This window comes from Polaromonas sp. CT11-55, from assembly GCF_047303325.1.
GTDB lineage: Bacteria > Pseudomonadota > Gammaproteobacteria > Burkholderiales > Burkholderiaceae_C > Polaromonas.
Genome location: NZ_JBKBEX010000001.1, coordinates 54,496 through 109,015, shown reverse-complemented (window position 1 = coordinate 109,015; position 54,520 = coordinate 54,496). Strand labels below are relative to the sequence as shown.

Genomic DNA, 54,520 nt, shown 5'->3' with positions numbered 1-54,520 from the left:
TGGCTCAAGTGTTCGCGCGATGAAGGCCTGCTTTCGGGCAGCGCGGTGGCCATTTGCGGGGCGTCGGCGGCGCTGGCGGTGTCTTCGGTGCTGCCGCAAACCAAAGAGAACGAGCGCTTCACGCTGCTGGCCGTCGTGGGCGTTACGGTGCTGTCGACGCTGGCCATGGTGGTCTATCCCTTCACCCTGCAGGCCATAGGCTTGCTGCCGGGTCAGGCCGGCATCGTGCTGGGCGGCTCCATCCATGATGTGGCGCAGGTGGTGGCGGCCGGCATGATGCTGGGGCCGCAGGCTGGCGACACGGCGACGGTGGTCAAGCTGTTTCGCGTCATGATGCTGATGCCCGTGGTGCTGGCGGTGGCCGTGATGTACCGCAAGCACCCGGCCGTGAAAGTGCCCGAAACCGAGGTGCCGCTGGTGCCGGGCTTTCTGCTCGCCTTTGTCGTGCTGGTGATGCTGGCCAGTGCCGGCCTCATCAGCCCGCCGCTGGTGCAACTGGCCGGCGATGCCTCGCGCTGGATGCTGGTCACCGCCATCGCCGCCGCGGGTGTCAAGACCAGCTTTGAGGACCTGCTCAAGCTGGGCTGGAAACCGGTGGCCATGCTGGTCACCGAGACCGTGTTTATCGTGGCCTTTGTGGTGGCCGCGGTGCTGCTGTTGCGCCTGGGGGGTGCCTGAAAGCCTGAAGCTTGAAGGAAGCGCTTAGCCCAGCAAAGCCTGCGCGAATTCGCGTGCGTTAAAGGTTTCCAGGTCTTCGAGTTGCTCGCCCACGCCGATGAAATACACCGACACGGGGCGCAGCGCCGGTGAGGCCAGCGCGCGTTCGCGAGCCCACAGCGCGATGGCCGCCAGCACGCCGCCCTTGGCCGTGCCGTCCAGCTTGGTCACGATAAGGCCGGTCAGCTGCAGCGTGTCGTCAAAGGCCTTGACCTGTGCCAGGGCGTTCTGGCCGGTATTGCCGTCGATCACCAGCAGCACCTCGTGGGGGGCGGTGGCATCCGCCTTTTGCACCACGCGTTTGATCTTGCGCAGCTCTTCCATGAGATGCAGCTGCGTGGGCAGGCGACCGGCGGTATCGACCAGCACCACATCCTTGCCGCGCGCCTTGCCGGCGCTCACGGCGTCGAAGCTCACGGCGGCCGGGTCGCCCCCTTCCTGGCTCACGATCTCGACGGTGTTGCGGTCGGCCCAGACGCTGAGCTGCTCGCGCGCCGCCGCGCGGAAGGTGTCGGCCGCCGCGAGCAGCACCGAGGCGCCTTCGTTCGCCAGGTGGCGCGTCAGCTTGCCGATGGAGGTGGTCTTGCCGGCGCCGTTCACGCCGGTGACCATGATCACCGTGGGCTGGTACTGGCCTATCACCAGCGGCTGCTCCAGCGGCTTGAGCAATTGCGAAATCGAGTCCACCAGCGCATTCTTGACGGCCACGGGGTGGGTCATGCCGCCTTCGCGCACGCGGCGCTTGACGTCGGCCAGCAGGTGTTCGGTGGCCTTGGTGCCGGCGTCGGCCATCAGCAGCGCGGTTTCAAGGTCTTCGTAGAGCGCATCGTCGATGCGGCTGCCGGTGAACACCGTTGAAATGCCGGAGCCGGTTTTGCGCAGGCCGGCCTGGAGTTTGCTGAGCCAACGCTCGCGTTCCGGCGGGGTGGCGCCGGGGACCGGCATGGCGATGGGGGTGACCAGCGCGCTGCCTATCAATCCACCCCCGGCGGACGCCGGCGTGGGAGCGGCGTCTGCCGTCGGCGCGGGCGATGCCGTGGAAGGCACGGCAGCAGGAGGGGGGGATTTTTTCTTGAAAAAACTGAACATTGGGTATGCTTGCGGAGTCCTAGTGGGCTGTTGCACCGTTGCGGGGCAACGTGCGGCGCCACCCATCTATTCTATGAAACACCCCAGACAAGCCCTTTTGACGCAGCCAGTACCCCTTTCCCGCCCCGTTTTCCGCCTTTCCCATGTCCCGGCCGCCCTGCTGGGGCTGTGCCTGTGCCTGGGGGCTGCCGCGCTGGCGCAGGCACCCGCGCCACAACCCGAAGTCGAACAATTCACGCTGGCCAACGGCCTCACGGTCATCGTCAAGCCCGACCACCGCGCGCCCACGGCGGTGCACATGCTGTGGGTGCGGGTCGGCTCCATGGACGAGGTTGACGGCACCTCGGGTGTGGCCCACGCGCTGGAACACATGATGTTCAAGGGCACGCCCACGGTCAAACCCGGTGACTTTTCCAAGCGGGTGGCGGCGCTGGGCGGGCGCGACAACGCTTTCACCAGCCGCGACAACACCGGTTACCACCAGCAGATCCCGGCCGGCAAGCTTGAAGACGTGATGCGGCTCGAAGCAGACCGCTTTGCGCACATGCAGTGGCCCGACGAGGAGTTCACGCGCGAGATCGAAGTCGTCAAGGAAGAACGCCGCCTGCGCACCGAAGATTCGCCGCGCGCCATGCTGTATGAGCAGGCCACGGCGATCACCTTCCTGGCTTCGCCCTATCGCCGCCCCGTCGTCGGCTGGATGAGCGACCTGGACGCGATGACGCCCGGCGACCTGCGCGAGTTCTACCGGCTCTGGTATGTGCCGGCGAATGCGGCGGTCGTGGTGGCCGGCGATGTGACGGTGGCGCAGGTCAAAAAGCTGGCCGAAAGATATTACGGCGGCATCCCCGCCCGCTCGTTGCCTGTGCGCAAGCCGCGCATCGAGCCCGAGCAGGACGGCATGCGCCGGCTGGACTACAAAGCCCCGGCCAGCCAGGCCTATGTGGGCATGTCGTTCAAGGTGCCCAAGCTGGAGCCGGTGGACCTGGTGACGCCGGCGGCCGGCGCACAACCCTCGCCAACGGCCGCGGCCAGCCGCGATGCGCTGGCGCTGGCGGTGTTGTCGGCCGTATTGGACGGCTACAGCGGTGCCCGCCTGGACCGCGCGCTGGTGCAGGGCCAGGGGCAAGGCAACGAGCGCGTGGCCGACAGCGCCGGCGCCTCCAGCGGCCTCATCGGGCGTGGCCCGCAGCTTTTCGTCCTTGACGGCGTGCCCGCCGAGGGCAAGACCACGCAGCAGGTGGCCGAAGCGCTGCGCCGGCAGGTGGCCCTGGTCGCACGCGAAGGCGTGAGCGAAGCCGAACTCAACCGCGTCAAGACGCAGTGGGTGGCCAGCGAGACCTACAAACTCGACTCGGTCGCCAGCCAGGCGCGCGAGCTGGGCTCCAACTGGATCCAGGGCCTGCCGCCGGACGGCAGCGCCCGCCTGATCGCCCAGCTGCGCACCGTGACCGCCGCCGAGGTACAGGCCGTGGCCGCCAAATATTTCGGCGACGACCAGATGACCATGGCCACGCTGCTGCCGCAAGCCGCGGACCCGAACCGCAAACCCCGCAAACCGGCCGTCACGCTCCGGCATTGAGACCTGATACCCGACTCCCGATCCCCGAACCGGACGATTTGAACTTCTCATGACATTTGCTATTAAAAATAGAGCAAACACTTCGGTGTTTATCTGGGCCATCGGTGTTTTTTGCCTGAACTTTCAGGCGGGGGCGCTGGCGGCGATCCCGATCCAGCAGTGGACGCAGCCGAGCGGCGCGCAGGTCTATCTGGTCGAAAGCCCGGCCATTGCGATGGTGGATGTCCAGATCGAGTTCGACGCCGGCGCCCGGCGCGACCCTGCGGCCCAGGCGGGGCTGGCCAGCGCGATGACGGGCATGCTGGAGAAGGGTGTGCGTGCCAACGATGCCAGGACAGCGGAAAGGATATGCGGAGGGCTATGCGTTGACGAGCCGGCCCTTGACGAAAATGCACTCAGTGAAGCCTGGGCCGATCTGGGTGCGCAGTTCGGCGCCGGCGCCTCGGCGGACCGCATGTTTTTTTCGCTGCGCTCGCTCACGGAGCCCGACCTGCTGAACAAGGCCGTCGCACTGGCTGCGCGCGAACTGGCCGAGCCGGCTTTCCCCGACGCCGTCTGGCAGCGCGAACGCCAGCGGTTGCAGGCCTCGATCAAGGAGTCCTATACCCGCCCCGCCAGCATCGTCGGCCGGGCCTATGCGCAGGCGGTGTACGGCGCCCACCCCTATGGCCAGCAAGTGACGGAAGAAACGCTGTCCCGCATCGGCGTGGACGACATGCGCAAGCTTCACGCCGCCAGCCTGGTGCCTTGCCGCGCGCGCATCAGCATGGTGGGCGCGGTGACGCGCGCGCAGGCCGATGCGATCGCGGAGCGCTTGCTGTCGCGCCTGCCGCAAGTGCCTTGCGCCAGCCTGCCGCCCATGCCGCAGGTGCCCGAGGTGGCGCCGCTGGCCCAGGCCGAGGAAAAACGCATTCCCTTTGATTCGGCGCAGGCGCATGTGCTGATCGGCCAACCCGGCTACAAGCGCGCCGACCCGGACTACTTTGCGCTGACGGTGGGCAATTACATTCTGGGTGGCGGCGGTTTTGTTTCGCGCCTGACGCGGGAAGTGCGTGAGAAGCGGGGGCTGACTTACGGCGTGTACAGCTATTTTTCGCCGGGGCTGCACGCCGGCGCTTTCACCGTGGGCCTGCAGACGCGGCCCGACCAAGCGCCCCAGGCCGTGGCGCTGGTGCGCGATGTGCTCAAAGACTTTGTGGCCAATGGGCCCACCGAGGCTGAGCTGAAAGACGCCAAAGACAACCTCATAGGCGGCTTTGCGCTGCGCATCGACAGCAACCGCAAATTGCTCGACAACATTTCCGGCATCGCCTGGAACCGCCTGCCGTTGGACTACCTGGACACCTGGACGCAGCAGGTCGACAAAGTGACGGTGGCCGACATCAAGGCCGCTTTTGCGCGCAAGCTGCAACCCGAAAAAATGGTCACTGTCATCCTGGGCGCCGCGCCATGAAATACACCCCCGCATCTACCCCCGCCAAAACCGCTGCCGGTTCAAAGCCTAAAACCGGCAAGGTGGTGGGCCGCAAAACTGTACCTCCCGGTGAAATCCGCATCATCGGCGGCTTGTACAAACGCAGCAAGCTGCCGGTGCCCAGCAAGCCCGGCCTGCGGCCCACGCCCGACCGCGTGCGCGAAACGCTGTTCAACTGGCTGGGCCAGGACCTGACGGGCTGGCGCTGCATGGACGTGTTCGCCGGCACCGGTGCGCTGGGTTTTGAGGCCGCCTCGCGCGGCGCGGCCGACGTGCTACTGTGCGAGCAGGATCCGGCCCTGGCGCTGCAGCTTAAGGCGGTGCAGGCCAGGCTCAAGGCCGATATGTGCCGCATCGAGCGCGGGGATGGGCTGAGCGCCTTGAAGCGCGCGGCGCCAGGCAGCCTGCAATTGGTATTGCTGGATCCTCCCTTTGAATCCACGCTTTTTGAATCCGCATTGCAAGCCGCCGCGCGGGCCATAGGCCCGACCGGCCTGGTTTACCTGGAGGCGCCCAAAGCCTGGGGCGACGAGGAATTGCTGCCGCTTGGCTTGCGGGTGCATCGCAGCGGCAAGGCCGGCGCCGTGCATTTTCATTTGCTGGCCGGGGCGGCCTGAATCCCGCAGCCTTGCCTGCCGCGTGGTTACAAGCGCCGGCGGGGAGGCTCCGGCGGCGAGGCGGGCATAATTCCAGCCATGGCTACCCTGCGCATTGCTGTCTATTCCGGCACGTTTGACCCCTTCACACTGGGCCATGACGACGTGGTGCGCCGCGCAGCGGGGCTGTTTGACCGGCTCGTCATCGCCGTGGCCGTGGCCCATCACAAGAAGACCCTGTTCTCGCTGGAGCAGCGTGTGGCACAGGTGAAGGCTGCGACCCAGGGCATTGCCGGCGTCGCCGTGCTGCCGTTTGACGGCCTGATCATGGATTTTTGCGCGGAACAAAAGGCTTCGGCCGTGGTGCGCGGCATACGCAACCTGACGGATTTCGACTACGAAGCGCAAATGGCGGCGATGAATCGCAAGCTGAGGCCGGAAGTGGAAACCGTGTTTTTGTTGCCCGACGCACCGCTGCAATGCATCAGCAGCACGCTGGTGCGCGAGATCAGCAAGCTGGGCGGCGACGTCGCCCAGATGGTGAGCCCGGCGGTGGCGGCTGCCCTGGCGGCCGCCCACCAGGCCGCCAACGCGGGTAAAGGGGGCTGACATGGCCTTGATGATCACCGACGAATGCATCAACTGCGACGTCTGCGAGCCCGAATGCCCCAACCAGGCGATTTACCTGGGCAAGGAAATCTACGAGATCGACCCGCACAAATGCACCGAATGCGTGGGCCATTTCGACGAGCCTCAGTGCGTGCAGGTCTGCCCCGTTGCCTGCATTCCCATCAACCCGCAGCACATCGAAACGCGGGAAACCCTGTGGGAAAAGTACCAGCGCCTGCAGGCCGTCATTCCCATCATCACGGCCCGCTAGGCCTATAGAGGTGGGGGCTTGGCCCTCAGTCTTCGGACTCGGGCTCGACAGGCTTGCGCGGCGGCTTGGGCCGTGGTGGCGTGCTGGTGTGAATCATCATCGTGGCCTTTTCCATCTCGCCCCTGAGCAGTTCCGGCACGGCCTTGAGGCAGCGCGCGATGCAGTCTTCAATGGCGATGCGGTGTTCTGCCGAGGGCTTTTTCAGCACCCAGTTGACCACTTCGGCCTTCACACCCGGGTGGCCCACGCCTATGCGCAGGCGCCAGTAGTCGGGCGTGCCCAGCTGCGCGTGGATGTCGCGCAGGCCGTTGTGGCCGGCGTGGCTGCCACCGAACTTGAGCTTGACCTGGCCGGGCACGATGTCCATTTCATCGTGGGCCACCAGCACTTCTTCGGGCGCGACCTTGAAAAACCGGGCGAGGGCGGCCACGGATTTGCCGGAGACATTCATAAAGGTCAGCGGCTTGAGCAGCCAGACGTTCTGGCCGTTCACGGTGATGCGGGCCACCTGGCCGTGGTAGCTTTTGTCCAGGCTGAGCGGCGCCTTGAGCTCGCGCGAGAGGGCGTCTATCCACCAGAAGCCGGCGTTGTGGCGTGTGGCTTCGTATTCGGCACCTGGATTGCCCAAACCAACAAATAATTTAATCATCGGGAAATTTCCATCGCCCAATTCTAGGGGCGTGCCTGCGACGTCCCGCATCACCGGGAAAGAGGAGTTCCAAGAAAAACGGCCCTTGTCCCGCAAGAGGACAAGGGCCGTGGGCCTTTTCAGGCCTGCGCGCGAAGTGGATTACTTCTTGGCGGCAGGCTTGGCGGCGTCAGCCTTGGCGCCGGCTTTGGCTTCCTTGGCGGCAGCGGCCTTGGCAGCTTTCGGGTCCACCGGTGCGGCTGCGGCAGCGGCTGCTGCGGCATCGGCCTCGGCTTCTTCGGACACTGCGGACACCGACACCAGAACCGGGTTGTCCTGGCCCTTGGCGACAAACTTCACGCCCTTCGGCAGCGTGATGTCCTTGATGTGCAGCGGCGAACCCTTCTTCAGGCCCTTCAGGTCGACGGCGATGAATTCGGGGATGTCGGCCGGGAAGCAGGACACGGTCAATTCGGTGATCACGTGGTTGACCAGGCAGTTCTCAGTCTTGACGGCTGGAGACTCTTCTTCACCGCTGTAGTGCACGGGCACTTTGACGGTCATCTTGGTCTTGGCTTCCACGCGCTGGAAATCGATGTGCAGGATCTGCTGCTTGTACGGGTGCATTTGCAGGTCGCGCAACAGAACTTTGTGTTCTTTGCCGGCCAGTTCCATCTCGAGGATGGAGGCATGGAATGCTTCTTTCTTGATGGCGTGGAACAGCGCGTTGTGATCGATTTCGATCAGCGTGGGTTCACCGGTGCCACCATAGACGATACCGGGCGTGCGGCCCGTGATGCGGAGACGGCGGCTCGCACCCGTGCCCTGCTTTGCGCGCTCAAAAGCGACGAATTTCATAATCAACTCCAATAAAGAACGGACCGCGACCAGTCTCGTTCTGCTTTAAAAAGCTGCCTCGAGCCGATGAACCGGTGAAGTCCCTGGACTTCGGGGTTCGCGGGTAAGGCAGCCGCTTTTTGTTTCAGGTCAGAACAGATTGTCCTGGTCCGAAAACAAACTCATGACCGACTCTCCCTTGGCGATGCGCTGTATGGTTTCAGCGATCAGCGGCGCCACGGAGAGTTGGCGAATCTTCTTGCAGCCTTCGGCGTTCGGGCTCAACGGAATGGTGTTGGTGATCACCACTTCATCGAGCGCGTCGCCCTTGGCGATGCGGTCTATGGCCGGGCCCGAAAAAATCGGGTGCGTGCAATAGGCGTAAACCTTCTTGGCGCCGCGCTCCTTGAGCACCTCGGCCGCCTTGACCAGCGTGCCGGCCGTGTCGATCATGTCGTCCATGATCACGCAGTTGCGGCCTTCGATGTCGCCGATCACGTGCATCACTTCCGACACGTTCGCCTTGGGGCGGCGTTTGTCGATGATGGCCATGTCGCAGCCCAGCTGCTTGGCCAGCGCCCGGGCGCGCACCACGCCGCCCACGTCGGGCGAGACGACCATCAGGTCGGCGTAATTTTTCTGCCGCAAATCGCCCAGCAGAACCGGCGACGCATAAATGTTGTCGACCGGAATGTCGAAAAAGCCCTGTATCTGGTCGGCATGCAGGTCCATCGTCAGGACACGCGACACGCCCACGGCCTGCAGCATGTTGGCCACCACCTTGGCCGTGATGGGCACACGCGCCGAACGCGGGCGGCGATCCTGCCGCGCGTAGCCGAAATACGGGATCACCGCGGCGATGCGCTCGGCCGAAGCCCGTTTCAGCGCGTCGACCATGATCAGCAATTCCATCAGGTTGTCGTTGGTCGGCGCGCAGGTCGACTGCACCACGAACACATCGCGAGCCCGCACGTTCTGCTGGATCTCGACGGTGACTTCGCCATCCGAAAAGCGTCCCACATGGGCCGCGCCCAGCGAAATACCCAGGTTCTGGGCAATCTCGGAGGCCATGCTCGGATTGGCATTGCCGGTAAAAACCATGAAATCGGGGTGGTGCGTTTGCATGTGGGGCCCAGCTGCTACAAGGACTTGAACGTGGCTGAAATTTCTGATCGAAGCAAAATACGCACGGGGACAACACGTTGCAAGGGGGGCTTGGCAGTGAGCGCCGCTTGCCTGGCATGTTTCCAAAAACACACAGACCCGCTGATACACATCATGCGGGTCTGTCAGGAGTCACGCGGGCCCGCTCCGGGCGGGTCCGCAACACCGGGGCTGTGGCCCACAGTCTTAAATTTGGCAGGGGTGGAAGGATTCGAACCTGCGAATGCCGGAATCAAAATCCGGTGCCTTAACCAGCTTGGCGACACCCCTACACAGGACAGTTGTTGTTGCCAACAACAGACCTATAACTTATTCATTTATGGTCGCTTGGAAGCACATTTCGAGAGCGGTTATTTTACCAACCGGCCAGGGGATGCGCTTCCAAATTACCGCATTTGCGGACTTTCCAGCCCTCAGGCAATCCTGAGGTGTCCGGCAAATCTGTTCCATGCGGCAGTTGCGCAAATACAGCACTTCCGGAGCCGGTCATGCGCCCTTGAAGATGTCTGCTTTTGAGCCAATCGAGCGATTGGCCTATCTGCGGGCACATCTCCTGCGCTACCGGCTGCAAGTCGTTGCGGCCGAATCCGAAATCAAACGATTTCGACTGGCCTTCAGCATTTGCAGCAAAGCCTTGGATTGTAGCAGTTTCTGTGTCGCGTTTGAGCCCTGGGGCGCTGAAAATACCTTGGGTGGGCAGCCCGGCTGCCGGTTTGAGCACCAGAAAATGGGCTGGCGGCAGGGCCAGCGGGGTGATTTTCTCGCCTATGCCTTCCACCCAGGCATGGCCGCCCGAGAGGAAAAAAGGCACGTCGGCGCCCAGCGAGAGTGCGAGGGCCTGCAGTTCCTGGGGCGGCAGGCGCACACCCCACAAGCGCTGCAGTGCCAGCAGGCAGCTGGCCGCGTCCGACGAGCCACCGCCCATACCGGCTTGGGAGGGAATCCGCTTTTGCAGGCCGATATGCACGCCCAGCGAGGTGCCGCAGGCGGCTTGCAGCGCCCTGGCTGCGCGCACCGCCAGGTCGTCAGCGGGCAGGGCCTCGGCCGCCTGACCGTCGGTTTCCAGGTCTTCGCGGCTGATCCGGCCGTCGCTGCGCAGTTCAAAGTGCAGGGTGTCGCACCAGTCGATCAGCATGAAAACGGACTGCAGCAGGTGGTAGCCGTCGGGCCTGCGGCCGGTGATATGCAAAAAAAGGTTGAGCTTGGCCGGCGCCGGCACATCATAGAGGGCCTTGAGCGGGGGCATGGGGCTGGAGGCGGAATCGGTTGAAGTCATAAAAACAGAAGAGCCAGTGCAAGGGCGGGGCAGCTACTGGTCGAGCACGACGCGCAGGTCGGCCTGAGGCGCCGGCTGGGACCTTTTGGCCGAAATGCGGCCGTCCTGGTAGCGGGAGAGATCGGCCGACCAGCCGCTGGCGGCGGCATTGTCGCCCCGCAGCCAGGCAAACAGCGCGCCCAGCGGCACGGCCGCGCCCGTGGCCTGGGCCATCAGCTCGTCGACGGAGGCAAAGCGCTGGACCTTGCCATTGCCCGAATCCAGCAGAGCTTCGCCGGGCGCCCAGCGCAGCACGCCCAGCACATTGCCCAGGGGGCTGACCAGCGAAAGCTCACCGCGTTCGACCCCGCCCCTGAGTTCAAAACTGGCTGAAAAAGATTGTGCCGGCTCGCTCTGCACCTGCAGGCTGATGCGGCCGGTCCAGAATTCGTTTTTGAGCCCGTCCTGGGCCGTGGCCCGTGGCGTTTGCGCGCAGCCGGCCAGAAAGAATGCCGTGAAAAAGCCCGCAAAAACAAGGGCCCGCCGGGCCGGGCGCATAGAGAGGGTAAGCGGCAAGGTCGGTGTTCCGGATTACAGCTTCACGCGCAGGCGCTTGAGCGTCTCTAGCAGTGTTTCGTTTTCGGGATTGAGCAGCCGGCCTTCCTTCCAGATGGCGATGGCGCGGTCGCGCTGGCCCATGGCCCACAGCACTTCGCCGAAATGCGCCGCGATTTCGGCATCGGGTTTGGCCTTGTAGGCCGTCTCGAAAATTTTCACGGCTTCGGCGTTGTTGCCCATGCGAAATTCCACCCAGCCCAGGCTGTCGCCGATAAAAGGGTCGGCGGGGGCGAATTCCAGTGCCTTGCGGATCAATTCGCGCGCCTCGGGCAGCCGCACGCTGCGATCGGCGAGCGAGTAGCCCAGGGCGTTGTAGGCGTGGTGGTAGTCCGGCTTGAGCTGGATGACCTTGCGCAACAGGCTTTCCATTTCGTCGAGCTTGCCCAGCTTCTCGGCCATCATGGCCTGGTCGTAGAGCAGCTCGGTTTCGTCCGGCGTCTTGGCCAGGGCCTGCGCCAGCACCTCGTGGGCCAGCTGGTACTGCTTGAATTCACGCAGCAGGGACACTTCGGCATTGAGCTTCACCCTGGCCTCGGCCGCATTGCGTTCGGGCAGCTTACGGATCAGCTGGCGGCCCTCGTCGAGCTTGCCCTGGCTGGCCAGGATGGAAGCGCGCCGGGTCTGCGCCAGCGCCAGGTCGGAAGGGTTGTCGATCTTGGCGAGCCAGCTTTCCGCCGCGGCGTAATCCTTGCGTTTTTCAGCCAGTTGCGAGAGCGACAAGTAGGCCTGGGCCAGGCCGCGGTTGCGCTCGCCCTCGGAAGTCTGCTGCTGCGCCAGGCCGACGTAGCGCTCCAGCGAGCTTTGCGCCTGCGCCAGCTGGTTGTCCTGCAGCTGCAGGGAACCCAGCACCAGCCAGCCCTCGGGCATGTCGGGTTTGTCGCGCGTCACGATTTGCAACTGGGCGGAGGCTTCGGCATAACGCTGGGCATCCAGCAGGGCCCGGGCATAACCCATCCTGATTTCAGGCAGGGCCTTGGGATTGCCTTCGAAATAGCCGCGGACCACGCCTTCGGCTTCGGGCATCTTGGGGTCCATCAACTCGAGTGCCACCAGGGCCGGGCCCTCGGCACGCGGCGCGGCGGCCTGGCCGCGCCTGGCCGCCGCCAGTGCCCCGCTGGCGTCGCCGGCGGCCAGGCGCATGCGGCCAACCGCAGTCCAGGCGGCGCCGGCGGTGGCGGGTGTGCCCAGGTAGTCGGCAAGCGCTTCTTCCACCACGGTGCTCGCCAGTTTTTTGTCCGCCACGCGGGCATACACGCGCGGCACTGCGCTCAGGACGGCGGGCCGCTCCACGTCCGGGGCCAGCTTGATTTCGGTTTGCAGCGGCTCCACCGTGTCGGTGATCCGGTTGAGCGCCACCAGAATCTGCAGCACGTAGCGGTTGGCCTCGCGCGAGGTCGGCTGGTCCTGCTTCCAGGCGCGTGCAGACTGCAAGGCAGCGTCGCCCGAGCGCGACTGCAGGGCAATGTCGGTGGCACGCTGGTAAAGCTGGGCGTCGCCGGTTTTCCGGGCGGCGTCCAGCATGAGGGCGAAGCCTGCTGCGGGCTCGCCGTCCTGCAGGGTCATTTCGCCGACCAGCAACTGGTAGAACAGCGCGCTGTCCAGAAGGGACGACGGCGCGGCCTCCTGCACTGCCTTGGCTTCGCCCAGCGTGGCAGGGGCGGCGGACACAGGCTCGTCGGTCTGCGCAAGTACCAGGGGGACGACAAACCACAGGCCGCTGAGGGCAAGGCCGGCAAGGCCAGTTTTTTTCTTCATCGAACCATGATAATTGATGCTCCCTCGCGGCGCTCCCGCTTTACCCGGCTGTCATGAAAGCTTTTGTGCCGGCCCCGCGCTGCCGTCGATCACCTTGCGCCCGCAGACCGGCGCCCCCAGCTGCAAAACCTATGCCTGAACTGCCGGAAGTCGAAGTCACCCGCCTGAGCTTTGCGGACCGCATCGCGGGCGCGCGCATTGAGCGCGTCGAGATGGGCAAGCCCCTGCGCTGGCCGCTGGGCTGCCAGCCGCACCAGCTTGTGGGCCGGCAGGTGCTGGCGGTTCGCCGACGCGGCAAATACCTGCTGGTGGACCTGAGCGACGGCCTGCTGCTGATTCACCTGGGCATGTCCGGCAGCGTGAGTTTTGGCGCCGGCCTTCCCACGCCGGGCAAGCACGACCACTTCGAGATGGTCACCAGCCTGGGAACCCTGCGGCTCAACGATCCGCGCCGTTTTGGTGCGGTTGTCTATGCCAGCGACGAAAACGCCCCGGCCGCGCAAAAGCTGCTCGGCCGCCTGGGCGTGGAGCCGCTCAGCGAGGCTTTCGACGCGGCTGGCTTTCACCAGGCGCTCAAATTGCGGCAGACGCCCATCAAACAGCTGCTGCTGGGCGGGGAGGCGGTGGTGGGCGTCGGCAATATTTACGCTTCCGAGGCCCTGTTCCTGGCGGGCATTCGCCCCACCACGCGGGCCAGCCGCATCAGCAAGCCGCGCGCGGCCCTGCTCCACGCGGCCATACGCCAGGTGCTGGCGCAGGCTGTTACAAAGGGCGGCAGCACCTTGCGGGACTTCTCCAACGCCTGGGGCGAATCGGGCTATTTCCAGCTGGAGGCCATGGTTTACGATCGGGCCGGCCAGCCCTGCCGGGTCTGCGCCGCGCCCATCAAAAGTATGCGCCAGGGCCAGCGCTCCACTTTTTATTGCGCGACCTGCCAGAAACCCTGAAGCCGGGTCCGTAGTCGCGCCAATAGGCCTTTCGGGGCTGCGATGCTATATTGACCGACCACACTTAACGGAAGACCGATGTCTTTTAACGAACAATTTGACCAGCATGGGCAGTGGCGGCGCGAATTTGCGCTTCGCCTGAAGCTGCTTGCTGAGTGGATGAAAGACCATGACCTGCTCGACGCGGCCGTCGAGGAGCGCCTGCAGCGGCTGGAGTCGCAGGTGCGCTCCGACAAGGTCATGGTGGCTTTTGTGGCGGAATTCTCGCGCGGCAAATCCGAACTGATCAATGCGATCTTTTTCGCCGGCTACGGCCGCCGCATCATGCCGGCAAGCGCCGGCCGCACCACCATGTGCCCGACCGAGCTCGGTTACGACGCGGACGTTCCGCCATGCTTGCGCCTGCTGCCCATAGAGACGCGGCTGCAGAAACAGGCGCTGATGGAGTGGCGTTCGGCGCCCGAAAAGTGGACACGGGTGGATCTGGACGTCAACGATCCCGCGCAGCTGGCCCAGGCCCTGGAAAAAGTCGCCGAAGTGCGGCACGTCACCAAGGACGAGGCGCGCGCGCTCGGTTTCTGGCACGACAACAGCCCCGACGACAACCCGCTGGCCGGCTCCGACGGCCTGATCGAAGTGCCCAAGTGGCGCCACGCGCTCATCAATATCGCGCACCCGCTGCTCAAGCAGGGCCTGGTGATCCTCGACACGCCCGGCCTGAATGCCATTGGCGCGGAACCCGAACTGACCGTGAGCCTGATTCCCCAGGCGCATGCCGTAGTGTTCATCCTGGCGGCCGACACCGGTGTCACCAAGTCCGACTTGTCCATCTGGCGCGAGCACCTGATCACCGAGGGCGACGGCAGCGACGCGCGCCTGGTGGTCCTGAACAAGATAGACACGCTCTGGGACGCGCTGAGCACGCCCGAGCAGGTCAAGGCGCAGATCGACAGGCAACGCGCGACCTCGGCCGAAATTCTGGGTTTGCCGGAATCCCAGGTCATTCCCGTTTCGGCCCAGAAGGGCTTGGTGGCCAAGGTGACCCGTGACAAGGCCTTGCTGGAGGCCAGCCACCTGCCGGCGCTTGAACTGGCGCTGGGGCAGGGCGTGATGGGCCAGCGCCAGAAAATCCTGCGCTCGGCGGTGGCCGCAGGCATCGGCGAGCTCAGGACGGAGGCCGGGCGCGCCATGCACATACGCCGGCGCGACCTGGCCGAGCAGATGATCGAGTTGCGCGGCCTGCGCGGCAAAAACGTTTCGGTGATCAAGCACATGCGCAGCCGCATCGAGCAGGAGCAGGCCGAATTCGACACCAGCGGCTCCAAGATCCACGCGGTGCGCTCGGTGCACCTCAAGATGCTGCGCGACCTGTTCAACCTGCTTAGCACACCCACTCTCAAGGCCGAACTGGCTGAGCTCACGAACGCGCTGAAGCAGCCGGGCATCAAGCTGGGCGTCAAGAAAGCCTATGGACAGACTTTCTCGCGCCTGCGCGAGGGCTTGCAGAAATCCCAGGTCCTGAGCGGCGAAATCCAGTCCATGCTGACCGCGTCCTTCCGCCAGCTCAACTCCGAATTCAGTTTCTCGCTGCAGGCGCCCAAGGAGCCGGAGCTGATTCGCTACGAACACGATCTCGAGCAGATAGAGCGCAGCCACCTGCAGTATCTCGGGCTCGGCAATGTGATCAAGCTGTCGCAGGCGGACTTTTCCGAGCGCCTGGTGCGCGCGCTGGCCACGCGCCTGCGCGTGGTCTATGAAACCGCGCTGGGCGAGGTCGAGCTCTGGAACAAATCGGCGGCCTCGCAACTGGATGCCCAACTGCGTGAGCGGCGCCGCAATTTCGGGCGCAGGCTGGAGGCGATTGAACGCATCCAGCAGGCCGCATCGGGCCTGGACGAGCGCATCGCCGAGATCGACGAGCAGGAGGGTGTGCTCAATGAGCTGGACACCAAGCTCACCGAGCTGACCGCACACCTGATGGGCGGCCCCTCGGCGCAGGACAAGGCGCAGGGCGCCGCTGCGGCCGCCAGAAATACGGCCCTGCCCGAGGCAGCCTGAGCCTTGCCTGCTGGTTTTTCCGCGGAAATCGTCCGCTGGCAAAGTACTCACGGGCGCAATAGCCTGCCCTGGCAGAACACGCGCGATCCTTATCGCGTCTGGCTGTCCGAAATCATGCTGCAGCAGACCCAGGTCGCGACCGTGCTCGATTACTACGCGCGATTCCTGCAGCGTTTCCCCACGGTCGCCCAGCTGGCCGCCGCGAGCGAAGATGAAGTGCTGGGCCTGTGGAGCGGGCTGGGTTATTACAGCCGCGCGCGCAACCTGCACCGCTGCGCAAAAGACCTGGTGGCCCTGCACGGCGGGGAATTTCCGGGCACGGCGGAGCAGCTCCAGACCCTGCCCGGCATAGGCCGCTCGACGGCGGCCGCGATTGCTTCTTTTTGCTTTGGCGAGCGTGTCGCCATCCTGGATGGCAACGTCAAGCGGGTGCTCACGCGGGTGCTGGGCTTCTCCGCCGACCTGGCCCAAAGCGCCAATGAAAAAGCATTGTGGAACCTGGCGACGGAGCTGCTGCCCAAGCGAAACCTTTCCGAAACCATGCCGCGTTACACCCAGGGGCTGATGGACCTGGGCGCGTCGATTTGCGCTGGGCGCCAGCCGCAGTGCCTGCTGTGCCCCGTCCAGAAGCTGTGCCGCGGTTTTTCCGAGGGCGAGCCCGGGAAATACCCCGTCAAGACCCGCAAGCTCAAGCGCAGCGCCCAGAGCCTGAGCCTGCTGTGGGTGCAGCGGCCCGACGGTTCCGTCTGGCTGGAAAGGCGCCCGGGCCGGGGTGTCTGGGGCGGGCTGTATTGCCTGCCCGTGTTCGACAGCGATGACGAACTCAAGGCGGTGCTGCCGGCTTCGCTGCAATCCCGGCTCGACCCGCTGCCGCAGTTTGTCCATGTGCTGACACACAAGGATTTGTATTTGTCGCCGTGGGTTGCGGGCCTTGGCGCCGGCCAGGCCTTGCCCAAGGCCATGGTGTCGGAGGAGCGGCCGGGCGCCTGGTTCAGCCCTGATGCCTGGCCCGGCCTGGGCCTGCCCGCGCCCATACGCAAGCTGCTCGCGCAAGACGCCTGAGGCCGGCTCTCGTTTCCGAAAAGCCCTAGCCGGCGTCCAGTTCGCGGTGCCGCTTCAGCGTGCGCCAGTGCGGGCTGAAAGTCACCGCCAGCTCTTCGACCAGGTAAACCGAGCGGTGCTGGCCGCCGGTGCAGCCTATGGCGACCGTCACATAGCTGCGGTGGTCGCGCACCAGCGCATTCAGCCAGTGCTTGAGGAATTGCTCGATGTGGCTGAACATTTCGCCGACTTCGGCATGGCCCCTGAGGTAGTCCGCCACGGGCTGGTCCCGTCCCGTCAGCGCGCGCAGACCAGACTCATAGTGCGGGTTGGGCAGCATGCGCACGTCGAACACATAGTCGGCGTCCAGCGGCACGCCACGCTTGAACGCGAAAGACTCGAACACCAGCGTGAGCTGCGTGATGGGCGCGGAAATCAGCGATTTCACATAACCCTGCAGCTGCGACGACCGGATCATGCTGGTGTCCAGCACATGGGCCTGCTCGCGCATTTCACCGAGCAACTCGCGTTCCAGCTCGATGGCGTCCACCAGCGCGCGATGCTGGTCGGAGGCGTCTATGCGCGACAGCGGGTGTAGCCGGCGCGTTTCCGAAAAGCGGCGCACCAGGATTTCGGTGTTGGCGTCCAGGAACAGCGACTGCACCACCACGCCGGATTCGCGCAGCTGCCGCAGCTGCTGGGGCACCAGCGGCAGCGAGGTGGCGCTGCGCACGTCCATGGCGATCGCCACCTTTTGCGCGCCGTGCTGCTGTTCCAGCGCGACGAAGGGCGTGAGCAGTTCCGGGGGCAGGTTGTCGACGCAGTAATAACCGGCGTCCTCCAGCGCATGCAGGGCCACGGATTTACCCGAGCCCGACATGCCGGTGATGAGGACCATTTCCAGCGCCGCCATCACTGCCCCAGCATTTCCTTGGCGTGGGCCAGCGTGGTGCCAGAGAGGCGCTCGCCGCCCAGCATGCGGGCGATTTCGGCCACGCGCTGTTCGCCGTTGACGTGGTCCACGGCGCTCAGGGTGACGCCATTTTCGGCGCGCTTGGCCACCACCAGGTGCTGGTCGGCACAGGCCGCCACCTGGGGCAAATGGGTAACGGCCATGACCTGACGGTCCTTGCCCAACTGCTTCATCAGGCGACCCACGGTTTCGGCTACGGCGCCGCCCACGCCCGAATCCACTTCGTCAAAAATCAGGGTTTCGGCCTGGCCGAGCTGGCTGGTGGTGACGGCAATGGCCAGCGCGATGCGCGACAGCTCGCCGCCCGAAGCTACTTTGCCAACCGGGCGCGGCGTGCTGCCGGCATGGCCGGCCACCAGGAATTCAGCTTGCTCCAGCCCGTGCTGGGCCGGTTGTTCGAGTTTGGCCAGCGCCACGTCGAATTTACCGCCCTGCATGCCCAGGCCCTGCATGGCCTGGGTGATGGCCTTGGCGAGCTTGGGCGCGGCCTTGGCCCGGGCCTTGGACACCTGGCCGGCTTCCTCGAGGTAGGCGGCCTTGGCCTGGGCCTCGTTTTTTTCCAGCTGGGCCAGGTCGGCCGCGGCATTGAGTTTTTGCAATTCGGCCTGCCAGGAGGCCAGCAGCTCCGGCAGCTCGGCCGGCGTGCGTTTGTAGCGGCGCGCCAGGCTGACCCACAGCGACAGCCGCTCGTCCAGTTCGGCCAGTCGCTGCGGCTCCAGCTCGGCATGGCGGGCATAGCCGTTGAGCGAGTGCACGGTGTCTTCCATCTGCGCCAGCGCACCGTTCAGGACTTCGACCATGGCCTTGAATTCGGGCTCTATGTGTTCCTGGTTCTGCAATGCGGTGATCGCGCGGCCCAACAGCGCGTTGGCGTTGTCGTCGGATTCCTGCAGCGCGTCGACGGCGGTTTGCACCGCGTCGCGCAGGGCCTGGGCATTCGACAGGCGTCCATGCTGGGCATTGAGTTCGTCCCACTCGTCGGCGCCGGGCGCGAGCTTGTCTACTTCGCTGATCTGCCAGGCCAGGCGCTCGCGTTCGCGCTGCAGGCTGTCCTGGGCATCGCGTGCCTCAGCCAGTGTTTTTTGCGCCAGGCGCCACTGTTGCCAGCGGCGCGAGAGCTCGTCCGTGGAGACGTCGGCATAAGAGTCCAGCAGGCCGCGCACCGCATCGGGGCGGGTCAGGCTCTGCCAGGCATGCTGGCCGTGGATGTCGACCAGCTGGTCGGCGATCTCCTTGAGCTGGGTGGCGGTGGCCGCGCTGCCGTTGATCCAGGCGCGGCTTTTGCCCTGCGCGTCTACCGTGCGGCGCAGCAGCAGGGTGTCGCCGCCGTCGAAGCCGGCCTGTTCCAGCCAGGGGGCCAGGCTTTGGGGGCTGTCGAATTCGGCGCTGATTTCGCAGCGCGCCGCGCCTTCACGCACCACGCCGGCATCGGCGCGTGCGCCCAGGGCCAGTTGCAGCGCGTCGATCAGGATGGATTTGCCGGCGCCGGTCTCACCGGTGAGCACCGTGAACCCGCCGGACAGGTCCAGTTCGAGTTCGTGGACGATGACAAAGTCGCGAAGCGAGATGCTTTTGAGGCTCATAAGGTAGATTCGGGCCCTTCAGGCCCCGCCTTCATTCCAGTGGAGTTTTTTGCGCAGGGTGTCAAAGTAGCTCCAGCCCTTGGGATGCAGAAAACGCATCTGGTGCTCCGAACGCCTGACGGTGATGCGGTCGCCGTGCAGCAGGCTGGCCAGCGACTGCATGTCGAAGTTCGCGCTGGCGTCGCGGCCGGCGACGATTTCAATCGTGATCTCCCCCGAGTCGGACAGCACGATGGGCCGGTTCGACAGGGTGTGCGGCGCAATCGGCGCCAGCACCCAGCCGGCAATCGAGGGGTGCAGCAGCGGGCCGCCGGCGGACAGCGCATAAGCTGTGGAGCCGGTGGGCGAGGCGATGATCAGGCCGTCGGCGCGCTGGTTGGCCACGAAGCGGCCGTCGACCTCCACGCGAAGTTCCACCATGCCGGCGGTCGCACCGCGGTTGACCACCACGTCGTTCATGGCGGTGGCGCTGAAGACGCAGCGGCCGTCGCGCACCACCTTGGCCTGCATCATCCAGCGGCGGTCTTCCTCGTACTCGCCGCGCAGCATGGGAATCAGCGTGTTCTGGTAGCCCTCGAAGGCGATGTCCGTGATGAAGCCGAGCCGGCCCTGGTTGATGCCCACCAGCGGGATGCCGAACTGCGCCAGCAGCCGGCCTATGCCTAGCATGGTGCCGTCGCCGCCGACCACCAGGGCCAGGTCGCACTGGGCGCCTATGCCGGCCGCGTCCAGCGTCGGGAATTGCGTGAGGCCGGTGTTGCTGGCGGTGTCCTGCTCTATCGCCACCTCGCAGCCCTGGGTGCCCAGGAATTGCGCGATATCCTCCAGCGCCGACCGGGAACCTTGCGCGTGGTACTTGCCGATCAGGGCGACATGGCGGAATTGCGACTTCATCGGCAAATTACATCACAACATCCGGCCCAGGCTTCGTAGAATGTCGGCATGCTTGATGATCGTGCGCGGTTGCTTCTCAAGGCGCTGGTGGAGCGCTACATTGCCGACGGGCAACCGGTCGGTTCACGCACGCTGTCCAAGGCCTCGGGCCTGGAGCTCTCCCCCGCGACCATACGCAATGTGATGAGCGACCTCGAGGAGCTCGGCCTGATCGTCAGCCCGCACACCTCGGCTGGCCGTATTCCCACGGCGCGCGGCTACCGCCTCTTTGTCGACACCATGCTGACCACGCAGCGCGAACCGTTCGCCGCCGCCGGCCAGATAGGCGCTCCCCGGCTGGCGCCCGACCAGCCGCAAAAGGTGCTCAGCAACGCGGCACACATGCTTTCCAGCCTTTCGCAGTTCGTCGGCGTGGTCATGGCGCCGCGCCGGACCTCGGTGTTCCGCCATATCGAATTTTTGCGCCTGTCGGAAAAACGCTTCCTCGTGATCATCGTCTCGCCCGACGGCGACGTGCAGAACCGGGTTATCTTCACCGAGGCCGACTACACCCAGTCGCAGCTCGTGGAGGCCGCCAATTTCCTCAATTCGCACTACGCCGGCATGGCCATCGAGGAAGTGCGCGAGCGCCTGAAAAACGAGGTCGAGGCGCTGCGCGGCGAGATCGCCACCCTGATGCAGGCCGCGGTCAAGGTCAGCTCCGAGGCCATCGAATCGCGCGACGAGGTCGTGATCTCCGGCGAACGCAACCTGCTGGCCGTCAGCGATTTCTCCGGCGACATGGGCAACCTGCGCAAGCTGTTCGACCTCTTCGAGCAAAAAGCGCAGCTGATGCGCCTGCTCGACGTGTCCAGCCGCGCTGAAGGCGTTCGCATCTACATCGGCGGCGAAAGCCAGGTCATTCCCTACCAGGAGCTGTCGGTGGTGACCGCGCCCTATGAGGTCGACGGCCAGGTCGTGGGCACGCTGGGTGTCATAGGTCCCATGCGCATGCCCTACGAAAAAATGATCCAGATTGTCGACATCACCTCCAAACTGGTCAGTACCGCGCTCAGCCACAGCAAGTAGGCCCGAGAACAGGCCTCAGACGCCCTTACAATCTCCCTCTTGTGTGGGGCGTTAGCTCAGTTGGTTAGAGCAGAGGACTCATAATCCTTTGGTCGAGTGTTCAAGTCACTCACGCCCTACCATTTAAATAAGCTATAATTTGAGGCTTAGCGGCTGTAGCTCAGTTGGATAGAGTACTTGGCTACGAACCAAGGGGTCGTGGGTTCAATTCCTGCCAGCCGCACCACTTTCATTAGTGATTTCAATAGCTTAGAGGCTCACCCCTCTAGGCTATTTTTCTTTCTGCCTGGGTTTTAGTGGTTTTCCTGGGGCCTCGCGGCTCCGGATGGGCTGTACGGCCGGCGGGTGCTCCGCTATTCTGGAAGCTCATTCCGGAGGAGAGACATGGAAGCACTGAAGGTTGAGGATCACGGCGAGTGGCTCAGTTTTGGGATCTCGCATGCGGGCCAGGCGATTCCCGTGAAGATTTCACGCGAGGTGATGCAGGAATTTTTCGGCGCTGCGCCGGGGGACTCCCTGAAAAAAGCCTATGAGCTGGATGCCGAGATGATCCACGCCCGGGCCGCCGACCTGGTCGTGGCGGGCACGAACTACACGCCTGACAATCCCCTGGTCCTGAGGATGGAAGATTTTTAGGGGCATTCGCGGCTGGCGGCCATGAATGCTAAGGTGGCCGGAGCATGAACAAAGCCTTTACCAAAGAAACCGACGAGTCCGAGGACGACGAACCCGCACTCGCGCCCCTGCCCGGCGGGGGCAAAAACTACATCACGCCGCAGGGCTACGAGCGCCTGCGCGGCGAGCTGCTGGACCTGATAGACAATGAGCGGCCCAAGATGGTCGAGGTCGTTCACTGGGCCGCCAGCAACGGCGACCGGTCGGAGAACGGCGACTACCACTACGGCAAAAAGCGCCTGCGCGAAATCGACAGGCGCATCCGCTTCCTGACAAAAAGGCTGGAAATCGCGGAAGTCAGCAATCCCTCCATCCACCACGGCAGCGACCAGGCTTTTTTCGGCGCCACCGTAACCTATGCGGATGACGAGGGCGTCGAACGCGTCGTGACCATACTCGGGATCGACGAGGCCAACAGCGCCCTGGGGCAGATCAGCTGGATATCGCCCGTGGCCAGGGCGCTGCTCAAGGCGCGCGTGGGCGATGAGGTCAGCCTCGTGACGCCACAAGGCGTGCAGACGCTAGAGGTGCTCAAGGTGGACTATCCGGCGCCCGATGAGCGGACAGCCGGCTAGAGAGCGGACTATCCGGTCGATTTCGCCCGCTGAACCCTGAGAACCGAAGGCGTGCGCTTGACGCTGCGCAGGGCCGAGGCCAGGTGGACGCGGTCGCGCACGGCGACACCAAAGCGCAGGTCGGTCGCGTCGTGTGAAGGTTCCTGCTCCATGTCGACGTGGGTGATGTCGGCTTCGGCGCTGGCCAGCGCGGCCGCTACCCTGGCCAGCACGCCCTTGCCGTTGGACACCGTGACCAGCAGGTTGGTCTCAAAAGTGCGCACCGGTTCGTCCGACCAGTCGACCGCAATGAAGCGCTCGCTGTCGCGGTGCTGCAGGCGTTTGGCGACGGCGCAGTCGTCGGTGTGTATCACCAAGCCCTCGCCGCGGCCCAGGTAGCCGACGATGCCGTCGCCCGGGATGGGCCGGCAGCAGGGCGCGAACTGCACGGAGGCGCCTTCGCTGCCGTCTATCACCAGGCCGCCTTGCGAGACCGACTCGTGGGCCGTGTAGCGTTCGCGGCTCATCAAGAGCGCGTTCGGTTTTTCGCCGGTCTCGGCCAGCAGGGTCACGATGCGCTTGGCGACCATGCTGGCGATCCGTTTGCCCAGGCCGATGTCGGTCAGCAGGTCGGCGCGCGAGCGGTTGCCGGTAAAACGCAGGATTTTTTCCCAGGTCGCGTGGTGGGCCTCGTCGTCCTCGGGCAGGCGCTCGCGCTCTATGCCCTCGGCGCGCAGCGCCTGGGCCAGCATCTTTTCACCCAGGTCCTGCGATTCCGACAGCGCCATGGTCTTGAGGTGGTGGCGAATCTTGGAGCGCGCCTTGCCCGTGCGCACAAAGCCCAGCCAGCCCGGATTCGGGCTGGAGACGGAAGCCGTGATGATCTCGATCACGTCGCCGTTGTGCAGTTCGGAGCGTAGCGGCACCTGCTCGCCGTTGACCTTGGCGGCCACGGCCCGGTGGCCCACGTCGCTGTGGATGGCGTAGGCGAAGTCGACGATGGTCGCGCCGCGCGGCATGGCCATGATCTGGCTTTTCGGCGTGAACACATACACCGCCTCGGGGAACAGGTCGATCTTGACGTGGTCCCAGAACTCGGCGGCATCGCGCGTTTCCTGCTGGATATCAAGCAACGACTGCAGCCACTGCGTGCCCAGGCGCTGCGAAGCGTCGCTGTCCGGGTCGGTGGCCTTGTAAAGCCAGTGGGCCGCCACGCCGGACTCGGCCACCACGTGCATGGCCTCGGTGCGCATCTGGAACTCGATGTTGGTGCCGAAGGGGCCGACCAGCGTGGTGTGCAGCGACTGGTAGCCGTTGATCTTGGGAATCGCGATGTAGTCCTTGAACTTGCCGGGCAGCGGCTTGTAGAGCTGGTGCAGCACGCCCATGGCCGTGTAGCAGGCGGTCAGGTCCTTCACGATCACCCGAAAGCCGTAGAGGTCGGTGACCTGGGCGAAGGACAGGTGTTTCTCGTCCATCTTGCGGTAGATGGAATACAGCGTCTTTTCGCGCCCCGAGATGACCACGGGCACCTGTGCATTGGCAAAGGCCGATTCAACCTCGCTCTGCACCCGCTTGATCACGTCGCGGCGGCGGCCACGCGCCTTTTGCAGCGCCTTGGTCAGGGTAGCGTAGCGCCAGGGGTGCAGGTGCTGGAAGGAGAGATCCTGCAGTTCGCGGTAGGTGGTGTTCAGGCCCAGGCGGTGGGCGATGGGTGCGTAGATGTCCAGGGTTTCGCGCGAGATGCGTGTCCACTTGGCGCGCGGAACGTCGCCCAGTGTGCGCATGTTGTGGGTGCGGTCGGCCAGCTTGATCAGGATGACCCGCACATCGCGCGCCATGGCCAGCAGCATCTTGCGAAAGGACTCGGCCTGGTTTTCCTCGCGAGTGTTGAATTCCAGCTTTTCGAGCTTGGTCAGCCCGTCCACCAGCTCTGCCACCGGGGCGCCGAAGCGGTCTATCAACTCGGGTTTGGTGACGCCGCAGTCTTCAATCGCATCGTGCAGCAGGGCCGCCATCAGGGCCTGCGCATCGAGCTTCCATTCGGCGCACTGCTGCGCCACGGCAATCGGGTGGGTGATGTAGGGTTCGCCGCTGTTGCGCAGCTGGCCCAGGTGGGCCTCGTCGGCAAAACGGTAGGCGCGGCGGACATTGTCGATGTCGGCGGCGCTCATGTAGTCCAACCTGGCCGTGAGCGCGGCAAAACTCGCGGCCGCGGCATTGGCGGCGGCCGGGGTCGATTTGCTGGCAACAACAGGCGAAAGCATGGCGCTCATGCCTTAAATGTATCGCGGCATGAATAAAACGTAAAAAAAATGGCCTTTAGCCATCCGAAAATGAAAAAAGCACCGATATTCGGTGCTTTTTGCGAAGCTGAACGGTGTCTCAGGTGGGGACTTTTTTCAGCATTTCCAGGCCGATCTTGCCTTCGGCGATTTCGCGCAGGGCGGTCACGCCGGGCTTGTTCTTGCTTTCGATCTTGGGCGCATGGCCCTGGCTGAGCATGCGCGCGCGATAGGTGGCGGCCAGCACCAACTGGAAGCGGTTCGGGATTTTCTCGAGGCAATCTTCGACGGTAATGCGGGCCATGGTGATCTCCGGTGTGATCGATAAGGGAAAAAGCGCTGAAATCAGGGAATTTGAAGGGCCTGGAAGGTCTCGGCACGGGCACGCCGCTGGGCCGAAAACTTGAGCCGCTGGGCATGCACAATGGTTTTCAGGTCGAAAACCGCCCGCTCAAACAACTCGTTGATTATAACGAAGTCGAACTCCCGGGCCTGGGCCATCTCAAGGGCCGCATTTTTGAGCCGCAACTCGATGACCTCGGGGCTGTCCTCGCCGCGCCGTTGCAGGCGGGAGCGCAGTTCTTCCCAGCTGGGCGGCAGGATGAAGATCAGCACCGCATTGGAAAAAATCCGCTTGATGTTGATGGCGCCCTGGAAGTCGATTTCCAGGATCACATCGGCGCCGTGGGCCACCCGCTCCTCAATGTTCTGGCGCGAGGTGCCGTAGCGGTGGCCGTGCACATGGGCCCATTCCAGGAAGGCGTCGCGCGCCACCATGCCGTCGAATTCCTCGGGTGACAGGAAAAAGTACTCCCTGCCGTGCTTTTCCTGGCCGCGCGGGGGGCGGGTGGTGTGCGACACCGAAGGCTGGATGCCTGAATCCAGCTCCATCAAGGCCTTGACCAGGCTGGATTTGCCCGCCCCGCTGGGGGCGGCCACGACAAATAGGTTTCCGGGATAGTCCATGCGTTCGAGGCGGTGTGCGTTTATGTATATGAGAGGGTGGCCGGGGGCTATTCGATGTTCTGGACCTGCTCGCGGATCTGCTCGATCAGTACCTTCATGTCCACCGAGATGCGGGTCAGCTCCAGGGACGCGGATTTGGAACCCAGTGTATTGGCTTCGCGGTGCAGTTCCTGGATCAGGAAATCCAGGCGCTTGCCGAGTTCCCCGCCGCTGGCCAGCAGGCGGTCGATTTCGTCGAGGTGCGACGACAGCCGGGTGATTTCTTCGGCCACGTCTATGCGTATGGCGAAGGCCGTGGCCTCGGTCAGGGCCCGGTCCTGGGCGATTTCCGGCAGCGTGCTGCCGTCGGACAGGGCCATGGCCTCTTTCCAGCGCTCCAGGAAGCGGTTTTTCTGCTGCTCCACCAGCTTTGGCACCATGGGCACCGCCAGCGCGGCCAGGGCGCGCAGCTGCGCCGTGCGGTCCAGCAGCATCTCGGCCAGGCGGGCGCCCTCGCGTTCACGGGCCGCCATCAGCTCTTTCAGGGCTTTTTTGGCCAGCTTGAGCAGCTCTTCGCTGTAGTCGTGTGGTTTTTTGTCTTCATTCGTCGCAATTCTGAGAATATCTGCGACGCTCAGCGTCCCGGCCTGCGGCAGCCAGGATTTGATGCTGTCCTCCAACGAGCCCAGGCGCTGCAAGGTGGCCGAGGAGGGCGCGCGCAGGGTGCCCGACGAGGCGCTTTCCAGCGAAACCCGCACTTCGACCTTGCCGCGCTTGAGTTTGCCGGTCAGCAGTTCGCGCAGCGTCGGTTCGGCCTGCCGCAGCTCGTCGGGCAGGCGGAAAGCCAGGTCCAGGAAGCGGCTGTTGACGGAGCGTATTTCGACGCCCAGGCGGGAGCTGGCGTCCGGGCCCGATTCAGTTTCCGGGGCGGATTGCGGCATGCTTGATTGCACGGTCGCATAACCCGTCATGCTGTAAACTGACATTTTTAGATACGCTTTACTAGACTAGAGAGAGAAACAAGACCCAGGTTGACATTGTCACGTCTGGGCAGCCCCAAATTATGTCAAAGGTCAAGCCTGCACCATTGCCGCCCGACACCGTGATTGGTGGCTATCGTGTTGTGCGAAAGCTTTCGGCCGGGGGCTTCGGGGTAGTTTACTTGGCCGTCGACAACGAGGGCCAGCAGGTCGCCATCAAGGAATACCTGCCGTCCTCCCTGGCCAGCCGCTCGCCGGGCGAACTGCTTCCCCAGGTCCAGCCCGAAAAACTCTCGCTGTACCGGCTGGGGCTCAAGAGCTTCTTCGAGGAAGGCCGCTCCCTCGCCCAGATTTCGCACGGCTCCGTGGTCAGCGTGCTGAACTTCTTTCGCGAGAACGAAACCGTCTACATGGTGATGAACTACCTGGAGGGCGGCACCCTGCAGGACTTCATCATCACGGCCCGCGAACTCAAAAAGCAGAAGGTCTTCCGCGAATCGACCATACGCTCGCTGTTCGATGAGATCCTGCGCGGCCTGCGCATCGTGCACCAGCACAAGATGCTGCACCTGGACATCAAGCCCGCCAACATCTTCATCACCGACGACAACCGCGCCGTGATGATCGATTTCGGCGCCGCCCGCGAGGTGCTGAGCAAGGAAGGCAACTTCATCCGCCCCATGTACACGCCTGGTTTCGCCGCGCCCGAGATGTACCGCCGCGACTCCTCCATGGGCCCCTGGACCGATATTTACGCGATTGGCGCCTGCATTTACGCCACCATGCAGGGCTATCCGCCCAACGACGCGCCCCAGCGCCTCGAAAAAGACCGTCTGTCGCTTGCCCTGTCGCGGCTGCGCGGCGTCTATTCCGATAACCTGATCGAAGTTGTAGAGTGGTGCATGTCCCTCGATCCGCTGTCACGGCCCCAGTCGGTCTTCGCCCTGCAAAAAGAACTGAGCCGGGAAGGCGAGCGCCGCTACACCAAGCTCACCGTCAGCGAAAAGGTTCGCCTGCAGTTTGACAACATGGTGTCCGACACCAAAAAATCCGCGCGCAAGGCCACCGGCTACGCGACCAAATTCAAATGAAATTCTCAGTCTTTCAGGTCAGCCGCAAAGGCGGGCGCGAGAAGAACGAAGATCGCATGGGCTATTGCTACACGCGCGAATCGGGTCTTTTCGTGCTGGCCGACGGCATGGGCGGCCATCCTGAAGGCGAAGTGGCGGCCCAGCTCGCCCTGCAGACCATCTCGGCGCTCTACCAGAAGGAAGCACGCCCCGTCATTGAGGACACCACAGAATTCCTCTCTACCGCCCTGATGGCGGCGCACCACCAGATCATCCGCTACGCCAGCGAAAAAGGCATGCTGGACACCCCGCGTACCACGCTGGTGGCCGCCATCCTGCAGGGCACGGGCGCCACCTGGGTGCACTGCGGCGATTCGCGCCTTTACGTCGTGCGCGATGGCGAACTGCTCACGCGCACCCGTGACCACTCCTACCTTGAGCAGCAAAGCGCCGGCGTCATCAAGCTCGAGCGCATCAATCGCAACATCCTCTTCACCTGCCTGGGCTCGCCGACCAAGCCCGTCTTCGACGTCGCCGGCCCCGTCACCCTGCAGCAAGGCGACAAGCTGCTGCTGTGCTCCGACGGCCTCTGGGGCAGCCTCAGCGACGCCGAGATCGTGCGCCAGCTGGCCAGCAAGGGTGTGTCCGACGCGGTGCCTGACCTGGTCGAGAACGCCCTGCGCACCGGCGGCGAGCATAGCGATAACGTCACCGTGCTGGCCATGGAGTGGGAAACCCCGGACGCCTTCGAATCCACCCGCGGCGTGTCCACCGACAGCATCATGGACGGCGTCTTCGCCTCCACCATCCAGGCCGGCGTACTCGACTCGGTGGTCGACGACCTCGACGAGGCCACCATAGAGCGCTCGATCGCCGAGATCAACGAAGCCATACGCCGCTCGGCCGCCAGAAAAGCCTGATACCGGCGGCCTTTTGCAGGCGCCGGCTGGCCGTCCCGCTTTTCCCCACTTTTTTCACTTCGCTGATCCCCCGGCGTTTTTGCCAGAAAGCCATTCCCATGAGCCAGTTTGAACGAAGCGGCGCGCGCGCCGCCGATGCCCTGCGCAGCGTGCGCATCACTCGCCACTACACCGCTTATGCCGAAGGCTCGGTGCTGATCGAGTTCGGCGGCACCAAGGTGCTGTGCACCGCCTCCGTCGAGGAAAAAGTCCCCGGCCACAAAAAAGGCAGCGGCGAAGGTTGGGTCACTGCCGAATACGGCATGCTGCCCCGCGCCACCCACACCCGCAGCGACCGCGAAGCCGCCCGCGGCAAACAAAGCGGCCGCACCCAGGAAATCCAGCGCCTGATAGGTCGTTCCATGCGTTCGGTGTTTGACTTGAAGAAACTCGGCGAGCGCACCATCCACCTGGACTGCGACGTCATCCAGGCCGACGGCGGCACCCGCACCGCCAGCATCACCGGCGCCTTTGTCGCCGCGCAGGACGCGGTCAACACCCTGATCGCCGGCGGCAAGCTCACGCAAAGCCCCATCATCGACCACGTCGCCGCCATCTCGGTCGGCATCGTGCAGGGCACACCGCTGCTGGACCTCGAATACACCGAGGACTCCGCTTGTGACACCGACATGAACGTCGTCATGACCGGCGCCGGCAATTACGTCGAAGTGCAGGGCACGGCCGAAGGCGCGGCCTTCTCGCGCAAGGAAATGGACGCGCTGCTGGTGCTCGCCGAAAAAGGCATCACCGAGCTGGTGAGCCTGCAAAAGCAGGCACTGGCCGGTTGACCGCCCGCCGTCCATGAAAAAAATCGTACTGGCCTCCAACAACCCCGGCAAGCTCGCCGAGCTCAAGGCCATGTTCGCGCCCCTGGGGTTGGAACTCGTGAGCCAGGCCGAGCTGGGTCTGCCCGAAGCCGAAGAGCCTTTCCGAACCTTTGTCGAGAATGCCCTCGCCAAGGCCCGCCAGGCTTCCCGGCTTAGCGGCCTGCCCGCGCTGGCCGACGATGCGGGCCTGTGCGTCGACGCCTTCGGCGGCCTGCCTGGCGTCGACACCGCGTTTTACGCTACCCGCTTCGGCTACACCAAGGGCGACGACAACAACGTCAAGGCCTTGCTTGAGCAGATGGCCCACCTGACGGATCCCACCGAGCGCCGCGCCGCGCTGGTCAGCACCTTGGTGGCCGTGCGATCCGACAAGGACCCCGAGCCCTTGATCGCCTCCGGCCGCGTGGCGGGCCAGATTGCACCGGCGCCCGTCGGCGACAACGGCTTTGGCTTCGATCCGGTGATGTACATCCCCGAGTTCGGCAAAACCTTCGCGCAGCTGCCCGTTGAGGTCAAGAACGCCAACAGCCACCGCGGCAAGGCCGCGCGCCGCATGATCGAGCTGATGCGCGAACAATGGCTGCCCGCAGCCTGACACCCGCCATGGCCGCGCAGCAAGACATCCAGCACTACATGCGCAGCGGCACGCTGCAGCTGGCTGCGTTGCCGCCGCTGTCGCTCTATGTGCACCTGCCCTGGTGCATACGCAAGTGCCCCTATTGCGACTTCAATTCGCACGAAGCTGTCGGCGAAATGCCTGAGCAGCGCTACATAGATGCGGTTATCGCTGACCTCGAGGCCGCGCTGCCCCTGGTCTGGGGCCGCACCGTGCACAGCATCTTCATAGGCGGCGGAACGCCCAGCCTGTTTTCGCCACAGGCCATAGACCGCCTGCTGGGCGACATACGCGCGCGCTTGCGGCTTGAAGCAGATTGCGAGATCACGCTCGAAGCCAATCCCGGCACCTTTGAGAAAGACCGCTTCAAGGCCTTTCGCGCGGCGGGCGTCACCCGCCTGTCCGTCGGCGTGCAAAGCTTTGACGACCAGCACCTCAAGGCCCTGGGCCGCGTGCACGACCGCACCCAGGCCATCGTCGCGGTCGAGGAAGCCGCGCAGGCCTTTGACACCTTCAACCTCGACATCATGTATGCGCTGCCCGGCCAGACCATGGAAAGCCTGGAGCGCGATATGCGCCAGGCCCTGGCCCTGCAGCCGCCGCACATCTCCATCTACCACCTCACGATAGAGCCCAACACCTACTTCGCGAAATTCCCGCCCGTGGTGCCCGAGGAAGACACGGCCTACGCCATGCTCGACAAAATCACCGAGCTGACCGAGGCCGCCGGCTTGCGGCGCTATGAAGTGTCGGCCTATGCCAAAGCCGGCCACCAGTGCTTTCACAACCTCAACTACTGGCAGTTCGGCGATTACTTGGGGCTTGGCGCGGGCGCCCACAGCAAGCTTAGTTTTGCCCACCGCGTGGTGCGCCAGGTGCGCTATCGCGAACCCAGGCTTTACATGGAAAAATCCCTGGCCGGCGAAGCCGTCACGCAAGAGACCGAAGTCAGCCGCGCCGACCTGCCTTTTGAATTCATGCTCAACGCCCTGCGCCTGCGCGAGGGCTTCAAGCTGCAGGACTTCACCGAAAAAACCGGCCTGCCCATCACCGCCATCCAGCAGGGCCTCGAAGAAGCCGAGCGTAAAGGGTTGATCGAGCGCGACTTCGCGCGCGTCAAGCCCACTGAGCGCGGTTTTGATTTTTTGAACGATTTGCAGTCACTGTTCCTGGCCGGCTGAGCAGCGCGGCCCTTTACGCATGGAAACTCCCGCCCTTATTTTTCTGGTTGTCAGCTGCGCCATCAGTTTCGGCCTGGGCCGGCTCTTTGTGCATTTCCGCGACAAGAAGCGCAAGAAAGCGGCCGAGGAGCGCGAGGCCCTGGCGTTGCGCAACCGCCCGCCCGAACCCGAATCCCTCAACAAGGCCAAACGCAAACGGCAGCTTCAGCAAGCCGCCAAAGGCAAGCGCTGATTCAGCGTATTGATCGCGCAGGGCTCATCAACCGCAGCTGACTCGTGTCACCCGGCCCGCGTCATCGACCGTGAGGTTGAGCCGCTCGGCATTGAACTCCATGGTCACGACCTGGTTGGGCCTGAGCACCCGCACCGCCTTCGCGCCGGCGCGCGTGCGCGCCTCATTTTCAAGCGCGGCATCCGCATTGCGGCCCACGGAGAACTGGGCTGGGGCGGCGTTGCAGCGGCTTGAGACGGGGGCGGGTTCGGGTGCCTGGCTGGTCGCGGGAGTGCTGCTGCAGGCGGAGATCAGCAGGAAAGCAATGGCGGTAAAGGATGCTGGTAACGACAAATGCATGGTGGGTCCTTTCGGGAGGTGACTGGCAAGATTCAGCGCTGCACAATGGCTTGTCGTCGTAACGTCCGCTAGTCGAAATATATCGCCCGGCGGCGCCCCGTCAAGATGAGAAACGCCGCTAATTGCTGCAGGTGCAGGCCCTGCAAGCCCGCTGCGGATACGATCTGTAAAGCATGCAGGTTTCGATGAATGGATCTTTGTGTTTGACATTCTCCAAATACCGCGCATCGCGCTTGCCAAATCAACAAGTCATGCGCAGCAGCAGCCATAATTCGGGCTGGTTCAGGCGAATATGAAATGTTCCAAACCCATTGCCCGCATGCGCAACGCGCCATGCCGAACTACAAACCCGCAAGCGGAATTGCTCCTTCGTCTTCACGTCGTTCTTCCCTGTGCTCGACAGTCCTGTCTCGCTCGCGTCTAGCTGGCAGCACCAAATATGATTTTTAATTCCTGGCAGTTCATCCTGGTATTCCTGCCGGTCTCGTTTTTTGTCTATTTTTGGCTCAATCACCGCCGCCTTATTACCGCGGGAAAAGCCTGGCTGGTGGCCGCCAGCCTTTTTTTCTATGCCTATTGGGATATCAAGTACCTGCCGCTAATTTTGGGATCAATTTTCCTGAATTTCGTTATCGGGTCATGGTTGGCCCGGACGTACGAGAAATCTCTTCAGGGGGTGGGGAAGCCTCAACCTGGTTTTGACCGGCGCCGTGTTCTCGTTTTGGGTATCGCGGCCAATCTGCTCGCGCTTGGGTATTACAAATACACGGACTTCCTGCTCAGCAACGTCAATGCCGTCCTTTTTGGAACGGGCTACTACTTCCCGGATACTGTCTTGCCACTGGCAATCAGTTTCTTTACTTTTACCCAGATCATCTATCTGGTGGATAGTTATCGGGGGGAGACAGCCGAGTACGGCTTGCTGAACTACTCGCTATTTGTGACTTTTTTCCCGCATCTCATAGCGGGGCCGATTGTTCATCATCGCCAGATCATGCCGCAGTTCTCCTCGCGCTGGACAATGATGCGGCGATACTCAAATATCCTGAAGGGCCTGTTTATTTTTTCCATCGGGATGTTCAAGAAAGTTGTCATCGCCGACAGTTTTGCGATCTGGGCGACGGCCGGGTTCGATGGTGGAAGGGATCTTGGATTCTTTGATGCGTGGAAAACAAGCCTGTCGTACACATTTCAGCTTTACTTCGATTTCAGCGGCTATTGCGACATGGCGATGGGGGCTTCTTTGCTCTTCAATATCCAGCTCCCCATCAACTTCAATTCCCCCTATAAGGCCCTGGACATTCAGGACTTCTGGCGCCGCTGGCACATCACTCTGAGCAGCTTCCTGCGCGATTATCTTTACATCCCTCTAGGCGGAAATCGGCATGCGGGACATCGCACCTACCTGAATCTTTTCATTACTTTTTTGCTGGGCGGCTTGTGGCACGGCGCGACCTGGATGTTCGTGATTTGGGGTGCCGTGCATGGTTGCGCCGTTGTCATCAACCGACTCTGGAAAACACTCAATCGTCCGATGCCTCCGTTGCTGGCGTGGATTGTGACCTTTGCTTTTGTAAATGTCGCATGGGTATTCTTCCGCGCAAAGACACTGGGCGATGCCATGCGTGTATTGAGTGGAATGGTTGATTTTGGTTCGATTTTCGCCCACCCGACAGCTTTGACTTTCACGTCCAATCTTGCTTGGGCAGGCGTACACCCCGATACGTCGTGGAAGATTTTCCTCGCAAGTTTTCTTTGGCAGATCCCACCTTATGTGGCAATTGTGGCGGCCTTCGTAATAATTGCGCAACGAAATTCGATGGAGATCATAAGCAGCCCTGTCGGAACCGTGAAGTTGATCCACGCGGCTGCCCTGCTCTCGGTTGGGATGTACTTCACCTTGGCAACAACCAGTTCTGTGTTTCTCTATTTCAATTTTTAATTCGACCCAATTGTGAAAAATCGAGTATTGGTTTTTCTGTCTTTTTTCGTTAGCTTGTTGATTATTCCTGTGATCAACATTCTCTCCGTGCCTGATTTAGCGAGCTTGAAATGGTCGAAGGCTTTTTTCTACAACATGGATTTTGCCGTGAACCGGATTTCCAGATTGCTTTATCCGTACGGCATCAGCGTGAGTCCGAAACAAGTGATCATCGGCCGCGATGGTTGGCTTTACCTGGGTGATAAAGAGGGGCAAACATTAACTGTGGACCGAAGTCCCCCAACAGAGGCTGACCGCGCCTTAGGGGAAAAAATTGGAAGCGCTGCGCAAGCGTGGGACGCGTATCTTTCAGGCAAAGGCGTCAAGCTATTCAGGATCATGGTAGGGCCGAACAAGGGTTCCATATACCCTGATCAGTTGCCCGTTTGGGCGAGGCCGCCGTCGCCCAACGTTGCGGACACCTTGTTTGCCGGAACGGGAGAACTCCGTTATATCGATCTCAGAAAGCCTTTGCTGGTCGCTAAGGCCCTTCAGTTGGAAGCGCTTTACTACAAGGCGGATACTCACTGGAATCGCCTGGGCGCGGGAATTGCGTTTCGCGCATTTGGTCGGCAGGTTGCCGAGGCTGCTCCAGAGTTAAGGTGGCCACCAGAGACTGCCTATGAAATCATTCGTGTCGAGCCGAGAGCGGGCGGTGACTTGGCAAATTTCCTGCGAATCCGTGATCTCCCGGATGTTGAGCCGGTTGTCCGCGTGTCGGACCTGTCGGTCCAGACCACGCAATTCTATTTACATACCAAAACTTCTATTCGCCCTGGCGGTAACCCCGTGGTGGGGGCACTCGCAGAACCAATTTTGGTTACATCGGAAGGCGCTCTCAATTATAAAAAAGTCCTCTGGCTGAGGGATTCATTTGGGATTGCAATGTCCCCCTTCATGGCGGCAACGTTCAGCGATGTTCTGCAAATTAGTTGGCACGACGTGAAGACGCCTGAAAAATTTGCCCAGTTGATTGATGAATTCAAGCCAGAGTACGTCTTTGTTACTGTGGTTGAGCGCGATTCCCGCGAAAAATTTTTTATCACGCTTCCTCCTGCGATCTCCGTTCCGGAGGCCAAAGAAGGCGGACCGGCAACCGGCACAGGGGGCGATTCCGGAAGAATCAACCTACCTAAATAAACGGCATTGAGCACTCGGTTGCTGGTATGTCTGAGGTTGCCGCTATTTTTAGCCGGCCGTGCGTGACGTTGAGCAAGGCACCCTTGAGTGCACCGAACAGGCATCGTTTGGATTGCTGCTGCGGCACCCCGTCGGAGCATCGTTTTAGCTTGCTGCGATTCTTCGGCGTCCTAAACGATGCGGTTAAACTACCCGACTCGGAAGCGTGGCAGAGCGGTTGAATGCAGCAGTCTTGAAAACTGCCGAGGATGCAAGTCCTCCGTGAGTTCGAATCTCACCGCTTCCGCCACTTTCAAGTAAGTGGCACAGGCTTTAACGCCCCCCCAATCGCTCGCTCCGCTCCAGCCCCGCGTGGCTGAAACCGCCCCCGGTGCGCAGACATTCCCTCATTCGGTAGCAAGGCTCGCAGCCCGCGCGGCGCCTGCCTTTGCCTGGTCGTGGCGGCTTGAAGGACATTTCGAGGCGCTTTCGCCCTCATTTGCGTGGTTTTTTTGCAGGACTGCGCCCAACGGACGATTTGCAACCAAAAAGCCTCACCAAACCCCGCTCTAGCCGGGCAAAGTACGCCTTATGTTTCCAATGCAACAAGCAGACCCGAAAAAACGGAATTATTTCCCGGAACTATTCCCGCCCAATTCTGAAAACCTTTTTCAGGACGGTGACGGGAAGCGTGGGCGAGGCCATCATAGAAACATTCCGTTACAGCGTAGAAGGACGCCTTAAATCCTATGACAGTTCCTGCTTTCCATCCCGAAGTCGCCGAGAAGGTGGCAACCGCTTTTGTCAAGGCAACCGGAGCCCGCTGGTCATTCCCGCGGGTCGATATGCAGGACAAGGGCACTTTTATGTTGATCAGCGTCGATGCGGTATCGCCGGAGGTCCGGGAGGTGGCACCCCCGGTCAAAGAATCGATCACGCTGGCGCTCAACGAGGTCATTCCCTCTCATCCGTCGCAAAAATTCGGCAACTGGATGGTGGTGTTTTTCCACGAAGGCAAGATGTACGAAACCGTGCATCCCAGTGAATTTCACACCTGAATTCGCTGGAGCGACCCTTCAAGCCGCCCGGCAGCACCGCGACGGCCGCCCCCCGCTTCAAGCGGTTTCGGGCTGGCTTTGCGGCAACATTCCCCGGGTTTCAATGAAGCTGACCACCTCGGCCAGGCCGGCTTGGGTTTTGAGGTTTGTCATTACAAATGGTTTCAAACCCTTGGCCGTGGTACGCATGCGGATGGTGTCTTTTTTCATGACCTCGAGGTCTGCACCCACATAGGGCGCTAGGTCGGTCTTGTTGATCACAAACAAGTCGCTTTTTGTGATACCAGGGCCGCCCTTGCGCGGAATCTTCTCGCCGGCCGCCACATCGATCACATAAATCGTCAAATCGCTCAATTCGGGGCTGAAGGTGGCGGCCAGGTTGTCGCCGCCGGATTCAACGAACACGACGTCGGCATCGGGAAAATCCACCAGCATGCGGTCTATGGCCTCCAGGTTGATGGAGGCGTCCTCTCGGATCGCGGTATGCGGGCAGCCGCCGGTTTCCACGCCCATGATGCGTTCGGCCGCCAGCGCGCCGCTTACGGTCAGCAGGCGCTGGTCTTCCTTGGTGTAGATGTCGTTGGTGATCGCAACCAGGTCGTATTTGGCCTTCATGGCCTTGCACAGCATCTCCAGCAGCGTGGTTTTGCCGGAACCCACCGGGCCGCCTATGCCCACGCGCAGGGGCGGAAGTTTTTTGCTGCGGTTGGCGATGTGGTGCAAGCTCATGGGAATACCTTGAAAAAGAAGATGGGCACTGTCAATCGGCTCAGGAGCGGAACAGCCTCGAATACTGGGTTTCGTGCCGGGCCGACAAAATCGCCAGCATGGGGGAAAAAGCCTGGCGCTCGCCGTCCGGCAGATGCAGCGCCTCTTCCACGGCGGGCGGTATGTCCCGGCTCAACCGGGCCAGTATGCGCTGGCCGGCGCTCTGGCCCAGGGGCACGGACTTGATCGCGGCTTGCATCATGTTCTCGGCCCAGCCAAAGGCATAGGCCAGCAGGCAGTCGCGTACGCCGGCGGCGGTCTGCGAGGCCGCCAGCGCAAAGGCCACCGGGTAGGTGGGCTGCAGCGCTGCGCAGGCGTCTATGTGCGCGGCGCTGGCGCCTTCGTGGTTGCGCAGCCATTCGAGCAGCGAGCGGCCCATTTGTTCGGTTTGGGCGCGCAGTTCGCTGGTTTCGCGGGTTTGCAGCACCCAGGCATTCAGGCTGGCTATGCGCGCCAGCTTGCCTTCGCGCCAGGCTGGAATGGCCTGGGCGATCACCGCCAGGTCGCCGCGGGCCAGCGCCAGCTGGAGCTGGTCGCTGAGCCAGCTTGCGGCCTGGCTTTCCGTCGTGACCTCGCCGCATTCGACAGCAGCTTCCAGGCCTTCCGAATAGGAAAAACCGCCTACCGGCAGGGCGGGCGAGGCCAGCCAGATCAGCTGGAGCAGGCTGGACGCCGCAAGCTGTTCTACCGGGGCTGCGGGCGTTGTGGGCGCGTCCACGGCGGGCCTAGTGGCTGTGAGGCTTGTGCTTGTGGACCTGGACGACCAAGGGCTTGGCTTCATGCGCGTGGTCGTGGCCATGGTCGTCATGGCCATGGTTGCAGTCTGGCCCGTGCACATGCGGTACCGGCGCTGCTGTTACGGCAACAGGCGCATGGCTGTGTCCATGTCCATCGTGGTCATGGCCATGGTCGTGAGCATGCCCATGGCCACCCGAGCTGTAGGCGCCACCTTCGGGTTCAAACGCTTCTTCGGCCTCATTCACGATCAGGTGCATGGCGCGCAGCATGTCGGCCAGCACATGGTCGGGTTCTATCTTGAGGTGGTCGGGCTTGAGCTCAATCGGCACATGGCGGTTGCCCAGGTGGTAGGCCGCGCGCGTCAGGTCAAAAGGCGATCCATGCGAGGTGCAGGCCGTGATGCGCAGCACTGGCTGCGGCGCGGCGATCACCCTGACCATGGAGCCGTCTTCGACCAGCAGCACGTCGCCGCCACGCACCAGCGTGCCGCGCGGCAGGAACACACCCAGCTGGCGGCCCTGCGAGTCGGTCGCGTCAAAGCGGCTTTTCTGGCGTACGTCCCAGTCGAGCTCGACGGTGGCGGCACGCTTGATGAGGACGGGGGCCAGGCCCGCGCCCTGGGAAATGACTTTGGACACCTGAAGCATGAGGCCTTAAAAAAACAAAACCTGGAACAAGGCTTAAAAAAGAAAATAACGCTGCGTCATCGGCAGGCTGGTAGCCGGCTCGCAGCCCAGCAGCTGGCCGTCGGCGCGCACCAAATAGGTCTGGGCATCGACTTCCATCCTGGGCAGGTAGGCATTGTGGACCATGTGCTGCTTGCGCACACCGCGTATGTTTTTCACAGCGCTCAGGGTCTTGGCCAGGCCGAAGCGCTCCTTGACGCCGGCATTCAGGCCGGCCTGCGAGACAAAGGTCAGCGAGCCCCTGGCGATGGCGCCGCCGAAGCCGCCGAACTGGGGGCGGTAGTGCACGGGCTGCGGCGTGGGGATGGAGGCGTTCGGGTCGCCCATGGCCGCCATGGCGATAAAGCCGCCCTTGAGGATGACCGAGGGCTTGATGCCGAAAAAGGCCGGTTTCCAGACCACCAGGTCGGCCCACTTGCCGGGCTCGACCGAGCCGACCTCGTGCGAGATGCCGTGGGCAATCGCCGGGTTGATGGTGTATTTGCTGATGTAGCGCTTGGCGCGGAAGTTGTCGTGGCGCTCGGTGTCGCCGGGCAGTTTGCCGCGCTGCAGCTTCATCTTGTGCGCGGTCTGCCAGGTGCGGATGATGACCTCGCCGACACGGCCCATGGCCTGGCTGTCACTGCTCATCATGCTGATCGCGCCCAGGTCGTGCAACACGTCCTCGGCGGCGATGGTTTCCTTGCGGATGCGGCTCTCGGCAAAAGCCAGGTCTTCGGCGATGCCGGCGTCCAGGTGGTGGCACACCATCAGCATGTCGACGTGCTCGTCGAGTGTGTTGACGGTGTAGGGCATGGTCGGGTTGGTGGAGGAGGGCAGGAAGTTCTCCTCGCCCACCACGCGCAGGATGTCCGGCGCATGGCCGCCGCCCGCGCCTTCCGTGTGGAAGGCGCAGAGGCTGCGGCCCTTGGTCGCGGCAATCGTGTTCTCGACAAAGCCCGACTCATTGAGCGTGTCGCTGTGGATGGCGACCTGCGTGTCAGTGGCTTCGGCCACGTCCAGGCAGTTGCTGATGGCGGCCGGCGTGGTGCCCCAGTCTTCGTGCAGCTTCAGGCCTATGACGCCGGCGTTGATCTGCTCGTGCAGCGCGGCGGGCAGGCTGGCATTGCCCTTGCCGAGGAAACCCAGGTTCATGGGAAAGGCGTCAGCCGCCTGCAGCATGCGTTCGATGTTCCAGGGGCCTGGCGTGCAGGTGGTGGCGAAGGTGCCGGTGGCCGGGCCCGTGCCGCCGCCCAGCATGGTGGTGATGCCCGAGGTCAGCGCTTCCTCGATTTGCTGCGGGCAGATGAAGTGGATGTGCGAATCGATGCCGCCGGCGGTGACTATCATGCCTTCGCAACTGATGATCTCGGTGCCTGGGCCTATGATCATGTCGACACCGGGCTGGGTGTCGGGGTTGCCGGCCTTGCCGATGGCCGCGATGCGCCCGCCCTTGAGGCCTATGTCGGCCTTGACGATGCCCCAGTGGTCGATGATGAGCGCATTCGTCATCACGCAGTCCATGGCGCCTTCGGCCCGCGTCTTTTGCGACTGGGCCATGCCGTCGCGTATCGTCTTGCCGCCGCCGAACTTGACTTCCTCGCCGTAGCTGCCGGCGCGCAAGGTGTAGTCGGCCTCGACCTCGACCACCAGCTCGGTGTCGGCCAGGCGCAGGCGGTCACCGACCGTGGGGCCGAACATTTCCGCGTAGGCGCGGCGTCCTATGGTTGCCATCAGAGTTTTCCTTGGATCAGGCCGCGAAAGCCATAGACGTTTCGTTCGCCCGCGAAGTCCACGAGCTCCACCGTGCGCTGCTGGCCCGGTTCAAAACGCACGGCCGTGCCCGAGGCGATGTTGAGCCGCATGCCGCGCGCCGCGTCGCGGTCAAAGCCGAGCGCGCCGTTGGTCTCGGCGAAGTGGTAGTGCGAGCCCACTTGAATAGGGCGGTCTGCCGTGTTTTGCACCACGACAGTCAGCGTGCGCCGGCCCGCGTTGAGCACGTGGTCGGGCCCGTCGGTAATGAGTTCTCCCGGAATCATGGTGCCTCCTCAGGCCAACTGGGCCAGCAGGGTCACGCCAAAAATGGCGACGACTGCGCCGGCCGCGCGCGGCAGCCAGGCGTTGGCACTGCGCAGCGCCCAGCCGGCGCCCAGGCCGGCCAGGTGCAGCAGCACGGTGGCGGCCAGCATGCCCGACAGGGTTGCCCAGGCGCTGGGCGCCCCGGCCAGTTCGTAGCCGTGGGCCAGGCCATGGAAGACGGCGAACACACCGACGATGAGCGCAGCCGCGATGCCGGGCACATGCCAGCGCGCCACGACCAGCAGGCCGGTGACCAGTAGCGAAGCCGCGATCATGGGCTCGACCGCCGGAATCTGCACGCCCTGCAGGCCCAGCAGCGCGCCCGCCAGCAGCATGCCGGCAAAGCCCAGAGGGCCCCACAGCAGATCAGGGCCGGCGCGGCGCGCGGCCAGCGCGCTCCACAGGCCCACGGCCACCATGGCCGCCAGGTGGTCCATGCCCGTCAGCGGGTGCAGCAAGCCGGTGAAAAAATCCAGGTGCGTGTGGCCGTCCACGCCGGTGTGCGCGAAGGCCGCCGCGGGCAGCGCGGCCGCCAAGGCCAGCAGGGCGCGCAGTGCGCGGGGCGAGGGCAGGGCGAAAAAACTCACGGCGATCTCCTGTGGGATGGATGTTGTTGGCGGCGTTCAGAGGCGTTCAGACAATGGGCTGGTGCACGGTGACCAGCTTGGTGCCGTCGGGAAAGGTCGCCTCGACCTGGATGTCGGGGATCAGCTCGGGAATGCCGTCCATCACGTCAGCGCGGGTCAGCACCGTACGGCCCTCGCTCATGAGCTGGGCGACGGACTTGCCGTCGCGCGCGCCTTCCATGACGGCGGCGCTGATCAGCGCCACGGACTCGGGGTAGTTGAGCTTCAGGCCGCGGGCGCGGCGCCTTTCGGCCAGCAGGGCAGCCGTAAAAATAAGCAGCTTGTCTTTTTCGCGGGGCGTCAATTCCATGGGGCTCTCTCAGGGCAGGCTGCCGGCTTGGGGATGCTTGCCGGGGTGCAAGAATGGTGCCATAAGACGCTGTCCACGGTCCAGCCTGGGGCAGGCCGCCGGGGCGCATGGCACAGAACATGCACCTGAAGACGCTCAATCACTACGCGCCCGGCGCATCTGCCCACCCCATGGACGCCCCGCTCACGCCCCTGCAGCCGCCACTGCCGCCCGAAGCGGCCGGGGCCGCGCCGTTGGCGGGCGGCGAAGCGGCGCCGCTGCAGCGCATCATCAAGGTCAGGCGCGACTACAACAGCTGGGTCGCCAGCGAAACCATGGAAGACTACGCGTTGCGCTTTACGCCGCAGCGCTTTCGCAAATGGTCGGAATGGCGGGTCGCCAATACCGCCTTCGGCGCGGCCTCCTTTCTGATCCTCGAGGCGGTGGGCGCTACCTTGCTGGTCAAGTACGGTTTCACCAATGCCTTCTGGGCCATCGTCGCCACCGGCCTCATCATCTTCCTGGCCGGCCTGCCCATCAGCATTTACGCGGCCCGCTACGGCGTGGACATGGATTTGCTGACGCGCGGCGCCGGCTTCGGCTACATAGGCTCGACGCTGACCTCGCTGATCTACGCTTCTTTCACCTTTATCTTTTTCGCGCTGGAGGCGGCCGTCATGGCCTATGCGCTGGACCTGGCCCTGGGCATTCCGCCCAGTTGGGGCTATTTGATCTGCGCGCTGGTGGTGATCCCGCTGGTCACCCACGGCGTGTCCGTGATCTCGCGGCTGCAGGTCTGGACCCAGCCCCTGTGGCTGGTCATGTTGGTCGTGCCCTTTGTGTTTGTGTCGCTGCGCGATCCTGGTGCTTTTTCAGGCGTGTTGCACTATGGCGGTGAGAAGGGGGTGGGCGGCGAGTTTGATTTGCACCTGTTTGGTGCCGCTTTGACCGTGGGTATTGCGCTGATCACCCAGATGGGCGAGCAGGCCGACTATTTGCGCTTCATGCCGGTGCAGACGCCGGCCAGCCGCTGGCGCTGGTGGGGTGGCGTGCTGGCCGGCGGGCCGGGCTGGGTCTTTCTGGGCGTGGTGAAGATGTTGGGCGGCGCCTTTCTGGCCTACCTGGCGATTACCAACATGGTGCCGCTGGACCGCGCGGTGGACCCCAACCAGATGTACCTCGCGGCCTATGAATACGTGTTCCCGCACTACGGCATGGCCGTGGCCGCGACCGCGCTCTTTGTGGTGGTGTCGCAGCTCAAGATCAATGTCACCAACGCCTACGCCGGCTCGCTGGCCTGGTCGAATTTTTTCTCTCGCATCACGCACAGCCACCCAGGCCGCGTGGTCTGGGTGGTGTTCAACACGCTGATCGCCTTCATGCTGATGGAGATGAACGTCTTCCAGGCGCTGGGCGACGTGCTGGGCCTGTACTCCAACATCGCCATCGCCTGGGTCATGGCCGTGGTGGCCGACCTGGTCGTCAACAAGCCGTTGGGCCTGAGCCCGCCGGGCATAGAGTTCAAGCGCGCGCACCTCTACGACATCAACCCGGTCGGCGTGGGTGCCATGGCCCTGGCCTCGGCGCTGTCCATCACGGCGCACCTGGGGCTGTACGGCGAAATGGCACAGGCCTTCTCGGCCGTGATCGCCATGGGCACGGCCTTTGTGGCGGCACCCTTGATCGCCTGGGCTACCAAGGGGCGCTACTACATCGCGCGTGGCCCGGCCGCGGCGGTTGGCGAGGGCGCCTACAAACCTTATGCGCTGCAGCACTGCGTGATCTGCGAGCGCGCCTACGAGGGCCCGGACATGGCCCACTGTCCGGCCTACCAGGGGCCCATCTGCTCGCTGTGCTGCACCCTGGACGCGCGCTGCGGCGACCTGTGCAAGCCGCACGCGAGCCTCTCGGCGCAATGGTCGGCTGCATTGCGCTGGCTGCTGCCGCGCCGCGCCTGGCCTTACCTGGACACCGGCCTGGGCCACTTCCTGCTGCTGATGCTCATCATCGTGCCGCTGCTGGCCAGCGTGTTCGGCCTGCTTTACCACCAGGAAATCAGCGCGCTGTCGGACTTCACGCCCTCCGAGCCGGCCCTGAAGTCGGGCTTTCTGAAGGCCTATATGGCACTGCTGGTGATCGCCGGCCTGGTCGCCTGGTGGCTGGTGCTGGCGCACAAGAGCCGGCAGGTGGCGCAGGAGGAATCGAACCGCCAGACGCATTTGCTGATGCGCGAGATCGAGTCGCACCGCCAGACCGACGAGGCGTTGCAGCAGGCCAAGCGCGTGGCCGAAGAGGCGCGCCACCATGCCGACCAGGCCAACCAGGCCAAGAGCCGCTACATCAGCGCCATCAGCCACGAGCTGCGCACGCCGCTCAACAGCATCCTGGGCTATGCGCAGCTCATGGGGGAGGACAATGCGATACCGCCGCACCGCAAGCAGGCCGTCAGCGTCATCAAGCGCGGCGGCGAGCATTTGCTGTCGCTGATCGAAGGCACGCTGGACATCGCGCGCATCGAGGCGGGCAAGCTCACGCTCAACGTCAAGCCCATGCATTTCGCCGATTGTGTGCACGAGATGGCCGGCATGTTCGAACTGCAGGCCGCGGCCAAGGGCCTGGCTTTTCACTTCGAGGCCAGCGGCAACCTGCCCGAGCTGGTGCGCGCCGACGAAAAACGCGTGCGCCAGATCCTCATCAACCTGCTGGGCAATGCCATCAAGTTCACGGCGCAGGGGCAGGTGACTTTCCGGTTGCGCCATGCGCGCGAGATGGCCTACATCGACATCGAGGACACCGGCCCCGGCATGCGCGAGGCGGAACTCGCGCGCATCTTCGAGCCCTTCGCGCGTGGCACTGCGGCCGGCCAGAGCGCCGAAGGCACCCCGGGCGCCGGCCTGGGCCTGACGATTGCCAAGATGCTGACCGACCTGATGGGCGGCGAGATGACGGTGGTCAGCACACCGGGCGAGGGCTCCATCTTCCGCATACGGCTGTTCCTGCCCGAGGTGCACCTGCCGGCAGGCGCCGCCAAAGAGGCCGCCGCCGCGCCGGCGCGGCGCCAGCCGCGCGGCTATGAGGGCGCGCGCCGCAAGCTGCTGGTGGTCGACAATGAAGAGCCCGACCGCGAACTGCTGGTGCAGCTGCTGCAGCCCATGGGCTTTGAGCTGCGCACCGCCGCCAGCGGTCACGACTGCCTGGACCTGCTGGCCGCCGGCTACCAGCCCGACGTGATCTTCATGGACCTGGCCATGCCGGGAATAGACGGCTGGGAGACGCTGCGCCGTGTGCGCGGCTCCGGCCATGAGGGCATACACCTGGCCGTCGTCTCTGCCAACGCCTTTGACAAGGGCATGGAAAACGACGCCGGCATCCTTCCCGAAGACTTCATCTTGAAGCCCGTGCGCCACACCGAGTTGATCGCCTGGCTGGAGCGGCGACTGTCGCTCGCCTGGCGTTATGACGCGCCGGCCGAGCAGGCTTTACCCGCGGCCGCGCCTCCGCAGCGTGTGCTGCCGCAGGCCCCGCAGCTGGCAGCGCTGCAGGAGGTGGTCAGCCTCGGTTTTTACCGCGGCATCATGAACATGCTGGCGGAGATAGAGCGGCAGCAGCCCGCCACCGCCGCATTCGTCGAAGACATGCGCGTGCTGGCGCGGCAGTTCCAGTTCGAGGCCATGGGCCGCCAGCTCGCCAACCAGGAGGCCAGCCATGAGTAGCGTGCTTGAAGAATCTCCCCTACTCAACCGCAGCCTGGACCGCACGCTGGACCGGGCCAACAGCGACGTCGTGCTCATCGTGGACGACGTGCCCGACAACCTCTCGGTGCTGCACGACGCCCTCGATGAATCGGGCTACACCGTGCTGGTGGCCACCAGCGGCGAGGCCGCGCTGCAGCGCGCGTTGCAGGCAAGGCCCGACATCGTGCTGCTGGACGCGATGATGCCGGGCATGGACGGTTTTGAAGTCGCCAAGCGCCTGAAGGCCGCGGCCGAGACCGCCCACATCCCCATCATTTTCATGACGGGGCTCACCGAAACCGAGCACCTGGTAGCCGCGCTGGAGGCCGGCGGCGTCGACTACGTGACCAAGCCCATCAAACCCAAGGAAGTCATGGCGCGCATGGGCGTGCACCTGCAGGGCGCCCGTCGCGCTCGCCAGGAGGCGCGCCAGGCCGGCCAGGCGCGCAACGCGCTGGACGCTTTCGGTTATGCCAGCATCACGGTGCGCATGGGCGGTGCGGCCGATGGCCGGCTGATCTGGCAGACGCCGCTGGCGCGCGAGCTCCTGATGCGCTACTACGGCACGTCGGCGCCGCAAACGCCCGAGCCGGTGCTGGCCTGGCTGCGCAGCCACCTGGGGGACGCCGAACGCCAGGTCGAGCCGCCGCGCCTGGCAGTGGAAATGGGTTCGCGCCGGTTGACCTTCCGGCTGCATCAACAGACCGGCGACGGCGGCGAAAGCGGCGATGCCGCCGGCCGGGGCGACTGGCTGATCGTGATGCGCGAGATTTCCGACGATGCGGTGGTCGAGGCGATGAGCCTGAGCTTCAAACTCACGGCCCGCGAGGCCGAGGTGCTGTACTGGGTGGTGAAGGGCAAGACCAACCGCGACATCGGCGATATCCTGGGCTCCAGCCCGGCCACCGTGAAGAAGCACCTGGAACGGGTTTACGCCAAGCTGGGCGTGGAAACCCGCACCGCCGCCGCGGGCATGGCCATGAACCGCATACGCCAGCTGCACCCGCAATTTGAAGGATGAGGATATGGCCCCCACGCTTTTCACTGCGCCTTCGGCTTCGTGTAATGCGCTGCCCCCCGAGGGGGCCGCTGCGCCTGCGGCCCGGCAAAGCCGGTTCCGCGGCCCCGGCTGGGTTTAAGAGTTCAGGGGATTCAATCGGCGGGGGCCGAGGGTCCGGCTTGCCGGCCCTAGGCGCCGCCCCCTTGAGGGGGAGCAGGCTACACGAAGTGAGACTGGACAGGGGTGAGCCTGTTCTGCCCGGCAAAGCCGGTTCCGCGGCCCCGGCTTGTAGGGAATAGGGGCTAGCCTGGCGCTGTAGCAGGCTTTGCGCAAGCTTATGCGTCAGCGGTTACAATAGCAGCTTCGGTAAAGCATCAGCTTTTTACATCGAAGCCTTTTCCCAACAGGTTTCCTTCTCAATAGCGGCGCTTCCCAGAGCCCGAATCCACAGTGTTTTCAGTGCCCATACAGCCCTGAACCCTCTCAACACTGTTCCGTTTTTCCGGCGAGCACTCTTCCCGACAGTGCCCACGCATGGCTCAACCAGCCCAGCCCCTGACAAGGGCCAGGCGGGTGGACACCGAACACCCGCCGGCTTGCTCGCAAGCCGATTCTCCTTATTTATCAAGCCGGGATACATAACCCGGCACGGACTTTTTATGAACGTAGATCACACCAAAATCGCGGTGGGCAAGTACCTTGTCTCACCACTGGCCAAGCAGCACGGCGAAGGCTACGCTGCATCGGTCTCCATCCGCTCTGGCCGCGGCAGCGCCACGCACGACCGCGTGTTGCGCTTCAGCGGCCTCTTCGACAGCGCGGCCTCGGCCGTGCAATACGCGACGGAACACGCCCTGCGCTGGATCCATGAGCGCTCAACGCCGGCTTGCGCATAAGCCTTGCCAGCCCTGACAACAGACATCACGGACAACTTTTTCAATTCCCTAGGAGTTACATCATGGCCAAAGAAGAACTGATTGAAATGCATGGGCTGGTCGACGAAGTGTTGCCGGATTCGCGCTTTCGCGTCACGCTCGAGAACGGCCACAAGCTTGTGGCTTACACCTCGGGCAAGATGCGCAAAAACCATATCCGCATCCTGGCCGGCGACCAGGTGTCGCTGGAACTCTCTCCCTACGACCTGAGCAAGGGCCGGATCACCTTCCGCCACATCGCCGGCCGCGGCCCGGGCCCGGCGCCGCGCCAGGCCCGCTAAACCGGCGTTCGCCGGCGCAAAACACAAAGCCCGGCAGGTGGAGAGGAATCTCCGCCTGCCGGGCTTTGTTATTGGTGGCTTGTTTTCAGTGGCGGCCGGCCGCCATGTGCTCGGTCTTCTTGTTGATCAGCACCTCGGGCTCCTGGGCTTCGACCCAGCTCTCGTTGTTGAGCCCGGCCTTGAGCCTGTCGGTGTCCAGCTCATCCGTCCATTTGGCGACCACGATGGTGGCCACGCCGTTGCCTATCAGGTTGGTCAGCGCGCGGGCCTCCGACATGAAGCGGTCTATGCCCAGAATCAGCGCCAGCCCCGCCACGGGCACGGTGCCCACGGCCGACAGCGTGGCGGCCAGCACGATAAAGCCGCTGCCCGTGATGCCGGCCGCGCCCTTGGAGGTCAGCAGCAGCACCGCCAGCAGCGTGAGCTCCTGCGTGAGCGTCATCGGCGTGTTGGTGGCCTGCGCGATGAACACCGCCGCCATCGTGAGGTAAATGGACGTGCCGTCCAGGTTGAAGGAGTAACCGGTCGGGATCACCAGGCCCACAGTAGTCTTTTTCGCGCCCAGGTTCTCCATCTTTTCCATCATGCGCGGCAGAACCGATTCGGACGAAGAGGTGCCCAGCACGATCAGCAGCTCTTCCTTGATGTATTTGATGAACTTCCAGATGCTGAAGCCGTGGACGCGCGCGATGGCACCCAGCACCACAAAAATGAAGATCAGGCAGGTCGCGTAGAAGGCGGCCATCAGCTTGCCCAGCGACAGCAGGCTGCCTACGCCGTAATTGCCTATGGTGAAGGCCATGGCACCGAAAGCGCCTATAGGTGCCACCCGCATGATGAAACCGACGATGGTGAACAGCACGTGCGAGGTTTTTTCGACGAAGTCGAACACCAGCGTGCCGCGCCCGCCGAAACGGTGCAGCGCGAAGCCGAACATCACGGCGATCAGCAGCACCTGCAGGATTTCGCCCTTGGCGAAAGCATCGACCACGGTAGTCGGGATGATATTCATGATGAAGTCGGTGGTGCCGACCATCTTCCCGGGACCGGTGTAGGCCGCGATTTGCTTGGTGTCCAGCGTGGACACGTCGACATTCATGCCCTGGCCAGGTTTGAACACATTGACCAGTACCAGCCCAATGATCAGCGCGAAGGTGCTGACGATCTCAAAGTAAAGCAGCGCCAGGCCGCCGGTCTTGCCGACCTTCTTCATGTCCTCCATGCCGGCGATGCCGATCACGACGGTGCAGAAGATGATGGGCGCGATCATCATCTTGATGAGTTTGATGAAGCCGTCGCCCAGCGGCTTCATGAGCTTGCCGGCATCGGGGTAGAAATGCCCCAGCAGCACGCCGGCGATGACCGCGCAGATCACCTGGAAATAGAGTGATTTGTAAAGGGGCGGCTTGCGCTTGGTTGTCTCTGTTGTCGTTGTTGTCATGGCCGGGACGCGTCAGGCTGCGCGCAGTGGTGATCGGGTGATCAAATATAGCCTCGCCACACGATTTGTCCATGTGGGAAACCACAGATCACAAACCTTTACGCGGCCCTTTACCCAGCCTCTGTGCGGCCCAAAAACTCAGCCGGCCGGCGTGCCGCTGCCGCCGCCCGTGGCCGGCGGGCGCGCCATCCAGGCGATCAGCGAGGAGCGCATGGCTTCCTCCACCGACATGTCTATGGGCTGCACCCAGTCGGACGGTACGAATACCGTGTAGCCGCCTATCATGTAACCCATGGGCAGGTAGACCGCCACGCGATCGCCGGGCAGGAAGCCGGGCCCCAGATCGGCAAAGCTGCGGCGCGTGATCAGACCCACGATTTCCATCGCATGGCCGGGCATGCGCAGTATCACCACACTTTGTTCGCCCTGCTTGCCCGAAGGCGAGAAGTAGTCGGCGAAGCTTTTGAGCGAGGAATATATGCTTTTGACCACCGGCAGGTTGGTGAAGGGCATTTCCGCGAAAGACAGCAGCTTGCGCACGCTCCGCTTGGACACCAGGTAGCCGATCACCAGAATGCTGAGCACGCCGAATACCAGGCCCAGGCCCGGGATGTAAAAGCTGCCGATCAGCGGCCGCAGAATCCACAGCGCCGCGGCCTCCATCCAGGCCAGAAAGATGTAGAGCAGGTAGACCGTCAGGGCCACCGGCAGGATGGTGATGAGGCCGCGAAAGAAGTATTTGTAAAGGCTTTTCATGGAGTCTTTTATGTATGCCGAAACGCACGATGCGGGCCCGGCCATGCCATGCAATATAACCATTTCAGTTGACGCTCAGGCCGCTGGGCGCCTGTCGGCTTTTTCCTACGTTTTTCGGGTACTAATCACCGCAGCTTGTCATATTTCCATGCTTAAACTGGCGTCATTGCGAACACCTGATATGAAAGCCCACGCAGCTGCAGAGACGACACCGGACACGGGCCGGCGTGCCCTTGCCCTTGTGCTTGATTCATGCGTGCCGCGCCGGCCGTTTCAGCAGCCTTCGGCCCATGCGCTGAAAGTTACGTTTGCACCTCTTGATATTTTTTTGCGGCGCTCCAAGCTGCGTATGCAAGGCCACGTCCGGCCTGTCCGGATATTTTTGAGGATTCCTGTTTCATGAGCCACTCCACACTGGTCAACGCACAACTCAAAGTCCCCCTGCGTTCTTTGGCCCTCACCGTCGAGGAGCCGTCTCCCGGCGAATTCTGCTGGCGCATTCTTGAAAGCCGCGAAGATCCGCGGGTGTTTGAATCGATCTCCTGCTCCGACATCACCTTCGCGGCCTACGACACGGCCCTGGCCACCGGCTACGGCGAGCTGCAGCGCCTGGTCGGCCCGGACCTTCAGTGGGGGCCGCGCAGCGAGGAAGACGCGCAGGGCGAACTCCTGAGCGCGCCTTCTCCCAAGTCCGCCGCGAGCGGCCCCGACAAGCGCGCCTCAGTCAATGGCTTCAAGCCCGGCCCGGTGCCGGCATGAAGCGCGACCTGGAAGCCGACTATGCGCGCCTGCGCGCGCAGCTGCAGGCCTTGCAGGCGGCCCCGGTCAAGGATTTTGCGAAGATAGACCAGCTCATCGACGAGCTTGAAAAACTCCAGCTCGCGATCAAGGCCGAACACGGCCTGCAGGGCAACAACCCCATCGAATAGCGGCGACCGCTCCAGGGGTAAGCAGCTGTTCCCGCATGTGCCATCCTGCATGCGCCTGTGAGGCGCGTAGCATTTTGTGACCTCGCTTGTCCTACACGGCGCGCTGTACCAGACCGACGAAACAGGCTCTGCTCCCTACCGTAAATTGAACTCAGTCGGCAATACGGCCGGCGATTTACCAACCCGATTGCCTGTGATGGGCATGACCTTAGGAGTACACCATGAGAGCATCGAAAACCTTGGCTTCCGCCGTTGCCGCAGCCGCCGTGGTTGGCGCCATTGGCCTGGCTTATGCCCAGGACACCAGCACGACCACGCCCGCCACGCCGGCAGACCAGACCATGCAGAACCAGGGCAGCACCAGCCCCAGCACCTCGCCTTCGACCAGCACGGACACCACCGCTGCCACGCCGACCGAGCGTCCCGCACAAGCTGACCGCAACTAAGCCAGGCCACTCATGCATCTGCGCATGAAATCGCTCCGGATCGCCTCGGCGGCCCGGAGCGTTTTATGTGGGACGCAGTATTTTGTGATTCCTGTCCATGGCCGCCTCCTCGTCTGATGTTCAGCAGCGGCCCGCTGCTGAAGGACCGACCCCGGCGCCTGGGGGCACGCGGCATTCCGACATTCTTGACGGCATCAAGCAGGGCGTTCTCTGGGGCGCCGCCATCGCGGTGCTGGTCCTGCCGCTTTTCAGGCCCCACCCCGTGGCCCCGCCGGCGGCCGCCGGCCTTCAAGCCGCGGCACCCCCGCCCATGACGCTGCGAACGGCGGATTTTGGCGGCGAGGAGGCTTCGAACGAAGCGCGCGAAGTCGCCAACTGGGTCGTCAGCTCCGGCGACAACCGCAAACTCTTTTTTGTCATCCTCGACAAGATCAACACCAAGGTGTTTGTCTTCGAGCCCTCCGGCAAACTGCGCAGCGCCACGCCGGTGCTGATAGGCGCGGCGCGCGGCGACGACTCGGTGGACGGCATAGGCGGGCGGCCCATCGCCCAGGTGCAGCCGCAGGAGCGCACCACGCCCGCGGGCCGTTTCGTCGCCGAGCCCGGGCGCAACGCCACGGGCGAGGACGTGGTCTGGGTCGACTACGACGCGGCCGTCTCGATGCACCGCGTGCGCACGCTGGAGCCCAAGGAACGCCGGCTCGAGCGCCTTGCCTCGCCCACCACGGAAGACAACCGGATCTCCTACGGCTGCATCAACATGCCGGTAGAGTTTTATGAAAACGTGCTCAAGCCCGCTTTCAACGCAAGCTACGGCGTGGTGTATGTGCTGCCTGAGGTCAAGCCGCTGGCCGAGGTGTTTCCGGCCGCGCATGAACTCGCGCTCAAGCAGGCGCGCGCCGGTTAGCCGACTTTCAAAAATCCTCCGTTCACAAAAAAAACGGCGCACTGCTTTCGCAATGCGCCGCTTGGCTGCTGCCGTACTCAACTGAGCCTGGATCCTTTCGGAAGCCGTGCCGACAGCCATTCGTGCACGTCGGCCCGCACGTTGCGCCCGCGCAGCAGGAAGTCCTCATACCGGCTGGGCACATAGGGCAGGTACACCAGAGGCATTCCGGCTTGCTCGGGAGTGCGGTCCTTCTTTCTGCCATTGCAATGGCGGCAGGCGCTGACCAGGTTGGTCCACGTGTAAGGCCCGCCTTTGCTTGCCGGAACGATGTGCTCGGCCTCGAGGTCTTTTTCGGGGAACACCTGGGCGCAATAGGCGCAGGTGCAGCGGTCGCGGCGCAGCAGCTTGGGTTTGGTGACCGCCGGCACCACCTCGTGCAGGTTGCGGCGCGGCGCACCGCGCAGCGCGATGATGGGGTGGATGACCAGCATGGATTGCCGGCCGCGCGCGACGTTCCAGCCGCCGCGCAGTGTCACCAGGGGGCTTTCGCCTTGTTCCCAGGCGACGGTGCCGGTCGCATAGTGCAGAGCCGCCTCTTCAGCCGTTATCCAGGCCTGGGGCGTTCCCTGGATGTCGAGCTGAAGAACATGGTGCATCAAAAAGCCTCCTGAGTTGAATGAATGAATGATGGTGCGGACAGGGAATTTCGAAATCCCGGCCTGCCGGTTAAAAGCCGGCTGCTCTACCTCTGAGCTATGTCCGCATATTTGGTGGGGTGCAAGACCGGACTCGAACCGGTGACCCGCGGGGTCACATCCCGCTGCGCTGCCTACTGCGCCACATGCACCAGAAAAAAGAAAAGTTGGCTCCGCAGCCTGGGATCGAACCGGGGACGACGCGATTAACAGTCGCGCGCTCTACCTGCTGAGCTACCGTGGAATGAAAAAGAATCGATCACCACTCGCCGCATTCACGCACGCGCTGGTCCAGCTCGCGCTCGTCGCGCGTTGGCTGGCCTTGCTGCCGGACTGTACCGTTAAGGCTCCATATGACCCCTGGCAGAGGGGAAATCGCCGTTGTTGGTCGGTAGTTTTCGACGAAGTTCCACAAGCTATGCTGAAGAGTCTGCCTACTCACTGTGTAACGGCTACCGAGCCTTTTTTCGCTTGCATCAACTCCTGATGCACCAAGTTGCCCAAGAGCACCGAGGTGAGCCCCCCACTCATCCCATCCCCGCCACCCGCAACGATGTCAGGAACGATCTTGATCCCGCCCTTGGCCAGCGCCTCCGCCACCTGCACCACCGCATAGTTGCCAGCCTCCATCGAGCTGACCTTCTGCTCAATCACTTTGGCTTCGGCCCCACCAACGGCCAAGATCTTCGCGCCCTCGGCCTCGCCCACAGTGCGCAGCACATTGGCATCCGCCTCGGCGTTGATGGTCTTGGAGCGAGCATCGCCCTCGGCTTTCTTTACCATCGCACTGGCCTCATACTCGGAGATCATCACCTTGCGTTCGGCGTCCACCACGCGGGCTTGGGTGTCGGCCAGAGCGGTGGCTTGCAACAAGTTTTGCCTCACGGCTTGCGCCTCCCGTTGTGTTTCGTAGGTGACTTTTTCCTGCTCGGCGATCTTGCGGTTGGTTAGTGTTTCCATTAGTTTTTCGGGCGGGTCAATGTCGCCTATCAGCGTGTCGACGCCCGCGACGTTGTACTCGCCTAGCGCACTGGCAATGGCCACACGAGCGTCGGCTTGGCGCACTGTGCGGTTTTTTAGGAAGTCGATCACGTCGCTGCTTTGGGCGGCGTTGCGAAAGTAATTGCCTATCGTGGGCTCCAGCACCTGCGTAACCAATGCGCTCATCGCGCCGAAGCGGGCAATGACCTTGGGGGCGTCATTGCGCGGGATGTGGATGATTTGCGATACGTCCAGGTTGAACTTGAAGCCGTCGGCCGAGCGCACGGTAATGGTGGACAGGTTGGCGTCCAGGTTGTGGGCCTCGGTCTTGCCGCTAGCCCAGTTCAGCACGACGTTGGCGGTCGGCACGTTGACCACCTTGTGGGTATTGGGGTTGATCGGGTACTTGCCCGGGTCCAGCGGGTCGACCCAGACGCCCTTGTCGCCTTTGGCAACCAGGTTGCCGTGCTTGAAGGCGTCGCCCGTGACATCAACCCCCTCTTTGCCGACATATGCAATGACAACGCCTACATTGGCTATGGGCACGGTTGTCATCTCGACCACTTCGACCGTCACAAAACGCGGGTTCAGAAAATAGCGGCCAGCTAATAGCACCTGCTCTTGCAGGCCCTTGCTGCCGCCGTTGGCGATGAAGTTGTCCGGGTTTTGGAACATGTTGTGGCCGGGCACTTCGGCGCCGGCAATCTCACCGGTGCGCAACGGCGCGCCTTCCTTCACAGTCACAATGCCGATTTTGTTATCGGGAATGTCAGTGACGTCTGTCAACTTCACATCAAACAGGATTGGGTTGATGCGGTAATTACCCGGCGGGATGATTTTGGTCTGCGGTCCACGCTCGCCACCGCCGGCAAAGAACGCACTGGCATCTTGAAATGAGTCGCAGTTGACACCCTTGGCAATGACACGCCCCACTGGCAACGGCTGGCCGTCATGCGCCTCGACCACACCCAGGCGGCCTTGCGGAATTTCAATCGCGTCGCGCAACCCTACGGCGAACAGTAGTGGGTTGATGCGGTAGGTGCCGGGCGGGATGACCCGCATCTGCGGGCCACGCTCGCCCGCGCCTTGCAGAAAGGCACGTGCGTCTTGATAAAAATTGCAGTCGATGTCGCGCGCAATGATGCGACCGCTGGGCAAGGGCTTGCCGTCACAGGCCTGCACGACGCCGATCTTCCCCTGTGGGATCGTCGTGAACTTGATCATCTCGATGTCGAACTGCCAAGGCCACAGGCCCAAGTGCAAGCCCGGCGACAGGGTGTCGGCCTGA

Annotated in this window: 56 protein-coding genes and 7 tRNA genes (2 of these 63 running past the window's edge); 33 read left to right on the top strand and 30 right to left on the bottom strand. The window is 63.4% G+C overall.

Features of this window, described 5'->3' with window-relative positions; all coding sequences use genetic code 11:
• Positions 1-678 carry the 3' portion of a YeiH family protein gene (locus ACEN8I_RS00625; protein ID WP_413325221.1) on the top strand. Its footprint begins 327 nt before the window's first position, so 678 of the gene's 1,005 nt are visible here — the last part of the coding sequence; its start codon lies off the left edge, out of view; the stop codon is at positions 676-678.
• A gap of 24 nt (positions 679-702) precedes the next feature.
• On the opposite strand, the gene ftsY is transcribed toward ACEN8I_RS00625, so the two are convergent.
• Positions 703-1,806 carry a signal recognition particle-docking protein FtsY gene (gene ftsY, locus ACEN8I_RS00620; protein WP_413325218.1) on the bottom strand — a complete coding sequence of 368 codons (1,104 nt, stop codon included), beginning with the start codon at positions 1,804-1,806 and terminating at the stop codon, positions 703-705.
• Between the two features lie 73 nt (positions 1,807-1,879).
• On the opposite strand from ftsY, the gene ACEN8I_RS00615 reads away from it, so the two are divergent.
• The 5 genes from ACEN8I_RS00615 (at position 1,880) to ACEN8I_RS00595 (ending at position 6,338) form a co-directional block, all read left to right on the top strand.
• Positions 1,880-3,388, top strand: coding sequence for a M16 family metallopeptidase (locus ACEN8I_RS00615; protein WP_413325216.1), 1,509 nt, complete (start codon positions 1,880-1,882; stop codon positions 3,386-3,388).
• A 49-nt stretch (positions 3,389-3,437) separates the two neighbouring features.
• The gene (locus tag ACEN8I_RS00610) at positions 3,438-4,841 is read left to right on the top strand and encodes a M16 family metallopeptidase (protein WP_413325213.1); all 1,404 of its coding nucleotides are present in this window, start codon (positions 3,438-3,440) and stop codon (positions 4,839-4,841) included.
• Positions 4,838-5,479 (top strand): 16S rRNA (guanine(966)-N(2))-methyltransferase RsmD, encoded by a 642-nt coding sequence (gene rsmD, locus ACEN8I_RS00605; protein ID WP_413325210.1) that lies wholly within the window; start codon positions 4,838-4,840, stop codon positions 5,477-5,479. Before ACEN8I_RS00610 ends, rsmD begins: the two co-directional genes overlap by 4 nt.
• A 78-nt stretch (positions 5,480-5,557) precedes the next feature.
• Entirely contained in the window at positions 5,558-6,067 is a 510-nt protein-coding gene (gene coaD, locus ACEN8I_RS00600; RefSeq protein WP_413325208.1) for a pantetheine-phosphate adenylyltransferase, read from the top strand.
• A 1-nt stretch (position 6,068) separates the two neighbouring features.
• Positions 6,069-6,338 carry a YfhL family 4Fe-4S dicluster ferredoxin gene (locus ACEN8I_RS00595; protein WP_074576597.1) on the top strand — a complete coding sequence of 90 codons (270 nt, stop codon included), beginning with the start codon at positions 6,069-6,071 and terminating at the stop codon, positions 6,336-6,338.
• 25 nt (positions 6,339-6,363) lie between these two features.
• On the opposite strand, the gene pth is transcribed toward ACEN8I_RS00595, so the two are convergent.
• From pth to ACEN8I_RS00560, 7 genes are all read right to left on the bottom strand, one after another.
• A complete protein-coding gene (pth, locus tag ACEN8I_RS00590) occupies positions 6,364-6,987 on the bottom strand; it encodes an aminoacyl-tRNA hydrolase (RefSeq protein WP_413325206.1) in 624 nt (207 codons plus the stop codon).
• A 141-nt stretch (positions 6,988-7,128) separates the two neighbouring features.
• Entirely contained in the window at positions 7,129-7,824 is a 696-nt protein-coding gene (locus ACEN8I_RS00585; RefSeq protein WP_092132828.1) for a 50S ribosomal protein L25/general stress protein Ctc, read from the bottom strand.
• Between the two features lie 129 nt (positions 7,825-7,953).
• Entirely contained in the window at positions 7,954-8,928 is a 975-nt protein-coding gene (locus ACEN8I_RS00580) for a ribose-phosphate pyrophosphokinase (RefSeq protein ID WP_007862847.1), read from the bottom strand.
• A gap of 232 nt (positions 8,929-9,160) precedes the next feature.
• Positions 9,161-9,237, bottom strand: a tRNA-Gln gene (locus tag ACEN8I_RS00575).
• Positions 9,238-9,322: 85 nt separating this feature from the next.
• Entirely contained in the window at positions 9,323-10,243 is a 921-nt protein-coding gene (gene ispE / locus ACEN8I_RS00570; protein WP_413325202.1) for a 4-(cytidine 5'-diphospho)-2-C-methyl-D-erythritol kinase, read from the bottom strand.
• Between the two features lie 33 nt (positions 10,244-10,276).
• Positions 10,277-10,798: a lipoprotein insertase outer membrane protein LolB gene (locus tag ACEN8I_RS00565; protein ID WP_413325200.1), complete on the bottom strand. Its 522-nt coding sequence runs from the start codon at positions 10,796-10,798 to the stop codon at positions 10,277-10,279.
• A 15-nt stretch (positions 10,799-10,813) separates the two neighbouring features.
• The gene (locus ACEN8I_RS00560) at positions 10,814-12,595 is read right to left on the bottom strand and encodes a tetratricopeptide repeat protein (RefSeq protein WP_413325198.1); all 1,782 of its coding nucleotides are present in this window, start codon (positions 12,593-12,595) and stop codon (positions 10,814-10,816) included.
• 131 nt (positions 12,596-12,726) lie between these two features.
• On the opposite strand from ACEN8I_RS00560, the gene mutM reads away from it, so the two are divergent.
• The 3 genes from mutM to mutY all read left to right on the top strand — a co-directional run bounded on the left by mutM (position 12,727) and on the right by mutY (position 16,662).
• Positions 12,727-13,542, top strand: coding sequence for a bifunctional DNA-formamidopyrimidine glycosylase/DNA-(apurinic or apyrimidinic site) lyase (gene mutM / locus ACEN8I_RS00555; protein WP_413325196.1), 816 nt, complete (start codon positions 12,727-12,729; stop codon positions 13,540-13,542).
• 78 nt (positions 13,543-13,620) lie between these two features.
• A complete protein-coding gene (locus ACEN8I_RS00550; RefSeq protein ID WP_413325194.1) occupies positions 13,621-15,600 on the top strand; it encodes a dynamin family protein in 1,980 nt (659 codons plus the stop codon).
• A 3-nt stretch (positions 15,601-15,603) separates the two neighbouring features.
• Positions 15,604-16,662, top strand: a complete 1,059-nt coding sequence (mutY, locus tag ACEN8I_RS00545; RefSeq protein WP_413325192.1) for an A/G-specific adenine glycosylase — start codon at positions 15,604-15,606, stop codon at positions 16,660-16,662.
• A gap of 25 nt (positions 16,663-16,687) precedes the next feature.
• On the opposite strand, the gene rapZ is transcribed toward mutY, so the two are convergent.
• From rapZ to ACEN8I_RS00530, 3 genes are read right to left on the bottom strand one after another with little or no spacing between them, the layout of a single operon-like run.
• Complete coding sequence (gene rapZ / locus ACEN8I_RS00540; RefSeq protein ID WP_413325191.1) at positions 16,688-17,554, bottom strand: RNase adapter RapZ; 867 nt, start codon at positions 17,552-17,554, stop codon at positions 16,688-16,690.
• Positions 17,554-19,197 (bottom strand): DNA repair protein RecN, encoded by a 1,644-nt coding sequence (recN, locus tag ACEN8I_RS00535; protein WP_413325189.1) that lies wholly within the window; start codon positions 19,195-19,197, stop codon positions 17,554-17,556. The genes rapZ and recN overlap by 1 nt, the downstream gene beginning before the upstream one ends.
• Before the next feature lie 18 nt (positions 19,198-19,215).
• Positions 19,216-20,091 carry an NAD kinase gene (locus ACEN8I_RS00530; protein WP_413325187.1) on the bottom strand — a complete coding sequence of 292 codons (876 nt, stop codon included), beginning with the start codon at positions 20,089-20,091 and terminating at the stop codon, positions 19,216-19,218.
• 48 nt (positions 20,092-20,139) lie between these two features.
• On the opposite strand from ACEN8I_RS00530, the gene hrcA reads away from it, so the two are divergent.
• The 5 genes from hrcA to greB all read left to right on the top strand — a co-directional run bounded on the left by hrcA (position 20,140) and on the right by greB (position 22,409).
• On the top strand, positions 20,140-21,159 hold the full coding sequence (gene hrcA, locus ACEN8I_RS00525; protein WP_413325185.1) for a heat-inducible transcriptional repressor HrcA: 1,020 nt from the start codon (positions 20,140-20,142) through the stop codon (positions 21,157-21,159).
• A gap of 45 nt (positions 21,160-21,204) precedes the next feature.
• Positions 21,205-21,281: transfer RNA gene (locus ACEN8I_RS00520), tRNA-Ile, on the top strand.
• A 27-nt stretch (positions 21,282-21,308) separates the two neighbouring features.
• A tRNA-Arg gene (locus ACEN8I_RS00515) sits at positions 21,309-21,385 on the top strand.
• A 158-nt stretch (positions 21,386-21,543) separates the two neighbouring features.
• The gene (locus ACEN8I_RS00510) at positions 21,544-21,795 is read left to right on the top strand and encodes a hypothetical protein (RefSeq protein WP_413325183.1); all 252 of its coding nucleotides are present in this window, start codon (positions 21,544-21,546) and stop codon (positions 21,793-21,795) included.
• A gap of 44 nt (positions 21,796-21,839) precedes the next feature.
• Positions 21,840-22,409, top strand: a complete 570-nt coding sequence (greB, locus tag ACEN8I_RS00505) for a transcription elongation factor GreB (protein WP_413325181.1) — start codon at positions 21,840-21,842, stop codon at positions 22,407-22,409.
• Positions 22,410-22,417: 8 nt separating this feature from the next.
• Here the strand turns inward: greB and ACEN8I_RS00500 are convergent, their stop codons facing one another.
• From ACEN8I_RS00500 to ACEN8I_RS00485, 4 genes are all read right to left on the bottom strand, one after another.
• On the bottom strand, positions 22,418-24,664 hold the full coding sequence (locus ACEN8I_RS00500; RefSeq protein WP_413325179.1) for a RelA/SpoT family protein: 2,247 nt from the start codon (positions 24,662-24,664) through the stop codon (positions 22,418-22,420).
• Between the two features lie 109 nt (positions 24,665-24,773).
• Positions 24,774-24,977: a DNA-directed RNA polymerase subunit omega gene (rpoZ, locus tag ACEN8I_RS00495; protein ID WP_007874743.1), complete on the bottom strand. Its 204-nt coding sequence runs from the start codon at positions 24,975-24,977 to the stop codon at positions 24,774-24,776.
• Between the two features lie 41 nt (positions 24,978-25,018).
• Complete coding sequence (gene gmk / locus ACEN8I_RS00490) at positions 25,019-25,639, bottom strand: guanylate kinase (RefSeq protein WP_413325176.1); 621 nt, start codon at positions 25,637-25,639, stop codon at positions 25,019-25,021.
• A gap of 47 nt (positions 25,640-25,686) precedes the next feature.
• Positions 25,687-26,604, bottom strand: a complete 918-nt coding sequence (locus tag ACEN8I_RS00485; RefSeq protein WP_413325174.1) for a YicC/YloC family endoribonuclease — start codon at positions 26,602-26,604, stop codon at positions 25,687-25,689.
• A 77-nt stretch (positions 26,605-26,681) separates the two neighbouring features.
• On the opposite strand from ACEN8I_RS00485, the gene ACEN8I_RS00480 reads away from it, so the two are divergent.
• From ACEN8I_RS00480 to ACEN8I_RS00455, 6 genes are all read left to right on the top strand, one after another.
• A complete protein-coding gene (locus tag ACEN8I_RS00480) occupies positions 26,682-27,689 on the top strand; it encodes a serine/threonine protein kinase (protein ID WP_007874747.1) in 1,008 nt (335 codons plus the stop codon).
• Positions 27,686-28,588 (top strand): PP2C family protein-serine/threonine phosphatase, encoded by a 903-nt coding sequence (locus tag ACEN8I_RS00475; RefSeq protein ID WP_007874749.1) that lies wholly within the window; start codon positions 27,686-27,688, stop codon positions 28,586-28,588. Before ACEN8I_RS00480 ends, ACEN8I_RS00475 begins: the two co-directional genes overlap by 4 nt.
• Before the next feature lie 98 nt (positions 28,589-28,686).
• The gene (gene rph, locus ACEN8I_RS00470; RefSeq protein WP_413325171.1) at positions 28,687-29,415 is read left to right on the top strand and encodes a ribonuclease PH; all 729 of its coding nucleotides are present in this window, start codon (positions 28,687-28,689) and stop codon (positions 29,413-29,415) included.
• A 13-nt stretch (positions 29,416-29,428) separates the two neighbouring features.
• Positions 29,429-30,049, top strand: coding sequence for an RdgB/HAM1 family non-canonical purine NTP pyrophosphatase (gene rdgB, locus ACEN8I_RS00465; RefSeq protein WP_413325168.1), 621 nt, complete (start codon positions 29,429-29,431; stop codon positions 30,047-30,049).
• Positions 30,031-31,251, top strand: a complete 1,221-nt coding sequence (hemW, locus tag ACEN8I_RS00460; RefSeq protein WP_413325166.1) for a radical SAM family heme chaperone HemW — start codon at positions 30,031-30,033, stop codon at positions 31,249-31,251. Before rdgB ends, hemW begins: the two co-directional genes overlap by 19 nt.
• A gap of 19 nt (positions 31,252-31,270) precedes the next feature.
• The gene (locus tag ACEN8I_RS00455; protein ID WP_413325164.1) at positions 31,271-31,483 is read left to right on the top strand and encodes a hypothetical protein; all 213 of its coding nucleotides are present in this window, start codon (positions 31,271-31,273) and stop codon (positions 31,481-31,483) included.
• Positions 31,484-31,510: 27 nt separating this feature from the next.
• On the opposite strand, the gene ACEN8I_RS00450 is transcribed toward ACEN8I_RS00455, so the two are convergent.
• Complete coding sequence (locus ACEN8I_RS00450; RefSeq protein ID WP_413325162.1) at positions 31,511-31,822, bottom strand: I78 family peptidase inhibitor; 312 nt, start codon at positions 31,820-31,822, stop codon at positions 31,511-31,513.
• A 439-nt stretch (positions 31,823-32,261) separates the two neighbouring features.
• Between ACEN8I_RS00450 and ACEN8I_RS00445 the strand changes: the two genes are divergently transcribed.
• The 4 genes from ACEN8I_RS00445 to ACEN8I_RS00430 all read left to right on the top strand — a co-directional run bounded on the left by ACEN8I_RS00445 (position 32,262) and on the right by ACEN8I_RS00430 (position 35,980).
• The gene (locus ACEN8I_RS00445; RefSeq protein WP_413325160.1) at positions 32,262-33,764 is read left to right on the top strand and encodes an MBOAT family O-acyltransferase; all 1,503 of its coding nucleotides are present in this window, start codon (positions 32,262-32,264) and stop codon (positions 33,762-33,764) included.
• A 12-nt stretch (positions 33,765-33,776) separates the two neighbouring features.
• On the top strand, positions 33,777-34,943 hold the full coding sequence (locus ACEN8I_RS00440; protein ID WP_413325157.1) for an alginate O-acetyltransferase AlgX-related protein: 1,167 nt from the start codon (positions 33,777-33,779) through the stop codon (positions 34,941-34,943).
• A 199-nt stretch (positions 34,944-35,142) separates the two neighbouring features.
• Positions 35,143-35,232, top strand: a tRNA-Ser gene (locus ACEN8I_RS00435).
• A gap of 439 nt (positions 35,233-35,671) precedes the next feature.
• Positions 35,672-35,980, top strand: coding sequence for a hypothetical protein (locus ACEN8I_RS00430; RefSeq protein WP_413325155.1), 309 nt, complete (start codon positions 35,672-35,674; stop codon positions 35,978-35,980).
• A gap of 57 nt (positions 35,981-36,037) precedes the next feature.
• On the opposite strand, the gene ureG is transcribed toward ACEN8I_RS00430, so the two are convergent.
• Genes ureG through ACEN8I_RS00395 form a run of 7 tightly spaced genes read right to left on the bottom strand, consistent with a single transcriptional unit; the run spans position 36,038 to position 41,166 of the window.
• Positions 36,038-36,709, bottom strand: coding sequence for an urease accessory protein UreG (gene ureG, locus ACEN8I_RS00425; RefSeq protein WP_413325153.1), 672 nt, complete (start codon positions 36,707-36,709; stop codon positions 36,038-36,040).
• A 40-nt stretch (positions 36,710-36,749) separates the two neighbouring features.
• Positions 36,750-37,466, bottom strand: a complete 717-nt coding sequence (locus ACEN8I_RS00420) for an urease accessory protein UreF (protein ID WP_413325151.1) — start codon at positions 37,464-37,466, stop codon at positions 36,750-36,752.
• Positions 37,467-37,473: 7 nt separating this feature from the next.
• On the bottom strand, positions 37,474-38,133 hold the full coding sequence (ureE, locus tag ACEN8I_RS00415) for an urease accessory protein UreE (protein WP_413325148.1): 660 nt from the start codon (positions 38,131-38,133) through the stop codon (positions 37,474-37,476).
• A 33-nt stretch (positions 38,134-38,166) separates the two neighbouring features.
• Positions 38,167-39,885, bottom strand: coding sequence for an urease subunit alpha (gene ureC, locus ACEN8I_RS00410; RefSeq protein ID WP_413325146.1), 1,719 nt, complete (start codon positions 39,883-39,885; stop codon positions 38,167-38,169).
• Entirely contained in the window at positions 39,885-40,190 is a 306-nt protein-coding gene (locus ACEN8I_RS00405) for an urease subunit beta (RefSeq protein WP_074576680.1), read from the bottom strand. The genes ureC and ACEN8I_RS00405 overlap by 1 nt, the downstream gene beginning before the upstream one ends.
• Positions 40,191-40,199: 9 nt before the next feature.
• Positions 40,200-40,817, bottom strand: coding sequence for a HupE/UreJ family protein (locus ACEN8I_RS00400; protein ID WP_413325142.1), 618 nt, complete (start codon positions 40,815-40,817; stop codon positions 40,200-40,202).
• A gap of 46 nt (positions 40,818-40,863) precedes the next feature.
• Entirely contained in the window at positions 40,864-41,166 is a 303-nt protein-coding gene (locus ACEN8I_RS00395) for an urease subunit gamma (protein ID WP_007874763.1), read from the bottom strand.
• 170 nt (positions 41,167-41,336) lie between these two features.
• On the opposite strand from ACEN8I_RS00395, the gene ACEN8I_RS00390 reads away from it, so the two are divergent.
• The 4 genes from ACEN8I_RS00390 to infA all read left to right on the top strand — a co-directional run bounded on the left by ACEN8I_RS00390 (position 41,337) and on the right by infA (position 47,095).
• The gene (locus ACEN8I_RS00390) at positions 41,337-44,858 is read left to right on the top strand and encodes an ATP-binding protein (RefSeq protein WP_413325667.1); all 3,522 of its coding nucleotides are present in this window, start codon (positions 41,337-41,339) and stop codon (positions 44,856-44,858) included.
• Positions 44,851-45,900, top strand: a complete 1,050-nt coding sequence (locus ACEN8I_RS00385; RefSeq protein WP_413325140.1) for a response regulator — start codon at positions 44,851-44,853, stop codon at positions 45,898-45,900. Before ACEN8I_RS00390 ends, ACEN8I_RS00385 begins: the two co-directional genes overlap by 8 nt.
• 638 nt (positions 45,901-46,538) lie before the next feature.
• Positions 46,539-46,775, top strand: coding sequence for a hypothetical protein (locus ACEN8I_RS00380; RefSeq protein ID WP_413325138.1), 237 nt, complete (start codon positions 46,539-46,541; stop codon positions 46,773-46,775).
• Positions 46,776-46,837: 62 nt separating this feature from the next.
• Positions 46,838-47,095 carry a translation initiation factor IF-1 gene (gene infA, locus ACEN8I_RS00375; RefSeq protein WP_007874777.1) on the top strand — a complete coding sequence of 86 codons (258 nt, stop codon included), beginning with the start codon at positions 46,838-46,840 and terminating at the stop codon, positions 47,093-47,095.
• 85 nt (positions 47,096-47,180) lie between these two features.
• On the opposite strand, the gene ACEN8I_RS00370 is transcribed toward infA, so the two are convergent.
• Complete coding sequence (locus ACEN8I_RS00370; RefSeq protein WP_413325136.1) at positions 47,181-48,536, bottom strand: dicarboxylate/amino acid:cation symporter; 1,356 nt, start codon at positions 48,534-48,536, stop codon at positions 47,181-47,183.
• Positions 48,537-48,674: 138 nt separating this feature from the next.
• Positions 48,675-49,292 carry a DUF502 domain-containing protein gene (locus tag ACEN8I_RS00365; RefSeq protein ID WP_413325134.1) on the bottom strand — a complete coding sequence of 206 codons (618 nt, stop codon included), beginning with the start codon at positions 49,290-49,292 and terminating at the stop codon, positions 48,675-48,677.
• Positions 49,293-49,302: 10 nt separating this feature from the next.
• Here ACEN8I_RS00365 and ACEN8I_RS00360 point away from each other — a divergent pair, with 10 nt between their 5' ends.
• The 5 genes from ACEN8I_RS00360 (at position 49,303) to ACEN8I_RS00340 (ending at position 51,574) form a co-directional block, all read left to right on the top strand.
• On the top strand, positions 49,303-49,695 hold the full coding sequence (locus tag ACEN8I_RS00360; protein WP_413325132.1) for a hypothetical protein: 393 nt from the start codon (positions 49,303-49,305) through the stop codon (positions 49,693-49,695).
• A complete protein-coding gene (locus tag ACEN8I_RS00355) occupies positions 49,692-50,051 on the top strand; it encodes a hypothetical protein (RefSeq protein ID WP_413325130.1) in 360 nt (119 codons plus the stop codon). Before ACEN8I_RS00360 ends, ACEN8I_RS00355 begins: the two co-directional genes overlap by 4 nt.
• The gene (locus ACEN8I_RS00350; protein ID WP_413325128.1) at positions 50,048-50,221 is read left to right on the top strand and encodes a hypothetical protein; all 174 of its coding nucleotides are present in this window, start codon (positions 50,048-50,050) and stop codon (positions 50,219-50,221) included. Before ACEN8I_RS00355 ends, ACEN8I_RS00350 begins: the two co-directional genes overlap by 4 nt.
• Positions 50,222-50,442: 221 nt before the next feature.
• Positions 50,443-50,667, top strand: coding sequence for a hypothetical protein (locus tag ACEN8I_RS00345; RefSeq protein WP_413325125.1), 225 nt, complete (start codon positions 50,443-50,445; stop codon positions 50,665-50,667).
• Positions 50,668-50,764: 97 nt separating this feature from the next.
• The gene (locus ACEN8I_RS00340; protein ID WP_413325123.1) at positions 50,765-51,574 is read left to right on the top strand and encodes a hypothetical protein; all 810 of its coding nucleotides are present in this window, start codon (positions 50,765-50,767) and stop codon (positions 51,572-51,574) included.
• A gap of 77 nt (positions 51,575-51,651) precedes the next feature.
• On the opposite strand, the gene ACEN8I_RS00335 is transcribed toward ACEN8I_RS00340, so the two are convergent.
• The 5 genes from ACEN8I_RS00335 to ACEN8I_RS00315 all read right to left on the bottom strand — a co-directional run.
• Complete coding sequence (locus tag ACEN8I_RS00335; protein WP_413325121.1) at positions 51,652-52,212, bottom strand: HNH endonuclease; 561 nt, start codon at positions 52,210-52,212, stop codon at positions 51,652-51,654.
• Positions 52,213-52,244: 32 nt separating this feature from the next.
• Positions 52,245-52,319, bottom strand: a tRNA-Lys gene (locus ACEN8I_RS00330).
• Positions 52,320-52,327: 8 nt separating this feature from the next.
• Positions 52,328-52,403, bottom strand: a tRNA-His gene (locus ACEN8I_RS00325).
• A gap of 16 nt (positions 52,404-52,419) precedes the next feature.
• Positions 52,420-52,495 (bottom strand) — tRNA-Asn (locus tag ACEN8I_RS00320).
• Between the two features lie 194 nt (positions 52,496-52,689).
• A protein-coding gene (locus ACEN8I_RS00315; protein ID WP_413325119.1) for an SPFH domain-containing protein crosses the window boundary here: on the bottom strand, positions 52,690-54,520 show its 3' portion. 212 nt of this gene lie beyond the right edge of the window; the window shows 1,831 of its 2,043 coding nt (coding positions 213-2,043); its start codon lies beyond the right edge, outside the window; it ends in the stop codon at positions 52,690-52,692.

Bases quoted from the DNA above. Each gene is read 5' to 3' on its own strand.
- ACEN8I_RS00430 (WP_413325155.1), top strand. From the start codon at position 35,672: ATGACAGTTCCTGCTTTCCATCCCGAAGTCGCCGAGAAGGTGGCAACC.
- coaD (WP_413325208.1), top strand. From the start codon at position 5,558: ATGGCTACCCTGCGCATTGCTGTCTATTCCGGCACGTTTGACCCCTTC.
- ACEN8I_RS00370 (WP_413325136.1), bottom strand. From the start codon at position 48,536: ATGACAACAACGACAACAGAGACAACCAAGCGCAAGCCGCCCCTTTAC.
- ftsY (WP_413325218.1), bottom strand. From the start codon at position 1,806: ATGTTCAGTTTTTTCAAGAAAAAATCCCCCCCTCCTGCTGCCGTGCCT.
- ACEN8I_RS00510 (WP_413325183.1), top strand. From the start codon at position 21,544: ATGGAAGCACTGAAGGTTGAGGATCACGGCGAGTGGCTCAGTTTTGGG.
- rsmD (WP_413325210.1), top strand. From the start codon at position 4,838: ATGAAATACACCCCCGCATCTACCCCCGCCAAAACCGCTGCCGGTTCA.
- ACEN8I_RS00390 (WP_413325667.1), top strand. From the start codon at position 41,337: ATGGACGCCCCGCTCACGCCCCTGCAGCCGCCACTGCCGCCCGAAGCG.
- ACEN8I_RS00380 (WP_413325138.1), top strand. From the start codon at position 46,539: ATGAACGTAGATCACACCAAAATCGCGGTGGGCAAGTACCTTGTCTCA.
- ACEN8I_RS00610 (WP_413325213.1), top strand. From the start codon at position 3,438: ATGACATTTGCTATTAAAAATAGAGCAAACACTTCGGTGTTTATCTGG.
- gmk (WP_413325176.1), bottom strand. From the start codon at position 25,639: ATGGACTATCCCGGAAACCTATTTGTCGTGGCCGCCCCCAGCGGGGCG.
- rapZ (WP_413325191.1), bottom strand. From the start codon at position 17,554: ATGGCGGCGCTGGAAATGGTCCTCATCACCGGCATGTCGGGCTCGGGT.
- ispE (WP_413325202.1), bottom strand. From the start codon at position 10,243: ATGACTTCAACCGATTCCGCCTCCAGCCCCATGCCCCCGCTCAAGGCC.
- ureG (WP_413325153.1), bottom strand. From the start codon at position 36,709: ATGAGCTTGCACCACATCGCCAACCGCAGCAAAAAACTTCCGCCCCTG.
- rpoZ (WP_007874743.1), bottom strand. From the start codon at position 24,977: ATGGCCCGCATTACCGTCGAAGATTGCCTCGAGAAAATCCCGAACCGC.
- rdgB (WP_413325168.1), top strand. From the start codon at position 29,429: ATGAAAAAAATCGTACTGGCCTCCAACAACCCCGGCAAGCTCGCCGAG.
- rph (WP_413325171.1), top strand. From the start codon at position 28,687: ATGAGCCAGTTTGAACGAAGCGGCGCGCGCGCCGCCGATGCCCTGCGC.
- mutM (WP_413325196.1), top strand. From the start codon at position 12,727: ATGCCTGAACTGCCGGAAGTCGAAGTCACCCGCCTGAGCTTTGCGGAC.
- ACEN8I_RS00585 (WP_092132828.1), bottom strand. From the start codon at position 7,824: ATGAAATTCGTCGCTTTTGAGCGCGCAAAGCAGGGCACGGGTGCGAGC.
- ACEN8I_RS00500 (WP_413325179.1), bottom strand. From the start codon at position 24,664: ATGAGCGCCATGCTTTCGCCTGTTGTTGCCAGCAAATCGACCCCGGCC.
- ACEN8I_RS00340 (WP_413325123.1), top strand. From the start codon at position 50,765: ATGGCCGCCTCCTCGTCTGATGTTCAGCAGCGGCCCGCTGCTGAAGGA.
- ACEN8I_RS00405 (WP_074576680.1), bottom strand. From the start codon at position 40,190: ATGATTCCGGGAGAACTCATTACCGACGGGCCCGACCACGTGCTCAAC.
- infA (WP_007874777.1), top strand. From the start codon at position 46,838: ATGGCCAAAGAAGAACTGATTGAAATGCATGGGCTGGTCGACGAAGTG.
- ureE (WP_413325148.1), bottom strand. From the start codon at position 38,133: ATGCTTCAGGTGTCCAAAGTCATTTCCCAGGGCGCGGGCCTGGCCCCC.
- ACEN8I_RS00360 (WP_413325132.1), top strand. From the start codon at position 49,303: ATGTATGCCGAAACGCACGATGCGGGCCCGGCCATGCCATGCAATATA.
- greB (WP_413325181.1), top strand. From the start codon at position 21,840: ATGAACAAAGCCTTTACCAAAGAAACCGACGAGTCCGAGGACGACGAA.
- ureC (WP_413325146.1), bottom strand. From the start codon at position 39,885: ATGGCAACCATAGGACGCCGCGCCTACGCGGAAATGTTCGGCCCCACG.
- ACEN8I_RS00395 (WP_007874763.1), bottom strand. From the start codon at position 41,166: ATGGAATTGACGCCCCGCGAAAAAGACAAGCTGCTTATTTTTACGGCT.
- ACEN8I_RS00475 (WP_007874749.1), top strand. From the start codon at position 27,686: ATGAAATTCTCAGTCTTTCAGGTCAGCCGCAAAGGCGGGCGCGAGAAG.
- ACEN8I_RS00385 (WP_413325140.1), top strand. From the start codon at position 44,851: ATGAGTAGCGTGCTTGAAGAATCTCCCCTACTCAACCGCAGCCTGGAC.
- recN (WP_413325189.1), bottom strand. From the start codon at position 19,197: ATGAGCCTCAAAAGCATCTCGCTTCGCGACTTTGTCATCGTCCACGAA.
- hrcA (WP_413325185.1), top strand. From the start codon at position 20,140: ATGCTTGATGATCGTGCGCGGTTGCTTCTCAAGGCGCTGGTGGAGCGC.
- ACEN8I_RS00580 (WP_007862847.1), bottom strand. From the start codon at position 8,928: ATGCAAACGCACCACCCCGATTTCATGGTTTTTACCGGCAATGCCAAT.
- ACEN8I_RS00450 (WP_413325162.1), bottom strand. From the start codon at position 31,822: ATGCATTTGTCGTTACCAGCATCCTTTACCGCCATTGCTTTCCTGCTG.
- ACEN8I_RS00350 (WP_413325128.1), top strand. From the start codon at position 50,048: ATGAAGCGCGACCTGGAAGCCGACTATGCGCGCCTGCGCGCGCAGCTG.
- ACEN8I_RS00480 (WP_007874747.1), top strand. From the start codon at position 26,682: ATGTCAAAGGTCAAGCCTGCACCATTGCCGCCCGACACCGTGATTGGT.
- ACEN8I_RS00595 (WP_074576597.1), top strand. From the start codon at position 6,069: ATGGCCTTGATGATCACCGACGAATGCATCAACTGCGACGTCTGCGAG.
- ACEN8I_RS00615 (WP_413325216.1), top strand. From the start codon at position 1,880: ATGAAACACCCCAGACAAGCCCTTTTGACGCAGCCAGTACCCCTTTCC.
- ACEN8I_RS00560 (WP_413325198.1), bottom strand. From the start codon at position 12,595: ATGAAGAAAAAAACTGGCCTTGCCGGCCTTGCCCTCAGCGGCCTGTGG.
- ACEN8I_RS00455 (WP_413325164.1), top strand. From the start codon at position 31,271: ATGGAAACTCCCGCCCTTATTTTTCTGGTTGTCAGCTGCGCCATCAGT.
- ACEN8I_RS00445 (WP_413325160.1), top strand. From the start codon at position 32,262: ATGATTTTTAATTCCTGGCAGTTCATCCTGGTATTCCTGCCGGTCTCG.
- ACEN8I_RS00530 (WP_413325187.1), bottom strand. From the start codon at position 20,091: ATGAAGTCGCAATTCCGCCATGTCGCCCTGATCGGCAAGTACCACGCG.
- pth (WP_413325206.1), bottom strand. From the start codon at position 6,987: ATGATTAAATTATTTGTTGGTTTGGGCAATCCAGGTGCCGAATACGAA.
- hemW (WP_413325166.1), top strand. From the start codon at position 30,031: ATGGCTGCCCGCAGCCTGACACCCGCCATGGCCGCGCAGCAAGACATC.
- ACEN8I_RS00345 (WP_413325125.1), top strand. From the start codon at position 50,443: ATGAGAGCATCGAAAACCTTGGCTTCCGCCGTTGCCGCAGCCGCCGTG.
- ACEN8I_RS00485 (WP_413325174.1), bottom strand. From the start codon at position 26,604: ATGTCAGTTTACAGCATGACGGGTTATGCGACCGTGCAATCAAGCATG.
- ACEN8I_RS00355 (WP_413325130.1), top strand. From the start codon at position 49,692: ATGAGCCACTCCACACTGGTCAACGCACAACTCAAAGTCCCCCTGCGT.
- ACEN8I_RS00365 (WP_413325134.1), bottom strand. From the start codon at position 49,292: ATGAAAAGCCTTTACAAATACTTCTTTCGCGGCCTCATCACCATCCTG.
- ACEN8I_RS00335 (WP_413325121.1), bottom strand. From the start codon at position 52,212: ATGCACCATGTTCTTCAGCTCGACATCCAGGGAACGCCCCAGGCCTGG.
- ACEN8I_RS00550 (WP_413325194.1), top strand. From the start codon at position 13,621: ATGTCTTTTAACGAACAATTTGACCAGCATGGGCAGTGGCGGCGCGAA.